Here is a 54,929-nt window from a genome sequence, read left to right as displayed (position 1 = left end):
TGGCGCCGCTGATCTTCTTCACGCCTGCGGGCAACATCCTGCCCGCCTACGCCCTGCCCGCCCTGCCCGCCGCGGCGATCCTCATGGCGGCGGCGCCCGGCGCCGATCTCCCGCAAGACGTCCTGCGGCGGCTGACGGCTCTGGGGCTGGGGCTGGTCGGACTCGCGGCGGTCGCCGTGGCGCTGGTTTCGCTTGCTCCGGAGACGCTGCGGCTGAAAACCCATGAGGCTCTGGTCGAGGCCGCGCGGCCTTGGCTGAAGGAGGAGCCGCTTCACGTCCTTGGGCGCCGCTCCTTCTCGGCGGAGTTCTACACGGCGGGCCGGGCGCGCTCCGTGAAGCCCGGAGACCTCGCCGCTCTGGCCGCAGGGCCTCGCCCCGTCGCCCTCTCCGCGCCCGTCGAACAGGCCGCGCAGGTCGAGGCGGCGGGCTTTCGTCCGGTCGGGCGCTTCGGCCGATATGAGTTGTTCGTCAGCGGCGGAGAGACGCCATGAATCAGAACCCCAGAGACTGGTCGCCCGGATTGCGTTTCGAGGAGATCGCGCCGGATCGCGCGCCGCCTCCGGATCTCTCCTTCGTGGTCCCGGCCTATGACGAGGCGGAGAGCGTCGCCGAGACCCTGCGGCGGCTGGAGGCCAAGGGCCTCGCGCTGGGCCTGAGGACGGAGATCGTGCTCGTCGACGACGGCAGCCGCGACGGCACGTCGGAGATCGCCGGGCGCGAGCCTTTGCGCGTTCCGCTGCGGCTGGTGCGGCTCTCGCGGAATTTCGGCAAGGAGCAGGCCATCATGGCGGGGCTCCGGCAGGCCGCCGGGGCGGTGGTGATCCTGCTCGACGCGGATCTTCAGGAATCGCTGGATCATGTGGACGAGATGCTGGCGCGCCATCGCGAGGGCTTTGAAATGGTCTATGCGGTGCGGGCGCATCGCCGCGACGAACCGGCGCTCAAGCGTCTGCTGACGCGCCTGTTTTACCGGCTGCTCAGCTATGGCGAAGTGGAGATCCCCCCCGACGCGCGGGATTTCCGTCTGATGGACCGCAAGGTGGTGGACGCGCTCTGCGCCCTGCCCGAACGCAACCGCTTCATGAAGGGGCTTTACGGCTGGGTGGGCTTCCGCTCGACGGCTTTGCCCATCGAACTGGCGCCGCGTCAGGGCGGGAGGTCCAAATTCCGGCTGGGGGCGCTGCTGAGGCTCGGCGTCACCGGGATGACGGCCTTCACCAGCTGGCCTTTGCGCATCTGGACGCTGATCGGCGTCGGGGTGGCGGCGCTCTCGATCCTTTACGGAATCTGGCTGACCGTCGAGACCCTGCTCTGGGGCCGCGATCCGCCGGGATGGTCCACGCTGGCGGTGGCGATCTTCTTCTTAGGCGGCGTGCAATTGCTCTCCATCGGGGTGCTGGGGGAATACGTCTCGCGGATCTTCTCGGAGGTGAAGGGGCGGCCCGGCTATGTGGTGGCCGAAAACCGCGAGATCCCGCCGCGCCGATGACGCCCGCCCTCGAAGGTCTGCGCTTCACGCTGGTCGGGATCGCGGCCACGCTTTGCCATCTCCTCGTCGCCCTCGCTTTGCCGGCGGCGGGGATGGGCGCGGAGCGGGCCAATCTCCTCGCCTTTCTCGTCGCCTTCCTGCTGAGCTTCGGGGGACATTCCCGCTTCTCCTTTCAGGGCCACGGACGACGGAGGGGCGGAGCCTTCGCGCGGTTCTCCCTCGTGGCGGGCTGCGGCTTCGCCGCCAATCAGGCGGTTTTCGCTCTGGCGGCGGGCCCGCTCGGCTGGAGCGCCTCCGCCGCCCTCGCCGCAGCCGTCGGGACGGCCGCCGCCCTGAGCTTCGCCCTGAACCGGCTTTGGTCCTTCCGGCGCGCGCCGCGCTGACTGCGCCGGGAAAGACGCCTCTTAGGCGGCGTCTTCGATATGTCCGCCAAGGAAGAGCTGGCCCACGCGCGGATCGGCCAGCAGCTTATCCGCCTTGTCGAACAGGCGCGTCTGGCCCAGCTCCAGCACCAGCCCGTAATCGGACATCGCCAGAGCCGCCTTGGCGTTCTGCTCGACCATGAGGATCGTCACGCCCTGATCGCGCAGGCGGATCAGGGTCTGGAACACCTCCTGCACGAGGTTCGGCGAGAGGCCGATGGAAGGCTCGTCGATGAGGATCAGCTTGGGGTCCAGCAGCAAAGCCCGCGCGATCTCCAGCTGTTTTTGCTGGCCGCCGGAAAGCTCGATGGCCTTTTGGTCCTTGCGCTGGCGCAGCATGGGGAATTGGTCCATGACCTCCTCCATGCGGCGCTTGACCTTGGTCTGGTCCTTGGCGGTGATGCCGCCCAGCTCCAGATTATGCAGGACCGAAAGCTGAGGCACCACGTTGCGCCCCTGAGGCACATAGGTCACGCCGCGCGCGATCATCTCGGCGGGACGCTTGCGGGTGGTCTCCTCGCCCTCCAGCAGGATCTGGCCCGAATGGATGTTCAAAAGGCCGAAAATCGCCTTGAACACCGTGGATTTCCCCGCTCCGTTCGGCCCGATCACCGTGGTGATCGAAGCCTTGGGAATGGCGAAGGAGGTCTGATTCAGGATCGTGATGCGGCCGTAGCCGCCGGTGACCTTTTGAAGCTCCAGCATGGATCAGCCTCCCAAATAGGCGTCGATGACCATCTGGTTCGCCCGGATCTCCTCCGGGCTCCCCTCGGCGATGATCTCGCCCTGCGCCAGCACGATGATGCGCGTGCAGAGCGACATGACGAACTCCATATTATGCTCGATCACCACGAAGGTGACGCCATGTTCGCGGTTATAGGTCTGGAGCCGCTCCTTGAGATGCGCCAGCATGGTCAGATTCACGCCGCCCGCCGGTTCGTCCAGCAGCACGATCCCCGGCCCCGCCATGAAGGCCATGGCGGCGTCCACCAGCTTTTGCTGGCCATAGGAGAGCGAACCGGCCTCCGTGTCGCGATAGGGCGTCAGGCGGAAGAACTCGATGAGCTGCTCGGCCTTTCGGGTCAGGCCCGCGTCGGATTCGCCGAAGAGCCGCGAGAGCATCGAGCCCTCATGCTCCTGTCCGGCGAGGATCACGTTGTCCAGCACCGTCATCTTGGGGAAGACGGAGAGCTGCTGAAAGGTGCGGCCCACGCCCATCAGCGAAAGCTCGGCCGGGCGCACGCCGTCGGTCGAGACGCCGTTCAGCTCGCAATGGCCCTCGGTCGGCTTGAGCTGGCCGAGGATGCAGTTGAAGAGCGTCGACTTGCCCGAGCCGTTCGGCCCGATCAGCCCGAGGATCTCGCCCTTATGGACGTCGAAGCTGACGTCGTTCACGGCGCGGATGCCGCCGAAGCGCTTGGAGATGTTGCGCACGGAGAGAATGGGGGCGCTCATAGCTGAAATCCTTTCTCCAGATCGCGGCGGGCCTCATGCTTCGGCTTGAACTTGCTCCAGATCTTTTGTCCGGCGCCGATCAGCCCATTGGGCGAATAGACCATCAGGACGATCACCAGCAGCGCGTAGATGATCAGATAATAGCCCTCGGTGAAGCGCAGGATCTCCGGCAGCAGGATCACCACCGCCGCGCCGAGCATCGGGCCGAAGAAAAACCCCGCGCCCCCGACCACCACCATGAGCAGGATCTTCAGCGAATGATTCAGCGCGAAGCTGCTCGGCTCGATGAACTGCACCAGCGGGCTCTGGAGCGCCCCCGCCAGACCCGCGAAGGCCGAGCCGATGGCGAAGGCCAACAGCGTCTGACGGCGCACCTTCAGTCCGAGGCTCTCGGCGCGGATGGGATTCTCGCGCAGGGCCTTGAAGGCGCGGCCCCAAGGCGAGCGCAAGATCCACCACATGATCCCCGCCGCCACGAGAAAGCAGACCAGCGCGAAGTAGTAGAAATTCAGATTGCCGTCGGTCGAGATCCCGAAAACCGTCGGACGCTCCATGCCCATCAGGCCGAAAGAGCCGCCGGTGATCTCCTCCTCATTGCGCAGCACGAGGAACAGCAGCGTGTTGAAGGCCAGCGTCACGAAGGCGAGGAAGTGATGCTGCACCCGTAAGGCCGGATAGCCCAGCAGCAGCCCCACCACGAAGGCCGAGCCGATGGAGGACAAAGCCGCCAAAATCCAGGGAACCCCCGCCAGCGTCATCAGCGCGGTGACATAGGCGCCGACGCCCATGAAGCCCGCCTGAGCGAGGCTGATCTGTCCGGCGTAGCCGAGCGTCAGATTCAGCCCCATGGCCGCGATGGAGAAGAGCAGCCACGACGTCATCGTATAGATGATGTAATTGCCCTGTCCGAGGGGCGCGGCGATCAGCGCCGCGATTCCCAGAACGACGAAGAGGATCTGCTTGCGGGTCATACGGCGCGTCCTTCCTTGGAGCCCAGCAAGCCTTGCGGGCGGAAGAGGATGATGGCGATGAGCAAAAGCAGCGGAACCGCCGCGCGATATTGCGCCGAGATGTAGACCGCCGAAATATTGTCGATCACGCCGATCAGCAGGCCGCCCACCAACGCCCCCCGGATCTGGTTGAAGCCCCCGACGATGGCCGCGATGAAGGCCACGAGGCCGAGCGTCTCGCCGTTCGAGAATTTGGCGAGGTAGACCGGCGAGATCAGCACCGAAGCGATGGTCGCCAGAGCCGCGTTGATGAGGAAGGTGTAGAGCGCCATGCGCTTCACATCCACGCCGAGGATCTCGGCCACCTGCGGGTTCTGCGCCGAAGCCTGCATGCAGCGTCCGGTCCGGGTGCGGCTCAGAAACAGCTGAAGCCCGAGGATCGCCAGCATGGAGACCGCCAGATTGCCGATGTCCTGCGCCGAAACGCTGGCTCCCAGAACATGAAAGACCTTCTGCGGGAAAATCGGCGGGAAGGGCTGGGCGGTCGCGCCGTAGAACTCCTTCACGCTCTCCTTCATGAGCAGCCCCAGCGCGATGGTCGCGATGACCAGCGGCAAGGTTCCATGCGGCAGCATGGGCTCGACGATCAGCTTCTTGAAGGTCAGCCCGAGGATCAGCAGCGAAAGCAGCAGCGCGAAGCCCACCGCGGGCCAAAGGCCGAGCCCCAGAAAATTCATGCCGATCAGCACGAAGAAGGCGGGCAGCATGACGAATTCGCCCTGAGCGAAATTGATCGTCTGCGAGGCTTGCCAAAGCAGCGTGAAGCCGACGGCCGCGAGCGCGTAAATAGAGCCGGCGGCGAGGCCGGAGACGAGAATCTGGATGAACTCCGCCATGGGCGGTCTCCTCACGGAGGTTTCTGACAGGAGGCGGCGACGCGCCGGAGGCGAAGAGGGAATCCGCCTCCGGCGCGGCGGTCGGGCGTCAGTTCGGCGGCAGAATCGCCCGCACGACCTGCTTGCCGTCCTTCACCTCGACGAAGAAGCTCTCGCGCGACATCTCGCCCGTCTCGTCCCAGCTGACGTCCATCAGCACGCCGGGGCAGGCTTCGACGGTCAGCGTCAGGCCATGCATCTTTTCGGCGATGGCCGCGCTGTCGGGAGACCCGACCTCCTCGGAGACGCATTTGATGATATGGGCCAGAGTGTAGCCCTTGATCGCGTTATGGTCGGGCGTGTAGTTGAAGCGCTGCTTGAAGCGCTCGACCATGTCCTTCATGGCGGGGATGTCGGCGTCGGGCGTCAGGCCGACGTGGCCCATGGCGCCCTCGGCGGCCTCTCCGGCCAGTTCGATGACCTTATGGCCGATCAGCGTGGTTTCGCCGATCATGGGCTTGCCGATGCTCTGCTTCTGGGCCTCGCGCAGGAAGCGGGCGCTCTCCTCCTCGGTCAGATAGACGAAGAGGGCGTCGGCGCCGCTGTTCTTGGCGCGCAGCACGTCGGCGGAGAAATCGGTCTGAGCCTGTTCGGTCGGGATGTCGGCCACGATCTCCAGCCCGTAATTCGCCGCCTCGGCCTTGAAGGCGCTGTAGCCGCCCTTGCCGAATTCGGTGTTGGCCCAGACGACCGCCACCTTCTTCACGCCCATCTCCTCGGCCATGTATTTGGCCATCTTCGGCACGCCCTTCTGAGAGCCGAAGGCCGTGCGGAAGATATAGGGATTGCCCATGCCGGTGATGCTCGGAGCCTCCGAGCCGGTGAATTGCGGAATCCCCGCGCGGCGGGCGACCAGCATGTTCACCACCGTCGAGGAGGAGAAGACCGTCCCCGCGATCACATGGACGCCGTCGTCGATGGCCTTCTGAACCATGGCGCGGCTGACCTGCGGATCCGTCTGGCTGTCGTATTCGGAGATCTTGACCGGCGAGCCGAAGACGCCGCCCGTCGCGTTGATCTCCTCGAAGCCCATTTTCACGCCGTCGCGGAAATTGACGCCCGCCGCGGCGCCGGGGCCGGAGAGCTCGACGATGGAGCCGACCTTCAGCTCCGCCGCGAAGGCGGGCGAGCCCGCCAGAACCAGCGCGAGCGCGGCCGAGCCGATGAGTTTCTTCAGCATGAATGTTCCTCCCTGAACATGGACGCCCATTAGGGCTTGTCGCTGGGCGCGGCGCGATCGGAAGCGACCGGCCTTGCGCGATAGGTTTTCAATCTTGCGAAGGCCGCCGGTCTTTCCTCCGAGAATCGGCCTTCGCGGAGCCGAGAGGAGCCGGCGCGCGCGTGGATTTCTCCGGCGGCGGTCGCCCTGTGCGGCGCGGCCTTTCCTCAGGGCGGCGGGAGGATGAAGTCGGCGCGGCCTTTCCTCAGGGCGGCGGGAGGATGAAGTCGGCGGGGTTCATCCTCTCTTCCCTTTTCCATAATCTGACACATCGAATTCGAGATTTATAATGCAAAATTGGCCGTGAAAAATAACTCAAGGATTATGCGAAGGACGACTCACGCCTTCTTGTTCGGCCTCGCGCCGGGCTTGGGCTCTTGACGATGCAGGCGGAATCCCCATAAACGGAAATAAATTCAAAAATTGAATCATATTTCATTATAATCGGAACCGCCGAAATCTCCGGCGGCCCGGACAGAGGAGGGACGCATGACGGCGAGCCTGAACATCGCGGTGATCGGCGCGGGGGCCATAGGCCGGACGCATGTGGAGACGCTCGGGCGCATGGAGGGGATGAGGCTCTGCGCGCTGGCCGATCCTTCGCCCGCAGGGCGGGCTCTGGCGGAATCGCTCGGCGTTCCCTGCCTGCCCGACGCCGAAGCGCTGATCGCCTCCGGTCTGGCTCAGGCGGCGGTGGTCGCCACGCCCAACGAGACCCATCTGCCGGTCTCCGCGGCGCTGTTGCGCGCGGGCCTGCCGGTTCTGCTGGAGAAGCCCGTGGCCGAAAGCCTCGATTCCGCGCTCCGGCTCGTCGCGGCGGCGGAGGAGACGGGCGTTCCGCTGCTGGTGGGGCATCACCGGCGCCATAATCCGATCATCCGCGCGGCGCATGCGGCGATCCGGGGCGGATTGCTCGGCGATCTCGTCATGGCGACGGCGACCTGCTCGCTCGCCAAGCCCGCGAGCTATTTCGAGGCCGCATGGCGCCGCACGCCCGGCGCGGGCGGGCCTTTGCTCATCAATCTGGTGCATGAAATCGACCTGATGCGCCATTTCTTCGGCGAGATCGCTCAGGTTCAAGCCTTCGCCGGCGATCAACGGCGCGGCTTCGCGGTGGAGGATACGGCGGCCGTCTGCCTGAGCTTCGAGGCGGGCGGCCTCGCGACGCTCTGCATCTCGGATGCGGCGGTGGGGCCTTGGGCCTGGGATCTTTCGGCGGGCGAGAACAGGGCGCGTTTTCCGGCGCATGCGGTTTCGGCGCATCATTACGCGGGATCGCGGGCCGGGCTTTCGCTGCCCGACCTCACGCTTTGGGAGCCGCAGGGCGAACCGGATTGGACGCGGGAGCTCCAGCCCCGGAAACTGCCCGTCGCGCAGGGAGACCCCTATGAGGCGCAGCTCGCCCATTTCGCGGAGCTGATCCGCAAAGGCGGCGAGCCCCGCGTCTCCGCCCGCGACGCCACGGCGAATCTCATCGTCCTCGACGCCATCCGCCTCGCCGCCGAGACCGGACAGGCGGTGCGGCCCGATCTTTCGGCGCTAGAGCGTTTTCCAGCGAAGCCGAACGGCTTCGCGTCGTGAAAACGCGACCACAAAAGAAGTTAGAGCGTTTGAACGATCCTATAAGATCGGAAAACGCTCTAAGAGCGGGCTGACGGCCTCTCTTCTGCGGGGTCCGCGCTCAGGCTTCGGGCGCGGCCTCGCCGAAATCGCCGAAGGCGGTCCAGCCGCCGTCCACCGGCAAAACCGCGCCCGTCACGCCGGAGGCGGCGTCCGAGAGCAGGAACCCGACCGCCGCCGCCACCTCCTCGGCCATGATCAGCCGCCCGAGGGGAGTCCGGCGGCGCAGGCTCGGCAGATCCACGCGCCCGGCCTCGGCGAGCTTGCGGACGAGGGCCGTCTCGACGAAGGCAGGAGCCACGGCGTTGACCCTCACGCCGCCCCGCGCCCATTCGCAGGCCATGGAGCGCGTCAGAGCGACCACCCCCGCTTTGGCCGCGCCATAGGCGTTGCGTTTGGGCAGGCCCGTCAGCCCCGCGATGGAGGAGATGTTGACGATGGCCCCGCCGCCCCGCGCCAGCATCCCGCGCGCGGCCTCGCGGCTCATGAGGAAGGCGCCGGAGAGATTGGCGTCGAGCACGCGGCGGAAAGCCTCGAAGCTCTGCTCCAGCGTGGGCAGGTGGCTGTCTCCCACGCCCGCATTATTGACCAGAGCCGAAAAAGGCGCAGAGGCGGCGGCCTCCGCGGCCTGAGCCTCCTGCGTCACGTCGCAGGCGAGGCCGCGATGGACCTCGCCCAGCTCCGCCGCGCGGGCGCGCGCCTTTTCGCCGTCGAGATCGGCGATGGTCACGCGCCAGCCCTGAGCCGCCAGAAGCCGCGCTATGGCGAAGCCGATGCCCTCGGCTCCGCCGGTCACGAGGGCGTCACGCATAGCCGGGCCTCGGCACCAGCCCCATGAGGCTTTGCGAAAGGCCGCCGTCCGCCACCACGTCCTGTCCCGTCACATAGGCGGCGCGATCCGAAGCGAGGAAAAGCGCCACGTCGGCCATGTCCTGCGGCGAGGCGATGCGGCGCAGCGGAACCATGGCCTCGCGGCGGGCCTTGATCTCCGGATCGGCGTAGAAGGCCGCCGACATGGGCGTCAGCACGAGGCCGGGGCTCACGCAATTGGAGCGCACCCCGCGCGGACCCCATTCATAGGCCAATTGCCGCGAGAGCATCAGCGTCGCCGCCTTGGAGGCCGAATAGGCGCCGCTGGCGGGCTGAGGCTCGCTTCCGGCGATGCTGGCGACATGGACCAAAGCGCCGCTCCCGCGCGCCAGCATGCCTTTTCCGAAAGCCTGAGAGGCCGTCAGATAGCCCGTGAGGTTCACCGCCAGCATGGCCGACCAATCCGCCTCCGAAACCGACTCCAGAGCGCCGGGCCTCAGAATCGCCGCGCTGTTGACGAGCACGTCCGCGCCGCCCTCGGCCTCGACGCGGCGGGCGGCCTCGGCCACCTGCTCCGGCGCGGCGAGGTCGCAGCTCAGCGCGAAGGCGCCCCCGCCCAGCTCCTCGGCCAGAGGCCCCGAGCGCGTCAGATCGCGGTCGAGCAGCGCGACCCGCGCCCCCTGCTCCGCGAAGGCCCGCGCCAGAGCCTGACCTATGCCGCCGCCCGCTCCGGTGATCACGACGGTCTTCGCGTTCAATCCAAGCCAGCTCACGCCGCTTTCTCCTCTTTCGCCGGGAGTCCCGCCAGACGGCGCCCCGTGATCCAGCCGAAGGTCATCGCCGGGCCGAGCGTGATGCCCGCTCCCGGATAATTGCCGCCCATGATCGAGGCGCGGTCGTTGCCCACCGCGAAGAGCCCCGGAATCACGCCGCCCCGACGATCCAGAACCTCGCCCGGCGCGGTGGTCTTGAGGCCGTCGAAGGTGCCGAGGTCGCCCATCTCCATCTTCACCGCATAGAAGGGGCCGCGCTCGACCGGCGCCACGCAGGGATTGGGCTTGTGGTCGGGATCGGCGAGATAGCGGTTGAAGGCGGTCTCGCCGCGATGAAACTGGGGATCGCGGCCCGCGCGGGCGTCTTGGTTATAGGACTCCACCGTGGCCTTGAGCCCGGCGGGGTCGATGCCGCAGGCGCGGGCGAGATCTTCAAGCGTCGCGCCGGTCTTGAGATAGCCGCCGCGCGTCCAGAGGAAAAGCGGCATGGGCGCGGGCTTGGCGTGGCCGAGCCCGTATTTGCGGATGGTCCGCCGGTCGCAGATCAGCCATGCGGAGGCCTCGCCCGAGGCGGACATGGCCTCGCCCACGTCGTGATAGCTCTCGCTTTCATTGACGAAGCGCCGCCCGTTCGACAGCACCGCGATCATCCCCGGCTTATAGCGGTCGAGGAGATGCGGGAAGACGCCGCCGCCCGGCGGGCGGCTGACGGGCATCCAGGCGGCGGGCTGCGGGAATTCGGCCTCGAAGACGCCGCCCGCCTCCTCGCCGAGGCGGATGCCGTCGCCCGTATTGCCCGAGGGCACGGGCGAGACATGTTCGCCCTCCGCTTTGAGATGGGAATAGACCTGCGCCCGCCGCGCGAGATCCTGCGCATAGCCGCCGCAAGCCAGCACCACGCCCTTGCGCGCGAGAATCCGGCGCGGCGTCGCGCCGCCGACTTCGGCGCCGGCCACGCGGCCTTCCTCCCGGATCAAATGCAAGGCGGGGGTGTCGGTGAGGATGGGAATCCCGAGATCGAAGCAGCTTTTCGCCAGACGCGCCGCAAGGGCGTTGCCGCTGGTCACCTGCACGCCGCGCCCATGGCGCGCCACCTCAAGGGCGTGGGCCGCGAGGCGCTTCAGCACATAGGCGAAGGAGGCCGCCGATTTCGTCGCGTTGAAGAAATGCTTGATGTCGGCGTTGGAGGAATTGAACATCATCCCCATGAAGGTGATGCTCGCCAGAGGCGGGCGCAGGCGCTTGAGATTTTCGCCGAGGGCGCTGGTGTCGAAAGGCGCCGCCAGAACCGAACGCCCGACCTCCGCGCCGCCCGGTCTGGTCGGGTGGTAGTCGGGATACAGCGTCGGGACGAATTTCACCGAGGTCTCGCGCTCGAACCAGTCGAGCATCCGCGGCCCGGCCTCCAGAAAAGCCTCGACCGCCTCGGGTTCGTAGAAATTCCCCGTCTCGGCCTGAAGGTAAGTCCGCGCCGCCTCGCGGGTGTCGGCGGGGTTGTTGGCCTTGCCGTGAGCATTGCCCGGAATCCACAGCACGCCGCCGGAAAAGGCCGTCGTGCCGCCGAACACGGGCTCTTTTTCGATCACGACCACCGAAAGCCCGTGTTTCTTCGCGGTGATCGCCGTCGCCAGCCCTCCGGCGCCGGAGCCGATCACCAGAACGTCGCAGTCTTCAGCCGCGCCCATTGGTTCCTCCCTGAACATCTTCGGCAAATTTGCTAAGGGAGGCGGCGCCGCGAACCAATGGACGCAGCCGCGCGATTCTTGCACAATTCCTGAAAGACCATGCGGGAGGCGCGGATGAGCCAGCCGGGCGCGGGCGGCGTGCCGCAATATTATCTCTACGGCGATCAGAGCGCGGATGTGGAGCTGGACTTCCTCCATGTCGAGCCGATCCGCGACCGCAGCGGCCCCAACGACTGGAGGATCCGTCCGCACGCCCATCCCGACCACACGCAGATCCTGCTGGTGCGCGAGGGCGGCGGGGCGCTCGGGGTGGAGGACCGGGGCCTCGTCATTCCGGCGCCGAGCGTGCTGGCGATTCCGGCCGGGACGGTCCATCGGATCGACTTCGACCCCGGAACGGACGGCTATGTGGCCACGGCGGCGCTCGGCTTCCTGAGGGCGGCCTCCGCCGAAGATCCGCGGCTGAAGGCGGCGGCGGAGCGTCCGGCGGTCTATCCTCTGGAGGGGACGGGCCTCAGCATTCCCGCCGTGACCGACAGCTTCGACTGGCTGCATCATGAATTCATCTGGTCGGCGCCGGGGCGGCGCGCGGCGATCATGGCGCAGTTCATGCGGATTCTGGTGATCCTGCTGCGGCTCTCGATCACGCAGGATCAGCCCGCGCCCGCCGCTCCGGATCGCGATTACGAGCTTCTGCTGCGCTATCGCGCCCTGCTGGAGCGCCATTTCCGCCACCAGCGTTCGCTCGCCTTTTATGCGGGAGAGCTGGCCGTGACTCCCGCCCGGCTCAACGCCGCCTGCAAGGCCCGCGCGGGCAAGACCGCCTCGGATCTGCTCTATGAAAGGCTCATCATCGAGGCCAAGCGCTATCTCGTCTACACCGAGAGCAGCGTGGCTCAGGCGGCGCATCTGACGGGCTTCGAGGATCCGGCCTATTTCAACCGCTTCTTCACCCAGCGGGTGGGGATCTCGCCCGGCGCCTTCCGCAAGCAGGCGACCCGGCGCGAAGGCTGAAGGCGGAGCCCTCCGGGAAATCGTCCAATCTTTCCGACGGCGGGTCCATTTCCCCGCCCGCCCCCTTCCGCCAGTCTCGCGGACAATCTCGCGGCCAGTCTCGCGGAAGGGGAGGAAAGAATGATCCATGAATGGAGAAGCTACCGGCTCAAACCCGGAGCGGCGGGCGCCTATCTCGCGCTGCTGGCCGACGAAGGCTTGCCGCTCGTCACGCGGCATCTGCCGCTGATGGGCTATTGGCTGGCCGAAACCGGGCCTTTGAACGTGATCCATCACCTCTGGGCCTACGCCGATTGGGCCGAGCGCGAAGCGCGCCGCGCCGGGCTGGCTCAAGAGGAAGGCTGGACGCGAGGCTTCATCCCCAAAGCCTTCGCTCTGGTGGAGGAGCAGGAGAACCGCTTCCTGACTCTGGAGCGCTCTTCGCCCGCCTGTGAAGCCGCGCTCGCGGCCCGCCTGCGGGTTCATCCGGCCCGGGCGCCGGGGGCGCCGCTCTTCGCCGCCCAATGCTCAGGTCTCATGACGGGCGGCCCCATGACGGGCGGCGCGCCGGAGGAGGCCCTCGCGGTCTGGCGGCCCTTGTCCGGAGCGCCGGAGGGCCCGCTCGTCCTCTCGCCCCGCGCCGAGGATCCGAGCCCTCGCGGCCCGCTCCCCGCAGGCGCGCGCCATAGCGTCTTGCGCCCCCTCGCCTTCTCGCCGCTCTGACATTCAGGAAGAACGCCATGCGTCATCAGGTCTGCATCATCGGCGGCGGCCCTTCGGGCCTGCTGCTGGCTCTGCTTCTCCATCGGGCGGGCGTCGACGCCGTCGTCCTCGAACGCCGCAGCCGCGACTACGTGCTGTCGCGCATCCGGGCCGGGGTGCTGGAGCAGGGGCTCTGCGACATCCTGCGCAAGGCGGGCGTCGGCGCCCGGCTCGACGCCGAAGGCTTCGTGCATGACGGAACATTGCTGGTCGCCCATGGGCGGCGTCTGCGGGTGGATTTTCAGGAGACCACCGGCAAGACCGTGACCATCTACGGCCAGACAGAGGTCACGCGCGATCTTTACGCCGAACTCGACCGGATCGGCGCCAAGGTGATTCACGAAGCCGAAGAAGTCGCGATTCAGGACGCCGACACGGAGGCGCCTTACGTCCTCTTCACCCTGAACGGCGAAGAGAAGCGCGTCGATTGCGATTACGTCGCGGGCTGCGACGGCTTCCATGGCGTCAGCCGCCGGACCATCCCCGAGCGTCTGCGCCAGCAATTCGAACATGTCTATCCCTTCGGCTGGCTGGGAATCCTCTCGCGGACCAGGCCGCTTCAGGATGAACTCGTCTACGCCGGGCATGAGCGCGGCTTCGCGCTTTGCTCCATGCGCAACGCCCGGCTGAGCCGCCATTATCTTCAGGTGCCGCTCACCGACACCGTGGAGGAATGGACCGACGAAGCCTTCTGGGCCGAGCTTCGCCGCCGTCTGCCGCCCGATCTCGCCGAGGTTCTGGAGATCGGCCCCTCCATTGAGAAATCCATCGCGCCGCTGCGGAGCTTCATCTCCGAGCCGATGAGCTGGGGGCGGCTCTTCCTCGCGGGCGACGCCTCGCATATCGTGCCGCCGACCGGCGCCAAGGGGCTGAATCTCGCGGCTTCGGACGTCTGGTATCTCTCTCAGGCCCTGATCGCCCGCTATGCGGGAGAGGAGAGCCTCTTGCGGGATTACTCCGCCAAGGCTCTGGCGCGGGTGTGGAAGGCCTCGCGCTTTTCATGGGCCATGACGCGGCTGCTGCACAGCTTCCCCGCCGAAGGCCCCTTCCTCGCCCGCATGCAGGCCGCCGAACTGGAGCATCTCGCCGATTCCCATGCGGCTCAGACCTCCCTCGCCGAGAATTACGTGGGCCTGCCTTACTGACGCAGCTCGGCGAGGGCGGCGGCCACGCCCGCCTCAATGGAGGCGACCGGCTGCGCGCCCAGCCATGCGGGAACGGGATCGGAGGCCAGATCGGCGGGAATCCGCAGCGGAGGGCCTTCGATCCGCGCGCCGTCCCAGCCGCTTTGACGCGCCAGCTCGGCGGCGAATTCGGCCATGTCCCGCGTATCCCCCGCCATGGTCAGCAGATGGGCGCCCTCCATGGGCGCCCCTCCCTCCGCAGGCAGCACGGCCGCCATGAGCATGCGCGCCACGTCGTCCACATAGACGAAGCCCACCCGCCCGGAAAACCGGATCGTCGAGGGCTCGCGCTTGACGGCGGCGGCCAGCGCGATGGAGGGCCCCGCCGCCACGCCGCTGCTGATCCCCGGCCCATAGACGATGTAAGGCCGCAGCCCGAGACTCGCCACGCCGTGATCGGCGGCGTAGACGCGGGCCAGCCCCTCCGCCGCGAGCTTGGTCGTCCCATAGACGGTCATGGGGCGCGGATGGCGCGCGTCCTCCGGCCCGAAGACTCCCGCCGTGGAGAGCCAGGCCAGAGGCGCCCCGGTTTGGCGCGCGGCCTCCAGAGCATTGAGGGTTCCCAGAATATTCAGGCGGACCGCCCGCTCAGGATCTCGCGCGGCGTCGAGGGTCATGATCCCGGCGAGATGGACGATTCCCGCGCAGCCTTCGGCGGCCCTCGACAGGCCCTCCGCGTCCAGAACGTCGCCCGCGACCGCCTCGGCCCCCGCCGGAAGCGCCGCGCGGGAAAGAGCCGCAGGCAGATCGAAGATCCTCGCCCCGATTCCCGCCCCGGCCAGCAGCTTCGCGACTCTCAGGCCGATGAAGCCCGTTCCGCCGATGAGCAAAATCTTCGTCATGGCTCCGCCCTGTGATTTCGTTTTATCGAATCACATTCTATATTGGAATTTTGTTCTAAAATCATGCGGAAACGAACAGCGGCCCGGTCAGCCTTTCTCCTCGTCGAGGGCCGCCTGACGCGCCACCTCCCGCGCGACCTCCTCCAGCGTCGCGACTCCCGGCGCCGGGACTCCGCGCCGGCGGGTGACGCCCACCGCGCCCGACAGGAACTTCACGCCCACCGGGAATTCGACCATCAGCCCGCGCTCCAGCTCCTCGGCCACCACCCCGCGCGAGATGAACCACAGCGCGTCCGAAGCGAGGCAGACGCCGCGCCCCAGCGCCAGAGACACCGTCTCGGCGATGGGCAGAATCCCGACCAGCCCGAGCGAGGCGAGGTAATCGTCCACCGGGCGACGGATCAGCGCCGTGGCGCTCGGGAGGATCAGCTCCGAGCCCGCCAGAGCCTCGACCGTCGGGCGCTTCGCCAGAGGATGCCCCGCCCGTCCGACCAGAACGATGTCCTCCTCATAAAGATGCTCGAAGCTGAGGCCGGGAATCTCGGAGACGTCCGGCAAACGGCCGACCATCAATTCGATGCCGCCCTCGCGCAAAAGCCGGATGAGGTGATGATGCGGCCCGGTCTCCACCGCCAACACCATCTCGGGGCGCAATTCGCGAAAGCGCAGCACCACGCGGGGAAACAGCCGCGTGGCGGCGGTGGGCAGCACGCCCACCCGCACCACGCCGCTGATCTCGGGCCGCAGGGCGGCGGCGCCCGCGTCCAGAGCCTCCACGGCCATGGCGGCGTGGCGGCGGAACAGCGCGCCCGCCTCGGTCAGCACCAGCCGCCGCCCCTGACGCAGGAACAGCTGCTGTCCCAGCAGGGTCTCCAGCTCCATGAGCGTCCGCGAGAGCGCAGGCTGCGTCACCCCCTGAGCGCGGGCCACGGCGGTGAGGCTCCGCTCCGCCGCGATGTCGAGGAAGGCGCGGACATGCCGCAGCTTCACCCCCGGATGCATGACTGCGCGCTTATTCATTCGGGCGGACTCTTCAGGATTCAGGGCGGTTTCCCTATCCTCCGATCATGCAAGAGCGGGCCCCGCGACGCAAGCGCGGCCGCCGGAGCGTTTTCCGGCGAAGCCGAAAAGGCTTCGCAGACTCTAGACCCTCTCCAGCGCGACCGCGATTCCCTGACCCACGCCGACGCACATGGTCGAAAGCGAGCGCCGGCCGCCTGAGAGCGTCAACTCCAGCGCGGCGCTTCCCGTGATCCGCGCGCCGGACATGCCGAGGGGATGGCCCAGAGCGATGGCGCCGCCATTGGGATTCGCGCGCGGATCCGCATCGGCGATTCCCAGAGCGCGCAAGACGGCCAGCCCCTGAGCGGCGAAAGCCTCGTTCAGCTCGATCACGTCGAAATCCGTCTGGGCCAGACCCAGCCGCGCCATGAGCTTCTGCGAGGCCGGAACCGGGCCGATTCCCATCGTCCGGGGCGCCACGCCCGCCGTCGCGCCGCCGAGAACCCGCGCGATGGGCGTCAGGCCATGGCGCCGGGCGGCCTCCGCCGAGGCGAGGATCAGCGCCGCCGCGCCGTCGTTCACGCCGGAGGAATTGCCCGCCGTCACCGAGCCGCCCTTGCGGAAGGGCGCAGACAGCTTCGCCAGAGCCTCCAGCGTGGTTTCGCGCGGATGCTCGTCGCGGTCCACGATCCGGGGATCGCCTTTGCGCTGAGGGATCTCCACCGGAATGATCTCGCGCGCCAGACGCCCCTTCGCCTGAGCCGCCGCCGCTTTCTGTTGAGAGCGCAGGGCGAAGGCGTCCTGATCCTCGCGGGAGACGCTGAAATCCGCCGCCACGTTCTCGGCGGTCTCGGGCATGGAGTCCACGCCGTAAGCCGCCTTCATCAGCGGATTGACGAAGCGCCAGCCGATGGTCGTGTCGTGGATCTCCGCCGCGCGCGAGAAGGCGCTCTCCGCCTTGGGCAGCACAAAGGGCGCGCGGGACATGTTCTCGACGCCCCCCGCGATCAGAAATTCGGCCTCGCCCGCCTTGATCGCCCGCGCCGCCGCGACGACCGCGTCCATGCCCGAGCCGCACAGCCGGTTGATCGTGGTTCCCGAAACCGCCTCGGGCAGACCCGCCAGCAGCAGCGACATGCGCGCCACGTTGCGGTTGTCCTCGCCCGCCTGATTGGCGCAGCCGAAGATCACGTCGTCGAGCGCCGCCCAATCCGCGCCGGGATTGCGCTTCAGAAGCGCCCGAAGCGGAGCCGCGCCCAGATCATCGGCCCGCACCGCCGATAAAGCGCCGCCGAAGCGCCCGATGGGCGTGCGGATGTAGTCGCAGATGAAGACGTCGCGCGTCATGGTCAAAGCTCCGGAGCGATCAGATCGGCCACAGGGCCGGACAGCAGCAATTCGGCGCCGGTCGCGGCCTGAAGCGCCTCAAAAGACAGCGCGGGCGGCTTTTCGCGCAGCACGAAGCGCCCGCCCTCGACGTCGATCACCGCGAGGCTGGTGTAGATCCGGGTCACGCAGCCCACGCCCGTCAGAGGCAGAGAGCAGCGCTGGACCAGCTTGGGCCGCCCGTCCTTGGCGACATGGTCCATGATCACCGCCACGCGCTTGGCGCCATGCACGAGATCCATCGCCCCGCCCACCGCCGGAACGCCCTTCGGCCCGGTGGACCAATTCGCGAGATCGCCGTTTTCGGCCACCTCATAAGCGCCGAGAATCGCCACGTCGAGATGTCCGCCGCGCACCATGGCGAAGCTGTCGGCGTGATGGAAGAAGGCCGAACCGGGCTTGAGCGTCACCGCCTTTTTGCCCGCGTTGATGAGATCCCAGTCCTCTTCGCCGGGCGCGGGGCTCTCGCCGAAATTCAGGATGCCGTTTTCCGTGTGGAAGATCGCCTCGCGGCCCGGCGGCTGATATTGCGCGACCTTCTCGGGAAAGCCGATGCCGAGATTCACATAAGCGCCGTCGGCGATGTCCTGCGCGGCGCGCCAGGCGATCTGATTGGTGGAAAGCTTGTCCATGGCTCAGGCCTCCAGAGGATAAACGGCGCCGGCGCGGTTGAGATCCTCCTCCTGACGAGGATGGGGAACCTCGACGATCTTCCGCACGAAGAGGCCCGGCGTCACGACGGTCTCGGGGTCGATCCCGCCGGGGGGCAGAATGCGGCTCGCCTGCACGATGGTCTCTTTGGCCGCCATGCACATCAGCGGGTTGAAGTTCCGCGCCGCCGCCCGATAGGTCAGATTGCCCTGCGGATCGGCGGTTTCGGCCTTGATCAGGGCCGCATCGGCCTTGAGCCAGCGCTCGCGCACATAGGGGCGGCCCTCGAACTCCTCGACCGGCTTGCCCTTGGCGAGGTCGGTTCCGTAGCTCGTCGGCGTGTAGAAGGCGGGGATTCCCGCCCCGCCCGCCCGGATGCGCTCGGCGAGGGTGCCTTGCGGAACCAGCTCCAGCTCGATCTTCCCGGCGAGATAAAGCTCCGTGAAGACCACCGGATCCGCCGAACGCGGAAAGGAGCAGATCAGCTTGCGCACCATGCCCGCCTCGATCAGCGCGGCGAGGCCCACATGGCCGTTTCCGGCGTTGTTGTTGACCACGGTCAGATTCCGCGGCGAACCCGTGGCGCGGAAACGGTCGATCAGCGCATGGATCAGCTCGATGGGCGATCCGGCGCCGCCGAAGCCGCCGATCATGACGGTCATGCCGTCTTCGATCCCCGCCACGGCGGCGGCGAGGTCTGCGACTCTCTTATCCATAGGATTCTCCCTCAGGCGGGGGCTCGCCCCTGTCCTGCGTCGAGGGATAAGCGCGCCCGGGCTTGCCGTAAATCCAGTTTGTGCGATATGGAGCATTTGTTTGAATATCGCACAATTTGAGGGAAGCCATGGCCATAGCCGAACGCGACATGATGGGCGGCCTCGCCAAGGGGCTGGCGGTGATCGAAACCTTCTCCGCCGAGCGCCCCCGGCAATCGATCACGCAGGCCGCCGCGGCCTCAGGGCTGGACAGGGCCACGGCGCGGCGCTGTCTGCTGACGCTGGCCCATCACGGCTACGCCGATTGGGACGGCAAATATTTCACTCTGACGCCCCGCGTGCTGCGTCTGGGCACGGCCTGCCTCGCCGCCATGCCTCTGCCGCAGATCGTGCAGCCCTTCCTCGACCGGCTTTCCGAGGAGATCGGCGAAAGCTCCTCGGTCTCGATCCTCGACGGCGCCGAGATCGTTTACGTCGCCCGCGCGGCCCAGCGGCGGGTGATGTCGATCAGCCTGACGCCCGGTTCGCGGCTGCCCGCCTATTGCACGAGCATGGGGCGCGTCATGCTGGCCGCCCTGCCCGAGGCCGAGGCTCAGGCGCTTCTGGGCGTCGCGCCCCTGCCTCGCCGCACGGAGAAGACCCTCACGGAGCCCGCCGAGATCATGGCCGAACTCGCCCGCATCCGCGCCGAGGGCTGCGCCGTGATCGATCAGGAGATCGAAATGGGCCTGCGCTCCATCGCGGTTCCTCTGCTCGACGCGCGCAGGCGGACGGTGGGCGCGCTCAACGTCGGGCTGGCGGCGGCGCGGGCCGATTCCCAGACGCTGCGCGACCGCTTCCTGCCCGCGCTTCTGGCCGCGCAGGGCGAATTGCGCGGGCTGCTGGGATAGGGGCGGCGACGCCTCGTCCTCTCCCCCTCCCAGACGCAAGAAGGGGGAAGCCCTTCGATAAAAATGGAAATAAATTCATATTTTGAATTATATTCCATAAAAGACTTGATTCGCGCCAGAGAGGCGGCCGGAGATCAAGACCGGACCGCCTTTCCAGAACATCATGGTCATAAACACGAAGAACTGGTCTTTGACGTTATCGCCGCCGCTCCGCAATCTGACGCGAGGACAACAGCCGGGCGCTCATGAGTCCGCCCCAAAAAATCCAACGGAGGAAATATGAAAGCCCGTCTTCCGGCTGCTTGCGCGGCCTTCTCCCTGAGTCTTCCGAGCGCCGGAGCGGCGCATGCGGAATTTCCTCTGCGCGATCCGCAGGGGATCGTCCAATGGGACGCCGGAGGCTCCACCGACGTCGTGATGCGGGCGGCGACGCCTCGCGCCGAGGCCGTTCTCAGCCGCAGGGCGGTCATGAGCGACCGCGTGAGAACTGGCGCCGCGCGATCATCTCCGAACAGGAGAGCCTCCCGGCCTTCTGCGCCCATATGCTGAGCAGCCCTTCGTCCCTCGCGCTTTTCCTCGCGGCGGTTCCGACCCTCCTCAGCCAGACGCCGCTGTTCGGCTGGCTGCGCCGGAGCCTCGGACGCCGCAAGCCCTCAACCGGAGCCGCCCCGGAATGACCACCCGTCTTGGTTTGATCGGCGACAACATCGCCGCCTCGCAATCGCCGCGCCTGCATGAGCTGGCGGGAAGGCTGACGGGGATCGAGGTCTCTTATGAGCGTCTGATTCCGCGCGAGCGGGGCCGGAGCTTCGAGGAGGTCTTCGAAGAGGCCCGCGCCGCAGGCTATCGCGGGCTGAACGTCACCTATCCCTATAAGGAGCGCGTGACGGCTTTAGTCAGGATTCCAGATCCGCGCGTGGCGGCGCTCGGGGCCTGCAACACGGCGCTCTTCACGCCGGAAGGCCCCGAGGGCCATAACACCGACTGGTCCGGCTTCATGGCGGCCTATCGCCATGTGCTGGGCGAGGCCGCGCCGGGCGCGGTCTGCATGGTCGGGGCGGGCGGCGTGGGCAAGGCGGTCGCCTTCGGGCTGATGGCGCTCGGGGCGACGGAATTGCGCATCCTTGAGCGCGACCGAGCCAAAGCGGAGGCCCTCGCCGAAGCGCTGAAGGCCGCGGGCGGCGCTATGAGGGCCTCCGTCGCCGAAACGCCGGAGGAAGGCGTCGCCGGAGCCGCCGGGCTGATCAACTGCACGCCCGTCGGGATGGTCGGCTATGAGGGGACTCCCCTGCCCGCTTCCCTGCTCAAGGGGGCGGTCTGGGCCTTTGACGCGGTCTACACCCCCGTCGAGACGCAGTTTCTGCGGGAGGCCGAACAGGCCGGGCTGAAGATCGTCAGCGGCTATGAGCTTTATTTCTATCAAGGCCTGCACGCCTATGAATTATTTCACGGGCGGCCCATCCCCGAGGCGCTGCTGCGCGAGGCGCTCAAGACGCTTTGAACTTGACCCTTCCCAAAAGGGCGCCGGAGGACATCCTCCGGCGCCCTTTGTCTTATCCAAAATCCTGAGCGGTTTCAGTCGAAGCCCGGCCCGCGCAGCTCGCGCTTCTGGGCGGCGATGCGGAAAGGCGCGTTGGGCGCGCCATAGCCCCCATAGCCGCCGAGGCGCTGCACGATCTCGAAGAAGAAGCCCCCCGCCAGAGGCCGGCTGAAGATCTGGAAAAATCCGCCCTGCGCGTCCTCGTCGTACATCGCGTTATGAGCCCGCAGCTTCGCCGTCAGCGCGGGATCGAGGCCGAAGCGGGCCTCCACGTCGCCGAAGTAATTCGCGCCGATCCGCAGCGCGGGGAAGCCGCGCGCCTCCATGGCCTCGGCGGTCGCGAAGATGTCGGCGCAGGCGAAGGCCACATGCTGCACCGAAGACCCAAAGCTCTCCTCGATAAAGCGCTTGGCGAGGGTCCGCCGGGCCTCGGCGCCGTTCAGCGTGACGCGGAAGCCTCCCGATTCCACCGCTTGGCTGCGCACCAGCCCGTCGGGATCCGCCACATCCACCATAGGCGACCGCTTGGCCGTGAAAAGCGTCGTGTAGAAGAGCGACCAGCTCAGCATCTCCTCATAGGCCATGGTCTGCGCGACATGGTCCACCCGCGTCAGGCCCGCGCCCTTCGGGTTAGGCGTCTTGAGTTCGAAATCCACCGCCCAGAGATCGCCCGCCTCCCCGTCAAGGAAACGCAGGGCTCCGCCGCCCACGCCCCTCACGCCGGGAATCGCCAATTCGCCGGGCTTATGGCTCTGTTCATAGGGCTCGGCGAGCAGAGCCCGCGCCCGCGCGAAGCTCGCCCCGGCGTCGGGAACCCGCAGCGCCAGTTCGGAGACGTTCACGCCATGCGTCGCCCAGGAGCGCCAGGCGAAGCCCTCGGTCTCGGCGTTCACGAGCAGATTCACCGCGTTCTGACGCCAGAGCGAAACCCGCTTCGAGCGATGACGCCCCGCCTTTTCAAAGCCCATGGCGGAGAGCAGCCCCTCCAGAGCCCCCGCCTCCTCGGGCCCGGCGGCGAATTCCACGAACTCCACGCCCTCGACCTCGGCGGGAGGCGGAAAGTCGGGAAGATCGAGCTTCAGCGTCGGCTCGGCCCGCCGCGCCTGATCGGCCAGAGCCCGCAAGCTGCGCTGGCCGTCCTGAGCCACGAGGCGCGGCAGGCCGGAGCGGAACTGATCGTTGAAGATCTCCAGACTCAGCGGCCCGGCGTAGCCCGTCGCCAGCACGGCCCGCGTGAAGCCGACCAGATCGAGATCGCCTTCGCCGGGCATATTGCGGAAATGCCGCGACCAATAGAGCAGATCCATCTCAATGGCCGGGGCGTCGGCGAGCTGGACGAAGAAGATGCGGTCTCCCGGAACGCTGCGGATCGAATCCGAGGGAATCCGCCGCGCGAGGGAATGGAAGCTGTCGAGGATCAGCCCGACCTGCGGATGATCGGCGCGGCGGACGATCTCCCATGCGTCGCGATGGTCGTTGACGAAGCGCCCCCAGCAGAGCGCCTCATAGCCCACCCGCACGCCATGACGCGCCGCAAGCTCGCCCAATTCGCGCAGATCCGCCGCCGCGCGGTCCACGCCGCCCAGAGCCTCGGGATGCGTGCTGGAGCAGACCAGCATCAGATCCGCGCCGAGTTCGTTCATGATCTCGAATTTGCGGGCGGCGCGAGCGAAGGCCCGGCCGCGCAAAGGCTCGGGCATGCCCTCGAAATCGCGGAAGGGCTGAAACAGCGTGATCTCAAGCCCATGGTCGCGCGTCATGCGGCCCAATTCGCGCGGCGAGAGATCCGAGGCGAGAAGATCCTGCTCGAACACCTCGATTCCGTCGAAGCCCGCCTGAGCTATGGCTGCGAGCTTCTGCTGAAATCCGCCTGAAACGGAGACGGTGGCGATCGAGGTCTTCATGGCTTCCTTCCCGGAGCGTTTTCAGACCAGGTTTGGTCGTTCAAACGCTCGAACTTCTCTTGTGGCCGCATTTTCACGACGCGAAGCCTGATCGGCTTCGCTGGAAAACGCTCTCAGCCTGCGGTCTTGCGGCTTTCGGGAGGAGGATCTTCAGGCGGCTCCATAACGGCAAGGATGTTTTCAGCGAGATAAAGACCATCATGTTACGCCTCCCGCCCTCTCCGGCCCCGCGCGGGCCTGCGGCGGAGCGCCGCATGAGGCGCTTGACGCCGCCCGCGGCCTCGGCCTTCATGGCGCCATGAAGGAATTGACGCTCAGACAGGTCGAAGCGATCCGCGCCGTGATGATGGCGGGCACGATTCAAGGCGCGGCCAAGCTGCTGAACGTCTCGGCGCCGGGGATCTCGCGCCTCGTCAAACATATGGAGGATTCGCTCGGGCTGCGGCTCTTCGAGCGCAAGGCGGGCCTCTTCATCCCCGCCGCCGAAGCCGAGAGCATCTTCGAGATGGTCCATCAGGTGCATCGGCAGATGGGCAATCTCAACGCGGCGGTGGCGGCGCTGCGCAAAGGCGAGGACGCGCGGCTTTCCTTCGCCTCGGCGCCCTCCATCGCGCAATTCATCGCGGCGCGGGCGGTGCGGGGGGTGCGCGAGCGCTTTCCCGATCTCTTCATCGACCTCAACATCCTCAAGATCGAGGAGACGCTCGATTATCTGCTGCTGGATCGCGGCGAATTCGTCGTCATGAGCTTCGCGGTGGAGAATCCGGCGCTGGAGAACGTGCTCCTCGCGCGGGGCCGGCTGGTGGCCATTCTGCCCGACGGCCATCCTCTGACGGCGAAATCGGCGATCTCGGCGCATGAGCTGGCGCGCGAAGAGCTGATCGGCGTCGATCCGAACGACCCTTACGGCGCCATCCTCGCCCAGCCCTTCCGCGACGCCGGAATCGCGCCCCGCTACGCCATGCGCGGACGCTTCGCCCAGACGGTGGTCAGCCTCGTGCGCCATGGGCTGGGGGCGGCGGTGATCGACGAATTTTCAGTGGCCGAGGTCTATATGCCCGGCGTGACGCGGCGGCCTCTGGTCGAAAAGGCCGAGATCTCCGCTTGGGTGGTCTCGAAGAAGGGGCGTCATCTCTCCAGCTTCGCCGAATATGCGATCAGCCGCTTCCGGCGCGAGCTCGCCGCCGCCGTGGTCCGCGAGAACTGGGACGCTCCGCAATAGAAGAAGGCGGCGCCCCGGATTCATAACCTTTCCGGTATCAATTCCAGCCTACTTCGCATTATTCGCTCTCTAAAATCCATGATCTATTATGGATATAGGGAGAAACGCCAATGAAAAGCCTGAAACGGCCCTGGGGGGTTCTGCATTATCGCGTCGACGGCCCGGAGAGCGCCCCCGCCGTGGTCTTCGCCAATTCCCTCGGCACGGATCTGCGGCTCTGGGAGGCCGCTTTGCGGCTTTTACCGGAGATCCGCGCCATTCGCTTCGACAAACGCGGCCATGGGCTCTCCGATCTGGGGGGCCTTGGGGGCGCTCCCGTCTCCATCGCCGGTTTCGCCGAGGACGCCGCCGCCCTGATCGAGGCCGAAGCTCAAGGGCCTGTGGTCTTCGTCGGACTCTCCATCGGCGGCATGATCGGCCAGAGCCTCGCGGCGGCTCGGCCCGATCTGGTGCGGGCGCTGGTCCTCTCCAACACGGCGCCGAGGATGGGGACGCCCGAAAGCTGGCGCGCGCGCGTCGCCGCCGTGCGGGCGGGCGGGGTCGGGAGCCTCGCAGAGGCGGTCATGGAGCGCTGGTTCGGACCCGCCTTCCGCGCCGGGCCTGATCTGCCGCTCTGGCGCAACATGCTCGCGCGCACGGATCCCGAAGGCTACGCCGCCGCCTGCGAGGCCATCGCCGCCGCCGATCTGACGACCGGGACGGCGAAATTGCGTCTGCCGACCCTCGTGATCGGCGGAGAGGAGGACGGCGCCTCGCCGCCGGATCTGGTGCGCGGTCTGGCGGATCTGACCCCCGGCGCGGCCTTTCATCTCATTCCCAAAGCCGGACATTTGCCCTGCGTCGAGACGCCCGAGGCCTTCGCCGCGATCCTCGCCCCCTTCCTCAAGGAGCACGCCCGATGACCGACCGCAAAGCTCAAGGCATGGCCACCCGCCGCCGCGTCCTCGGAGACGCCCATGTGGACCGCGCCGAGGCCGCCAAAACCGAATTCGACGCGGCCTTTCAGGCGCTGATCACCGAAGCCGCATGGTCGCATCTCTGGTCGCGCGGGACGATCCCGCTGCGCGAACGCTCCATGCTGACCATCGCTCTGCTGGCGGCTCAGGGCGACGATCAGGAATTGGCGATGCATATCCGCGCCACCGCCCGCACCGGAGCCTCGCGCGAGGACGTGCTGGAGTCTCTGCTGCATGTGGCCATCTATGCGGGCGTGCCCCGCGCCAATCATGCGATCAAGATCGCCAAAGAGATTTTCGCCGAAATGGAGGACCAGCGATGAGCCAGAAAAACTCCGTCGAGCGCGGCCCGCTCTTCTTCCGGGATCGCGACTGGCATCCGGCGGCCTATACGCCGGGCTATAAGACCTCGATCACCCGCGCGCCCTTCAAGCCGCTGGTGGCCCTCTCCTCGACGCTCAGCGAGGAGACCGGCCCGGCCTTCGGCCATGAGATGCTCGGCGAGCTGGATAATAACCTGATCCTCAACTTCACCGGCCAACCCGCCGTCGGCGAGCGGATCATCATGCATGGCCGGGTGCTGGACGAATCCGGGCGCGGCGTCCCCGGCGTGCTGGTGGAGATCTGGCAGGCCAACGCCGGAGGCCGCTACCGCCATAAGAAAGACGGCTATCTCGCGCCGCTCGATCCCAATTTCAGCGGCTGCGGACGCACGATCTCCGGCCCGGACGGCTCTTATGAATTCCTGACCATCCGTCCCGGCGCCTATCCCTGGCCGAACCATGTCAACAACTGGCGGCCGATGCACATCCATATCTCCGTCTTCGGCTCGGGCTTCGGCCAGAGGCTCATCACCCAGATGTATTTCGAGGGCGATCCGCTCATTGCGAAATGCCCCATCGTCAACACCATCGGCCAGCAGAAAGCCGTCGAGGCGCTGGTGGCGCCGCTGGATATGAACCGGGCCATCCCCATGGATTGCCTCGCCTATAAATTCGACATCGTGCTGCGCGGGCGCCGTCAGAGCGTCTTTGAAAACCGCAAGGAGGGGATGTGATGCAGAAGCTCGATTATCTCAAGGAATCCCCCTCCCAGACCGCCGGACCCTACGTCCATATCGGCCTGACCCCCAATAAGCTCGGCAATGTGGGAATCTATCCGCGCGATCTGGGCGAGAGCCCCGTCTCCGAAGGCGCGCAAGGCGAACGGATCGTCATCGTGGGGACGGTGCGCGACGGCGCGGGCATGATCCTGCGCGACGCTCTGATCGAAAGCTGGCAGGCCGACGCTCAGGGGCTTTTCTCCAGCAATGATCCGCGCGGCGGCGCCGATCCGAAGGTCTCCGGCTGGGCGCGCATCATCGCCGATTTCGACACGGGCGAATGGACGCTCAAGACGATCAAGCCCGGCCGCGTCCCCTTTCATGACGGCCGCCTCATGGCGCCGCATATCTCGCTTTGGCTGGTGGCGCGGGGGATCAACCTCGGGCTTCAGACGCGGATCTATTTCGAGGATGAGGAGAATGAAAGCTGCCCCGTCCTCCAGCGCATCGAGCATCGCGAGCGGGTCAAGACGCTGATCGCGAAAAAGACCGGCGAAGGCGCTTATCGCTTCGACGTCGTTCTTCAGGGCGAGAACGAAACCGTCTTCTTCGATCTGTGAGGCCATGATGAGCGATCCTTGCATCCTCTGCGTGGCGATCACGGGCTCTTTGCCGACCAAGGCGAATAATCCGGCGGTGCCGATCTCCATCGCCGAGCAGGTCGAATCCGCGCAGGAGGCCTTCGAGGCGGGGGCGAGCGTCGCCCATTGCCATGTCCGCGACGACCAAGGCGCGCCGACCTCCGACCCCGCACGTTTCGCCCGGCTCAAGGAGGAGCTGGAGAAGCATTGTCCCGGCCTGATCATCCAGCTCTCGACCGGCGGACGCTCGGGCGCCGGACAAGCGCGCGGCGGCATGCTGCCTCTGGCGCCGGATATGGCCTCGCTCTCGGTGGGTTCGAACAACTTCCCGACCCGGGTTTATGAGAATCCGCCCGATCTCGTGGACTGGCTCGCCGCCGAAATGCTGAAATATGAGGTCAAGCCGGAGATCGAGGCTTTCGACCTCTCGCATATCCTCAAGGCCCATGAGATGTGGAAGGCGGGCGCGATCAAGGATCGGCCCTATGTCCAATTCGTGATGGGCGTGAAGAACGCCACGCCCGCAGACCGCGAGGTCTTTGATTATTACGTCAAGACGGTGCGGCGGCTCTTCGGCGAAAACGTCCCTTGGTGCGCGGCGGGGATCGGCCCGAACCAAATTATTCTGAACGAATGGGCCATCGCGGCGGGCGGCCACGCCCGCACGGGGCTTGAGGACAACGTGCGCCTCGACCGCGACCGGCTCGCGCCCTCCAATGCGGCGCTCGTGCGGCGCGCGGCGGAGCTTTGCGAAACCTATGGCCGCCCGGTCGCGAGCTGGCGTCAGGCCCGCGAGATCCTCAAGCTTAAACCCCTCGCCGCCTGATCCGGCCCCGGAGTCCGCCCATGCCCGCCGCCCTCGCCGACAATCCCATCTACGCCCCGCTCTTCGGCGACGCGGAGACCGCCGCCTTCTTCTCGGCGGAGGCGGAGATCCGCGCCATGCTGCGGGTCGAGGGGGCTCTCGCGAAGGCGCAAGGCGATCTGGGGATGATTCCTGAGAACTCCGCCGCCTTCATCGCGCGGGCGGCGGGCGAGGTCCGGCTGGACCCCGCCGCGCTGGGCCTCGCCGCCGCGACGGACGGCGTGCCGGTTCCGGGCCTCGTGGCGGCCTTCCGCAAGGCGATGAACGCGCCGGAGCATGCTCAATATCTCCATTGGGGCGCGACCTCTCAGGATGTGATGGACACTGGGCTGGCGCTGCGCCTGCTTCCGCTGCTGGATCTCTGGGAGGCGCGGCTTGCGGCGACGCTCCGCGCTTTGGGCGCTCTGGCCGGAAGCCACGCCGAGCTTCCCATGGCCGCCCGCACCTATGGACAAGCCGCCACCCCGACCAGCTTCGGCGCGGTCGTCGCGGGATGGGGGCGGCCTCTGCTCCGTCATCGGGCGGCGCTGGCGGAGCTGAGGCCGCGCCTCGCGCGGGTTTCGCTCGGCGGCGCGGCGGGCACGCTCTCGGCCATGGGCCCCGAGGGCCCCGCCCTGCGGGCGGCTCTGGCGGCGGCGCTCGGGCTGGCCGATCCCGGCGCGAGCTGGCACGCCGAACGCGAGGACATCGACGCTTTCGCCGCTTGGATGGCGGGCCTGACCGTCAGCCTCGGCAAGATGGGCGAAGACCTCATCCTCATGGCGCAATCGGGGATCGGCGAGATCCGAGTCTCCGGCGCCGGAGGCTCCTCGACCATGCCGCAAAAACAAAATCCGGTCGGGCCTTCCGCGCTGGTCGCCCTCGCCCGCCAGAGCCTCGCCTTGGCCGGAGCGGTTCAGGGCGCGGGAATCCATCGTCAGCAGCGCGACGGCGCCGCTTGGTTCGTCGAATGGCTGACTCTGCCGCAGCTCTGCCTCTCGACGGGGCGGGCGCTAACTCTGGCGCGGGATCTGGCGGGGGCGATCTCGCCCGTTCCGGAGGCCATGGCCCGCAATCTCGATGACGGCTCAGGGCTGATCCACGCCGAAGCCTATAGCTTCGCTTTGGCGCGCCATCTGCCGCGCCCCGAGGCTCAGGCGAAGATCAAGGCCCTCTGCGCCGAAGCTCAGAGGGAAGGCACCTCGCTTACGGCCCTCGTGGCGCGGGATTTCCCGGATCTCGACCTCTCCGCCGCCGGAGGGCTCGGAGCGGCCCCGCAGGAGGCCCGCGCCTTCGCCGAGGCCGCCCAAGGCGCCGCCTGATCTCCGCCCCGCCTTACTCCAGACGATCCGGCGTCGGCAGCCCCGCCGCATGGCGCGCGACGCGCCAGCCGAAGACCACCGCCGGACCTATGGTGGTGCCCGGCCCCGGATAGGTTCCCTTAAAGATCGAAGCGAGATCGTTGCCCGCCGCATAAAGCCCCGGAATCGGCGCGCCCGCCTCATTCAGAACCCGCCCGTGCGGATCGCCCGCCAGCCCCGCGCTGGAGGCGAGATCCGCGGGCCGCACCTCCAGAGCGTAGTAAGGCCCCTCGCCCACCGGACCGAGGCAAGGATTGGCGCCGCCCGCTTCGGAATCGCCGTTGAAGCGGTTCATCACGCTGGTCCCGCGCCCGAAATCGGCGTCTGCGCCGGTTTTCGCGAGCTCGTCGTAACGGGCCGCGGTCGCCGCCAGAGCCTCAGCCGGAACGCCGATCTTCTCCGCCAGCTTCGCCAGATCCGGCGCCTCGATCAGATAGCCCGCCTTGACCATCCGCCGGAGGCCATGTCCGCCGGGCAGCACCAGTCCGAGCCCATAGCGTTTGACGAAGGCCGCGCCGCAGATCAGCCATGCGGGCAGAGCGTCGGGCGCGCCGCGAATCTGGGCCATGCTGAAATCATGATAGCTGTCGCTTTCATTGACGAAGCGGCGCCCCGAGGAATTCACCGCCAGAAGCCCCGGCTTGGCGCGGTCGAGCAGGATATGCGGCCAGACCGCCAGATGGCCGTCCGCCCGGCGATAGGAGGAGCAGGGCATCCAGAGCGCCGGACTATCGCCGCCGTCCTCGAAGCGCGCGCCGATCTTCGTCGCCGCCGTCGCGCCGTCGCCGGTGTTGGTCTCGGGCGCGAGCGAGAGGCCGCGCGTCCCTTCGGGCAGGAATTTCTCGCGCAGGGCCTTATTCCAGGCGAGGCCGCCCGTCGCCAGAACCACGCCGCGCCGCGCCCGCACGATCCGCTCCCCCTCAGGCCCGCGCAGACGCGCCCCGACCACGCGGCCCTCCTCCACGATCAGCTCCTCAAGAGAAGTCCCGAAGAGGATCGGCGTCCCCTGTCGGCGCAGGCTGAAGAGCAGCCGCGCCACAAGGGCGTTGCCCATGAGCAGCCGCGTTCCGCGCGGATGGCTCAAGCGGTCTTTGAGGTGGTTGAAGACGATCTTCGTCCCCTGACGGAGATTCGCCAGCGAACGGAAGGGATTCAGCAGAGAATCGATCTCCCCTCGCCCGACCATCATGCCGCCGAGGCCCATGAACTCGGGCCGGGGCGGACGCACGCGCTTGAAATCCTCGCCGAGGCGCTTGCCGTCGAAGGGCAGAGGCCCAAGGGCGCGGCCTCCATAGGCGGAGCCCGGCCCGTCGAGATAATCGGGATGAGCGGCGGCGGCGGCGAATTTCACCTCGCTGCGGGCCGCAAGATCGTCGATGGCGGCCCGGCCCGAAGCGAGGAAGGCCTCGCGCAGATCCTCGCCGCCCCGGTTCCCGACCACATAGCGCAGGAACTCCCGCGCGTCCTCGGCCTTGTCGGGCGCCCCGACCGCCGCGCCCAGCGAATTGCCGGGAACCCAGGTGGTGCCGCCCGAGGTGGCGGTGATCCCGCCGACCTGCTCCGTCTTTTCGCAGAGCAGGACGTCGAGCCCCTCCAGCTTCGCGACCAGAGCCGCGGTCATGCCTCCGGCGCCCGCGCCGCAGACCAGCAGATCGACCTCTTGCGGCGCGGCGGCCTTGTCAGCCTGCGTCATGCGCGGCCCTCCCTCTTGTCCTGACATGAATCCCGGCGCGACGGACGCCTTTCAGCGCCCTGCAGCCTCCAGAACGGCCCGCGTGGTCCGGGCCGCGCGCAAGGCGGTCTCGCGCGGAGACGACCGGTTCGCCAGATCCGCCACCTCGACCGAAATCACGCAATCGGCGGGAATGGCCCGCGCCAGCCCCACAAGATCGATGGCGCCTTCGCCCGGCATGAGCCGCGCGCCGCGCGCCACCGCGATCAGCCCTTCGTCGCTCGGGTCATAGGGGCGCGGGCCGTCGCAGAACTGCACGTAATTGACGCGGGCGGCGGGCAGAGCCCGCACCTCCTCCAGCGTGGTGGGGGCGCGGTCGAAATGCAGCGCGTCGACGAGGATCGCGCCGTTGGGCCGATCCGCCGCCTCGACCACGCGCCGCGCCGCCGCCAGATCCGGAACGGCGGTCCAGGGCATGAACTCCAGATCGCCGCTCAGGCCGAACTCCGCCGCCAGATCGCAGAAGCGGGCGAAATTCCCGATCAGACGCGGCTCGTCGCGGTCGTCGCCCGCGACGAGGACATGACGCGCGCCAAGCTCGGCGGCGCGGGCGAGGAAGGGCCGGAAGGCTTCCGGATCGAAAGCGGCGTTCAGCCGGACGATCTCGACGTCCGCCACCTTGAGCCCCGTGTCGCGCAGGGCGGCGCGGGTCTCGGCGAGCAAGGCGTCGTCGGTCAGCAGCGGATAAGGCCCTTCGCCCGAGAGCGCGGCGGGCAGCATCCGCAGCCCCACCGCCGCGAATCCGGCTTCGGCGGCCGCCTCGATCATCACGGGCGGAGCGACGGGCAGAGACAGAAAAGCGAGGGAGAGCGGATGCGCCATGATGCGGCCTCCTGAAGCGCCGGGTTTGAGGATCAGGCCAGCGGCGAGCCGGCCGCGGGAACGGCGATGGTCGAGTCCATGTCGGATTTCAGCCAGTCCGGCCCGCCCTTGGGCGGCCAGACGCCCGCCGCCACCGATTCCGCGCGCGCCTTGCTGCGGGCGGCGATGTCGGCGTAGGGCCAGATGTTGAGGAAACGCGGGATTCCGTCGAGGGCGCGCATGGCGATCAGACAGCGCGAGAAGTTTTCGCGAGCGGGCAGCGCGGCCTCCCATTTCGCGACGGTCTCGGGATAGCCCCCGCCGATGCGGAAGGGATAGGTGCGGAATTCATAGACTCCGCCGTAATTCCCCGGCTCGACCGGCTTCATGAAGGGAAAAGGCTCATAGCTCTCAAGGCTGAGATCGCCCAGAACGTCGCCGCAATTGAAGGGGCTGACGCTCTCATGAGTCCGCTTGCGCTCGGCCAGCAGGCTTTCGGCGTCCTCGAAGCCGCGCAGAACGAACATGCGGTTCAGGCGGCCGACGTCCGCCATCCACATGCCGAGCAATCGGCCCCGCCCCTCGGCGGCGAAGGCGGGGACTCCGGCGACGGCGCGCGGAGCGGTCCCCATGGGCAGGAACAGCGTAGCCAGCTCGTAATATTTCACGGCGTCGTCTCCTTATGCGGTTGCGGTTCGGCTTCGTCCTCAGGCGCGAGCTCCGGCAGGCCCGCGAGGTCGCGCCCCGCGAGGAAGCCGAAGGCCATGCCCGGACCCAGATTGATTCCTCCGGCGGGATAGGCTCCGCCCATGACGCTGGCGGCGTCGGTGCCCACGGCGTAGAGGCCGGGGATGGGCGCGCCGCCCGCCGCCTCCAGCACGCGGGCGCGGGCGTCCACGGCTAGTCCGGCGAAGGTGCCGAGGCTGCCCGGAACCACCTCCACCGCGTAATAAGGGCCTTCGCCCAGCGGCGCGACGCAGGGATTGGGCTTCCGCTCGGCGTCGCCGTTGACACGGTTATAAGGGCTCTCGCCGCGATGGAATTGGGGATCGCGGCCTTCGCGCGCCTCGGCGTCATAGGCGGCGACGGTCGCCTCAAGCCCGGCGGGATCCACGCCGCAGACTTCGGCCAATTCGCGCAGGCTGCGCCCGCGCTTGAGATAGCCCGAGCGCAAGGCGCCCCAGAGCGGCACCGGCGCGGGCTTGGCCCAGCCCAGCCCATAGCGCCGGACGAAGCCATGTCCCGCGATCAGCCAGAAGACCGGACGCGCGTCGCGCGGCGTGGCCTCCAGCAGCCGCCCGACCACCTGATGATAGCCGTCGGCTTCATTGGCGAAGCGCTTGCCGTCGGCGCGCACGCCGATCACGCCGGGCTTGGCCCGCTCGATGAGATGGGGGAAATGCCCGAAGGAGCCGTCGCGATGAGGCACCAGCGAGACGGGCGCCCAGCTCGCCGGATGGGCCGTCTTCTCCTGAGCCACGCGCCCGCCCGCCGCTTCGCCGAGACTCAGGCCCTCGCCGAGGCTTTCGGGCGGAGCGGCGGTCCAATGCTCATGGCCGGTGGGGGCGTGGGGAAAGCTCGTCTTGCGCCGCGCCGGATCGGCCGGATAGCCCCCCGCCGCCAGAACCACCCCGCGCGCGGCGAGGATCTTGCGCCCGTCGCGGGTCTCGACCCCGACGACGCGCCCGCCCTCCTTCAGCAGCCGCAGGACCGGCGTGGAGGTGCGGATCTCGACGCCTTGGGCGAAGGCGATCTCGGCCAGCCGCGCCACGAGGGCGTTGCCGTTGACGAGATGCGTCCCGCGCCCGAAAATCGCGGAGTGGACCGTGTGATGGGCGAAACGCTTCGTGGCGTGCCAGAAGGACTTGGGCGAGCGCCCCGCCTTGAGGAAATGCCCCAGATCGGCGCCCGAGGCGATGGCCATGCCCATGAAGGCCGTCTCCGGCTTGGGGCGGCGCAGACGGCGCAGCTCGCGCCCCAGACGCCGCCCGTCGAAGGGCTCCGCCGTGACCGAGCGTCCGCCGGTTCCGGCGCCGGGCAGATCGGCCATCATGTCGGGGATGGCGTTGCCGTCGCGCCATTTCATGCCGAGATCGCGGAAAAAGCCCACCATGCGCGGCGCGGCGGTCAGGAAAGCCTCGACCCGCGGCGCGTCGTAGAAATTCCCCAGCGCGGCGCGCAGATAGCTCCGGATCCGCTCCGGCGGCTCCTCGATTCCCGCCGCGCGGGCCAGAGGATTACGCGGAACCCAGAGCCAGCCGCCCGACCAGGCGCTGGCGCCGCCGAATTGCTCATGCTTCTCCAGCACCAGAGTCCTGAGGCCGTGATGGGCCGCCGTGACCGCCGCCGCCAGCCCCGAGGCTCCGGAGCCGACCACGACCACGTCCACGACTTCGGCGGTCTCGTTCCCGCTCATATTCGGATCTCCGCCTGAAGCCCGGCGGCGCTCTGAGGGCGCGGCCGGGCGTGGGTTGGCGCGGTCAGGCCCTGCGGAGGAAGAAATCCGCCATGCGCTCGGCCACGCCGTTGAACATGCCGAGGCCGGTCATGGTCGCGCAGCCCAGAGCGCGGGCGCGCAGGATCATCGGCGTCTCTTCGGGGCGGGTGACGCAATCGGCCACGAATTGGCGCGCTTCGAGCTGCGCGGGATCGGCGGGGAAAGGATCCTCCGGACGCATCCCCATGGGCGTGGCGTTGGCGACGAGGTCGAAGCCCTTCGGGCTCCAGCCGCCCGCGCGGGCGCGTCCGGGGAAGCGGGCCTCCAGACGCGCGATCAGCGCCGCGCGGCGCGCCGCGTCGGCGTCATGCACGGCCACCGAGGCCGCGCCCTGATTCAGAAACTCGTAAGCGATGGCCGAGCCCGCTCCGCCCGCGCCGATCAGCAGCACGGCGGCGCCCTCGACCCTCGCGCCCTGAGCCCGCACGCCCGCGACATAGCCTTGACCGTCGCAATGATCGCCGAACCACGCGCCGTCGGCCTCGCGCCGCACGACGTTGGCCGAGCCGAGGAAGGCCGCGCGGTCGGACAACCGGTCGCAGACCTCGGCCGCGACGAATTTATGCGGGATGGTGATCACGAAGCCGTCGAGATTGCCGATGCGCTTGAGCCCCTCGACCGCGGCGCGGAAATCCTCCGCCCGCACATGGACCGGCGGCACGATCGCATTGGCCCCCTCCGCCGCCAGCCTGTCGCTGAGCAGAGCCGGAGACTTCACCTGCGCGATGGGGTCTCCCAGAATCGGGATCAGCCGCGTTTCTCCGTCCAGCCTCATGCCTTTCGCTCCCTTTGTCTTCCGGGCGGCATATCCACATAAAAAGGAATTTAAGTCAATAATGGAATTTCATTCCGATTTATGAGATTCCCTCCCCAAAGCGCCCTTCGCGACCAAGGCTTTGACGAAGCAAGAAATTTCCTGCCCATCCGCCGACTTGCAAAAAACGGAACAATCTTCCATTTTGAAATTCGAGAGCGCCGCAAGGCTGGGGGGAGAAGATGAGTTCATCGCTTGAGCGCGGTCTGGCCTTGCTGGACCTTTTGTCGAAACATCCGGAGGGCGTGGCGGTCGGTCAGGTCGCGACGGCGCTGGACCTGCCGCCCAGCGGCGTGCACAGAATGTTGAATCAGCTCGTGGATTCCGGCTACGTCCATCAGGAGGGCGCGAAAGGCGCCTATCGGCTGGGCATGAAGCTGCCCGCCCTCGGGCTCTCCTTTCTGGCGCAGAGCGGCGTCACGGACGTGGCGCAGCCGATTCTCGACCGGCTGGCGGCGGCGAGCCGGCAGCTCGTGCGGCTTAGCGTGATCGACGGGGGAGATCTGGTCTGGGTGGCGGTGGCTCAGGGCGCGACCACGGGGCTGCGCTATGATCCGGGCCGCGAACAGGGCGGCACCGCCCATCTGGCGAGTTCGGCGAGCGGTCTGGCCTGGCTCTCGACCATGAGCGACGAGGAGGCGCTGATGAAGGCGGCGCGTCAGGGCTTCGCGCAGGAAAGCTCCGGCGAGGGCGCGCCCAAATCGGCGGCGGAGCTGCTCGGGCGGCTGGCCGAGGCGCGCGGACAAGGCTACGCGCTGACCATCGACAGCTTCATTCCCGGCATGGCGGCCATCGCCGCGCCGATCCGCCGCCGCGACGGCAAGGTTCTCGGAGCCATGTCGGTGGCGGGCCCCTCCATTCTTCTGGACGCAGCGCGGATGGAGGGCCTCGCGCCGGATCTGCTGGAGGCGGTGGAGGAGATGTCCCACGCCGCCGCGGCCTCGGTCTATTTCAGCCAGCGCTGAGCCTCGCGGCCGGGCTCGCTCAGGCTTTCGACGGCGCTCCGGCTGCGCCGGACTTCATCGCGACGACCTCAAACTCGGCGCGGCGCTGGGCGCGGTCGCCCATGCGCCTTGCTCACGCCGGACCGAGCAGAATGAAGGTCTCGCTCTTGGCGACGCCGCTCATGCCGCGCACTTGCGCGATCAGCGCGTTGAGCTCGACCATTTTCGAGACCTCGACCTCGGCGATCATGTCCCAGACGCCATTGGTGTTGAACACGGCGGATATGCCGGGGATCCGCTTGACGGCGGCGATGGTCTGCCTGATCGGCGCCCCTGAGAATTCGATCAGCATGAAGGCCCGGATCTGATCCTCGCGCAGATCGTCCTTGAGGCGGATGGTGAAGCCTTTGATCTGGCCTTCGTCCACCAGCCGATCCATGCGTTTCTGCGCGGTGACCCGCGCCACGCCCAGAATCTGCGCAAGCTGCGGCAGCGAGGCCCGCCCGTTGATTCGGAGTTCGGCGATCAGCCTTCGATCCAGATCATCCATCGGGTTGCTCCTGATTCGTCGGTTTCTCTTCCTATATAGTTACATATTCTTTGATTCAGGCGTTTCGGCGTCTTTTTCAGAGCAGAGACGAAAGGCTAGCCTTGGGGAAAGGGACGACCGGAGGAAGGGCCGCCTTACGCCCCTCCCCTCCCGGTCGAATCCCGAACAGAGAGCGGCGGCCAAAGCCGCATTCCAGGGAGAACGCCTTATGAGCTTCATGTCAAAACGGCTGATCGGATCGCTGACGGCCCTGACGCTGCTGACCGCGCCCGCGCTGGCCGACGACCTCGACAAGATCCGCGATGCGGGCAAGCTGTCCGTCGCCATGTCCGGCGTCTTTCCGCCCTTCAGCTTCGTCGACGATCAGAACGAAGTCGTCGGCTTCGACGTCGACATCGGCCGCGAGATCGCCCGTCGGCTGGAGGTCGAGCCCGAGATCGTGACCACCGCCTGGGACGGCATCATCGCCGGGCTGGTCACCGGCCGCTACCACACCGTCATCGGCTCGATGAGCATCACCGAAGAGCGCCAGAAGGCCGTGGCCTTCGTCGGCCCCTATTATCGTTCGGGCCTCGGGCTTTTCGTGCGGGAGGGCTCCGAGATCGCGAACGTCGGGGCTCTGGCGGGCAAGACCGTCGGCGTGACGCTGGGCGAGACCGGGGAGCAATGGGCGAGGGAGAAAGGCGGCTTTCAGGTGCGGACCTATCGCGGCCTGCCTGAGATGCTGCTGGATCTGAGCGCGGGCCGCATCGACGCGGTCATCGCCGACGACGTGCCGGTTCTGGTGGCGATCCGCGAAGGCGCGGCCCCCATCATGCAGGTTCAGGACGAAAGCCTGCCGCGCTTCGACATTGGGATCGCCATCCGCCGCAATAATCCCGAGCTGGCGGCCGCCATGCAAAAGGCGCTCGACGACATGATGGCCGACGGCGCTTATCAGGCGATCTCCGAAAAATGGATCGGCGCCGACATCCGTTGAACCTGACCGCAACCGACGCGAGGGCTCATCATGGACGTCGCTCTGATTCAACGCATCGCGCCCTTCATCCTTGAGGCGGCGCTGAAGACGATGCAGCTGGCCGCCGCCTCGCTCGCCATCGGCTTGGCGGCGGCCGTGGCGCTGGTCGCGGCGCGCATGTCGCGGCAGGCGATCTGGCGCGGGCTCTCCGCGGCCTATGTCAGCGTGATCCGCGGCACGCCGCTTCTGGTCCAGCTGTTTCTGGTCTTCTTCGGAGGGCCGCAGCTGGGCCTCAATCTGACGCCCTTTCAGGCCGGGGCCATCACCATGGGGCTGAACATCGGCGCCTATATGTCGGTGGGGCTGCACGGCGCGATCATCGCCGTCGAGCATGGCCAATATGAAGCCGCCCGCAGTCTGGGCTTCGGGCGGCTCGACACGATGCGGCTGTTCATTCTGCCGCAGGCCGCGCCGCTGATGCTGCGCACTCTGGGCGTCAATACGGTGATCCTGACGAAGGGCACCGCGCTGGCCTCGACCATCGGGGTGGTGGAGCTGACTTATTCGGCGCAGCGCTTCGTCACCTCGACTTACAAGCCCTTCGAAGTCTTCGCCGCCGCGGGAATCGCCTATCTGATCATCATTCTGGCGATCATGCTGGGGATCCGCGGTCTGGAATCCCTCTTCGGGACGGCCGAACGAGGGAGGGTCTGATGCTCGATTTTTCAGTTCTGCCGCCCTACGCCGATCTCCTCGCGACCGGAGCCCTGTGGACGGTGCTGATCACCGTTCTGGCCGGGGCTCTGAGCGTGGTTCTGGGCGTGCTGCTGGCCCTCGTCACGCTTTACGGGCCGAAGCTGATTTCGCTGCCTCTGCGCGGGATCGCCTTTCTGTTCATGGGCACGCCGCTGCTGCTGCAGCTCTATCTGCTCTATTACGGCCTCGCGCAGCTGGGGGTTCTGCTGCCCGCCTTCTGGACCGGCGTCATGGGCTTGGGCGTGCATTACGCGGTCTATAACGCCGACATCTTCCGCAGCGCCATCCAGAGCGTCGACGAGGGCCAGATGGAGGCGGCGCGGAGTCTGGGCTTCGGCCGGACGGCGGCTCTGCGCCATTTCATCATCCCTCAGGCGACGCTGACCGCTCTGCCGCAGGTGGGCAACAACAGCATCATCCTGCTGAAGGACACCGCCGTCTTGTCGGTTCTGGGCGTCGCGGAATTGGTGCTGAACGCCCAGCGCGGGATCAGCGCCACCTATCGCCCCTTTGAATTTTATTTCGCCGTGGCCGTGCTGTACTATCTCCTGAATCTGGCGATGGAATGGGCGCTGGGCCGTGCGGCCAGAAAAGCGGAAGCGATCCGATGACCTCAGCCGCCCCCATGATCCGGCTTCGCGGGATCCGCAAATCCTACGGCTCGCATGAAGTCCTCAAAGGAATTGATCTGGACGTCGATCAGGGCCGGATCGTCTCGATCATCGGCCCCAGCGGATCGGGCAAAAGCACGCTTTTGCGGTCGGTCAACATGCTGGAGGAGATTTCTCACGGCGAGATCTGGCTGGACGGCGTTCAGGTGAACTCCGCCCTGACCGGCCGCGCCTTCGAGACCCATATCAACCGGATCCGTCAGCAGATGGGCATGGTCTTCCAGCAGTTCAATCTCTTCCCGCATCTCACGGCGCTGGAAAACGTCTCTATCGCGCCCATGAAGCTGAAGGGGAAATCCAAAGCCGAGGCCGAAGCCTTGGCCCGGACGCTGCTGGAGAAAGTGGGCCTCGCCGATAAAGGCGGCGCCTATCCGGCGCGGCTCTCGGGCGGGCAGAAGCAACGGGTGGCCATCGCCCGGGCTCTGGCGATGCAGCCCAAGGCCATGCTCTTCGACGAAGCCACCTCGGCCCTTGACCCCGAGCTGGTGGACGAGGTGAATCTGGTGATGAAGCAATTGGCCGCCGAACAAATGACGATGATCATCGTCACCCATGAGATGCGCTTCGCCGCCGAGGTCTCGGATCATGTGCTCTTCATGGACGGCGGCGTGGTGGTGGAGCAAGGGCCGCCTGAACAAGTGCTGAAGGCTCCGACGCAGGAGCGCACCCGCGGCTTCCTGCGCAAGCATTTGGCGCAATGAGCGCTCTCCAGCGAATCCGACCAAGCTTCCCCTCGCGAAAGCGCGACGAAGCAAAAACTTAGAGCGTTCGCAACACGCTCTGAGCGCCTGAAACCCGACGCAGGAAAGGCGGCCGTCTCTGGCCGACCATGGAGATGAAGATGAACAGCGCGCAAGCAACGGGCGGCTCCCTCGGACCGGAGGCCCGCCGCGTCGAGGAGCTGGCTCTGCGCATGGTGTCCTGGCGCAGCGAGACCGGCGCGCCCGGCGAGGCGGAATTCGCCCCGCGCTTCGCCGAAATGCTGCGTGAAATCCCCTATTTCCGGGATCATCCCGAAGACATCCGCCTCGTCGACAGCCATGGCGACCCGCTGACCCGTTCGGTCGTGGCGGTCGTGCGCGGGCGCGGAGCCCGGACTCTCGCGCTGGCCGGACATTTCGACACGGTCTCCACCGAGAATTACCACGAGCTGCGCGACCTCTCCTGCGACGGCCTCGCTCTGCGCGCGGCGCTGATCGCCGACCTCTCCGGCCGCCCCCGCAGCGCGCGCGAAGACCGCGCGCTGGAGGATCTGCGCAGCGGCGATTTTCTGCCCGGCCGCGGCATGCTCGACATGAAAAGCGGGATCGCCGCAGGCGTGGCCTGTCTGGAGCGCTTCGCCGCTCAGGCGGACCGCGAGGGCAATCTGATGCTGCTCGCCACCCCCGACGAGGAGCGCGAAAGCCGGGGCATGCGCAGCCTGCGCGACGCTCTGCCCGGTCTGGCGCGCGATCTGGGCCTCACGATCGCCGCCGCGGTGAATATGGACGTGACCTCGGATCAGGGCGACGGCTCGGAGGGGCGCGCGGTCTATGCGGGCACCATCGGCAAGCTCCTGCCCTTCGCGTTGATCGTCGGGCTGAGCTCGCACGCCAGCTATCCCTATGAGGGCGTCAGCGCTCTGGCCATGGCGGGCGGCGTTCTGACCCGCTTCGAGGGCGCCGCCGCTCTCGCCGACGCCGACGCGCGCGACGTCTCTCCGCCGCCGATCTGCCTTGAGGCCCGCGACCTGCGCGACGGCTACGAGGCGACGACGCCGGAACGCTTCTGGCTGGCCTTCAACTGGCTTTATCATGCGATGGATCCGGAGGCGCTCTTCGCCCGCTTCCGCGCCGAGGTCGCGGCGGGGGCGGCGGAGGCCGTCGACCGCTTCGCCGCCGAGGCCCGCCGCTTCAGCGAGATGACCGGCCAGAGCGGAGGCGCCGCGCCGCATCCGCCGCGTCTGCTGAGCTTCGCCGAGCTGAAGGCCGAAGCGGCGGCTGAATTCGGCGCGGGCTTCGACGCCGCTTATGCGGCGGAAGAGGCCGGATCGGCGGGCGTCGACAATCCGCTGGCCGTCAGCCGCCGCCTGACCGCATGGCTCGTGGATCGCGCCCGGCTCTCCGGCCCCGCCGTGGTCGTCGGCTTCGCGGGCCTGCATTATCCGGCCACCGGCCTCGACCCCGCCGATCCGGATCATCAGGCTTTGCGCCGCGCCGTCGAGGCGGCCCGGGCCGAGCTTTGCGCCGCTCCTGACCGCAGCTTGGTCTGGAAGCCCTATTTTCAGGGCATCTCGGACATGAGCTTTCTCGGTCAGGCGGCCTCGGGCGGCGAGGTGGTGCGGGCCAACACGCCCATCTCCCGGCTGATCGACCTGCCGCCCGCCGAGGCCCTGCGCTTCCCGGCGGTGAACATCGGCCCTTGGGGACGCGAGTTCCACCAGCGGCTTGAGCGGGTCCACGCCCCCTACGCCTTCGCGGCGCTGCCGGAGCTGGTTTCGCGCCTCGCCCGTCATTTCCTGACCGCGCCGCGCGGCTGATCCCGCGCCGCTTCTCCCGGTTCTCAAGACAGCCCTTGGATGAAAACGATGACCTCGCAGACGCCGCGTCCGGAAAAACTGAACCTCGTGCCCTTCGTCAGCGTCGACCATATGATGAAGCTGGTGCATTTGGTGGGGGTGGAGGCCTTCCTCTCGGAGCTGGCCGGGGAGATCGAAGCCGATTTCCTCCGCTGGCCCGATTTCGACAAGACTCCCCGCGTCGCCGCCCATTCCACGGACGGCGTGATCGAGCTGATGCCGGTCTCGGACGGAGCGCTTTACGGCTTCAAATATGTGAACGGACATCCCAAGAACACCCGCGACGGCCGCCAGACCGTCACCGCCTTCGGCGTCTTGTCGGATGTGGCGACCGGCTATCCGCTGCTGCTCAGCGAGATGACGATCCTGACCGCCCTGCGCACCGCCGCCACCTCGGCGCTGGCGGCGAGGCGTCTGGCCCGCCCGGAGAGCCGCAGGATGGCGATCATCGGCAACGGCGCGCAATCGGAGTTTCAGGCCCTCGCCTTCAAGGCGATCTGCGGCGTGACCGATCTGCGGCTTTACGACATCGACCCCGAGGCCTCCGCCCGCTGCGCCCGCAATCTCGCCGGACGCGGCTTCTCCATCGCGGTTTGCGCCAGCGCGCAGGAGGCGGTGGAGGGCGCCGACGTCGTGACCACGGTCACCGCCGATAAGCAGAACGCCACGATTCTGACCGACAACATGGTCGGCCCCGGAATCCACATCAACGCGGTGGGCGGCGACTGCCCCGGCAAGACCGAGCTGCACGCCGATGTTCTGAACCGCTCCGAGGTCTTCGTGGAATATCCCGAACAGACCCGGATCGAGGGCGAGATCCAGCAGATGCCCGCCGATTTCCCCGTGACCGAATTATGGCGCGTGCTGCGGGGCGAGGCGAAGGGGCGCTCTTCGGATCAGGCGATCACGCTGTTCGACAGCGTGGGCTTCGCGGTCGAGGATTTTTCGGCTCTGCGCTATGTGCGGGACAAGCTTGCGGGCACGGGCCTGTCGGTCGATCTGGACATGCTGGCCGATCCGGACGAGCCCCGGGATTTGTTCGGCATGCTCTTGCGGGCGCAGACCGCCTGACGCCGGCTCGCCGAAGCCTCAGCGGAAATGGACCGCGCCGTCGGACAGGATCTCGCGGCGCAGGGCCACGCCGTAAAGCCGGGACAGATTCTCCGCCGTCATGGCTGCGTCGGTCGGGCCGGAGGCGATCAGGCCCTCGCGCCCGATGAGGATCGCCCGGTCGCCGAGCCGCGCCGCCTGATCCGGATCATGGGTCGAGAGGATCACCCCCATCCCCCGCCCGGCCAGAGCGCGGACCGCCGCCTCGACCTGAAGGCGATTGGCGAAATCAAGGCTGGCGGTGGGCTCGTCCATGACCACGGCGCCCGCCTCCTGCGCCAAGGCCCGCGCGAGCAGAACCATCTGACGCTGTCCGCCCGACAACCGCGTGACCTCCGCCTGAGCCAGATCCTCCGCTCCGAGCGCCGCCAGAGCCGCCAAAGCCCGCGCCTCCTCTTCGGGGCCGGGCCGCGCGAAGGCTCCGAGCTTCGCCGAAGCCCCCATCAGCACGACGTCGAGAGCCCGATAGGCGAAGGGCGTCGCGAGGAATTGCGGGGCGTAGGCCAGACGCGCGGCGATCTCGCGGCGGGTCAGATCCGCCAGAGCCGCGCCCTTCAGCCGGACCTCCCCGGAGAGGGCGGGCGCGAGCCCTAAAAGCGTGCGGAAGAGCGTCGTCTTGCCGACGCCGTTCGGCCCGAGCAGGCAAAGCGTCTCTCCGGCGCGCAAAGTCAGGTCGATCCCCGAGACCAGAGCCCGCCCGCCATAGCCGACCGCCAGCCCTCGCGCCTCGACCAGAAAGGGCGTCACTCCGCCCATATCCGCGCCCTCCGCGCCAGAAGCCAGAGGAAGATCGGCGCTCCGATCACGGCGGTCAGCACGCCAAGGGGAATCTCCATGGTCGCGAGGCTGCGCGCCGCGAGATCGGTCAGCACCATGAAGCTCGCGCCCAAAAGCGCCGCGGCGGGGAGCAGACGGTCGAAGCGCGGCCCCACCAGCAGACGCGCCATATGCGGCGCCATCAGCCCGACCCAGCCGACGATCCCCGCCATGGCCGTGACGGCGGCCGTCATCAGCGTGGCGCAGGCCACCACCAGCAGCCGCAGCCGCCCGGCCTCCACCCCGAGGGCGCGGGCCTCGTCGTCGCCGAGCGATAAAAGCCCGATCCGCCAGCGCAGCAGAATCAGCGGCGCGAGGCCGATCAATACGGCGGGCGAAGCCGCCCAAAGGTCGGGGCGCTTGATCCCCGCCAGACTGCCCATCAGCCAAAAGGTGATCGCCGGAAGCTGCTGATCGGGATCCGCCAAGAGCTTCACCAACGAAATCCCCGCTCCCGCCAGAGCCCCCACCGCCACCCCGCAGAGCACCATGACGAGGATTTGGCCTTCTCCGCGCAAAGCCCAGCTCAGCCCGAGGACCAGAATCACCGCCAGAAGCCCCATGCCGAAGCCGAGCATCTGAATCGCCATGACCGGAAGCCCGAGCAGAATCCCGAGCGTCGCGCCGAAGCCCGCCCCCGCCGAGACTCCGAGAATATCCGGCGAGACCAGCGGATTGCGGAAGATCGTCTGATAGGCCGCTCCCGCCGCCGCCAGAGCCCCGCCGACAGCCGCCGCCGCCAAGACCCTCGGCAGACGCAGATTCCAGAGCACCACCGCAGCCTGCGGATCGCTGCGGTCTCCGGCGAGGATCCCGAAGATTCGGCCCGGCGAAAGCGGATAGGGGCCGATCATCGCGCCGATCAGCAGCGCGAGGACCAGCCCCAGCGCAAGCGCCGAAGAGATCAGACGCTCATTCACCCAGCAGCGCCGTCAATTGAGTCTCGTCCGGGCGCAGGGCGTAGAAGATTTCATAGAACTCCGCGATCTTCTCCCGGAGGTCGCCCTCCGCCTGCTCCGGATAAAGCTTATGCGTCAGCCAGATCAGCCCCGCCAGACGATTCACGGAAGGCGGGCTGTCGATGAAGCCGAAGGGCGTCGCCGGAGCCAGATAGACCCGGCCCTCCGCCACCGCCGGAACGCCGCTCCATTCGGGCGCCGCGCCGACTTTGGCCGCGAAATCCTTGTCGATGGTGATGACGACTTCCGGCGCCCAAGCCAGCACCTGCTCCGGCGAGACCGTCGCGAGGCCCCGCGTCTCGGCGACCGTCACATTGCGTCCGCCGACCCGCTCGATGATCTCGGCGTTGATCGAGCCCCGCGCCGGAGATTCCAAACCCTCGGGGCCGCGCGCCAGATAGACGGTCGGGCGCTCCTCCTCGGGGATCTTCTCCAGCAGGGCGTCGACTTCGGCCAAACGCGCCTCGGCGTAGGCGGCGAGAATCTCGCCCCGCTCCGGAACGCCGAGGATCTCGGCCATCTGGCGGATCGCCTGAGGCATGGCCTCGAAAGAGCCGTCGATCAGGGCGTAGGGGACGCCGGTCTGCTCCTGCACCCGTCCGGCGAGGTCGATGTAAGTCGGATTGATGGTCCCGTAATCCACGATGAGATCCGGCTGCGCCGAGAGCAGAACCTCCAGATTCACCGTGTCGCCCCGACCCGTCAGACGGCCAAGCTCAGGCAGCTCCCGGACCTGGGGCAGAAGGAAGGGCAGATCCCCCGCGCGCGGCGCCCGCACCCAACCGACCATGGCCTCGGGCTTGAGCGTATAGAGCAAGGTGGCGGCGGGCGGTCCGGCGGCGAAGACCCGGGCGGGCTCGGCGGGGACCAGAACCTCGCGGCCGGTCGCGTCGAGGACGCTCCGCCCATCCAGAGCGAAAGCGGAGGCGGGCGCCGCCAAAGCCAAAGCGAGCGCGAAGACCTTGAAGGAGAAGAGCTTCATGTGAAGACTCCAAATTCGGGTTTGACGTCGATCAGGGGCGTTCCGTCGAGGCAATCCAGCCCGCGCACGCTGAGAACCGAGCCCTCCACGGCCAGCAGCCGCACCACCGAGGAGGCGATGGGATTGGGCCTCAGAGGCGATCTGATGGCGAAAGTCCCGATGGAGCCTTCGCCGAAATTCGGGTTCTGACGCACGGCGTCGCGGCGGGAGAGATGCATCCAATAGAGGATCTGCAGCCGCTCCTTCTCCTCCACCCCCGCGAGGGCGGGAGTCCAGGGCTCGAAGATCTCAATGCGGCAGACCGGGCCGTTTTCGGAATCTCCGCGCTTAGGGCAATCCTCGCGGCGGGTCCAGGGCGTGCGGATGCGTCCGACGAACCAGACTCCGGCGTCGAAATCGGCGGGAGTCTCCACGGCCTGCTCATGAGGCCGCAAAGATTCGGGATGGGGATCGGCGTGGGGACCGGCGCGAAGCTCAGTCATCCACGCCCACCATGACGTCCGAGGCCTTGACCACCGCCGAGGCCCGGCCGCCGACCTTCAGACCCAATTCCGCCACGGCCTCGTTGGTGATGGAGGCGGTGACCACCGCGCCGCCGATGTCGATGCGGACATGGCTGGTCACGGCGCCTTCGACGATCCCGACGACGGTTCCCGGCAAGACGTTGCGCGCGCTGATCTTCATGACTGGTCTCCTTAAGGCTGGGGGAGGCGGATGAGGGGGCGAAGGCGGCGAGCATATCCTCCCGCCTCCGCCGCCTCCAGCTTCAGAATTTCAGCTGCGTGGTCACATAGAAGCTGCGTCCGGCTTCGGGGAATCCTTCGGTCAGGGCGTAATCCTTATCGAAGAGGTTGCGCGCGCCGAAGATCACGTTCACGTTCGGCCTCACCTCCCATTTGGCGTCGAGATTGACCAGAGCGAAGCCGCCCATGCGGGCGTAATCCACTTGGTCGAAATCGCCGGTCTGGATGATCGCCTCGGTCCGGCGGGAGCTGGCCAGCTCCAGCGAGGGCGAGAGGGTCAGAGTCTCCAGCGGACGCCAGTCGAGCCGCAGAAAGGCGGTGTGACGCGGCGTGTCCGTCGGCTGAAGGCCGGGGCGCGCCGGATCGGAGATCTCACGGTCGAGATAGGTGTAGGCCGCGCCGAGATCCAGCCGATCCGTGATCGGCAGGCTCGCGCCGATCTCGAAGCCGAAGCTCCGGCCGTCGCCGACGTTCTGGTTCTGAGAGGGGCGGCGTCCGCGGTCGTCGAAAGGCAGATCCACGCGCGGGATGGATTGAATCATATCGTCGATCCGGCTGTAGAAGGCCGCCGCCTCGACGAAGGCCGGGCCGAGGTCGCCTTTATAGCCGATTTCGAAATTCACGGCCCGCTCGGAGGCGAGATCCGGATTCGGCACGGCGTAGCCGAAGCGCGTGCTATAGCGCTCGAAGAGGCTCGGAAAGCGGGTCCGCGAGGAGACCGAGGCGTGATAAGCGCCGCCCGCCTCCGGCTCCCAGATCGCGGCGGCCTGCCAGTTCCAGGCGTCCGCCGAGCCGGTGGGCTCGCCGAAGCTGGCCGCCGTGCGGTCGGCCATCTTCACCTCGGCGCGCTCATAGCTCACGCCGCCCACGAGGCGAAGCTGGTCGTTCAGACGCCATGTGTCCTCCACCCCGAAGGACCATGTGTCTTCGCGGCTGCGCTCGGTCGGATCGAGGACCGCATTGACGTCCGGGCGGCTATGGTTCGTGCTTTCATGGCGGTCGCTGCGGAACTGGACCGCGCCGCGCAATTCATGTCCGCCGCCGATCTCGCCGCCGAGATCCAGAGCGGCGCCCCAAGCGCTGTCGTCATAAATGCTGTCGAAGGCGCGGTTGACGGTCTGGGCGGCGTGGGAGCTGTCGTCCCAAGCCGAAAGAACATTGTCGAAGGTGTTGTAATAGAGCTTCGTCTTGACGTCGGCGCGCTCGCCCAAGGCGGTCTTCGAGTAAAAGGCGAGGCTTTGCAGATCCCATTGCGGCCAGGTCCAGTCGCGCTGAGCCCCGCCGCCATAGCCGGGGGCTCCGGGAGTCATGCCTCCGCCGGGCAGACGGATCGGCTGAAGCGTGTTGTAGGGCGCGCTTTTCGAGCCGTCCTGACGGGTGTAGCTCACGACGTATTCGTCGGTTTCATTGGGCGTGAAGCCGAATTTGAGGTTCAGGCGGCTGTCCTCGCTTTCGGAGTTCCGGCGCTGTCCCGCGCCCTGCTGATCCGTCGGCTGATAGCCGCGGGAGAGGTCGAAGCCGTCGAAATCGCGGATCGCGAAGCTGCCTTGGGCGTAAAACTTCTCCTGAAGCGTCCCAAGCGAGAGAAAGCCGTGGCGTCCGTTCAGATCGCCGCGATTCCCGGCCTCAAGCCCAAGCTGGATCTCGCCTTCGAAGGGCGAGACGGGTTTGCGCGTCGCGAGATTCACCGCGCCGCCCATGGCGCCGGGGCCGTTCAGCACCGAGACGTAGCCTTTCTGCACCTGAACCTCCGCGAGGTCGGGCGTCAGGAAGCGGCCGAAATCCAGACGATTGTCGGCGGGGAGGTAAATGCGGATTCCATCCACCGAGAGCGGAACCTGAAAGCGGTCGAAGCCGCGGACGAAGACGAGGCGTTCGTTGCGCGAGCCGCCCGAATTGCCCACCGCCACGCCGGGAACCGTCTTCAGCGCGTCGTCGAGGGTCAGGCGGCCTTCCTGCGTCGCGGCCTCGCCGGAGACGTAGCCGGAGGAGCCGGGCTGAACCTCCGAGACGCCGCCGAGATAGATCGCTCCGAGCTGGAAGATTTCGGGGGCGGTCGAGACAGACGCCGGGGCCTCTTGCGCGGAGGCGGCTTGCGTGGTCGCGCCGACTAGGGCCGCGCTGAGCAACGCGAACCTGAATTGGAAATTCATATCGTCCCTCTCTGCTTGATGCGCATTCCCTTCGCCGCGCTTAAAGCCAGAATCTCGGACAGGAGGCGATATATGGAAATCCACGCACATGAATATTGAAACAAAGCAGATAAATTAAAAGAAATTTTTTTATTAATTGATTTTATCTATCAATCTATAGTTCGAATCTATGATTCGTTTCTGATTTTTATTCAAAAACCCTCAATCTAATTTATGACTTACTTCGTAAAGTCTGAGGATTTCAAACATCTCCAAGATGTTTGATTTCGGATCTTGATGGGGCCCGGCTTCTTCAGAAGGGAGGGACGCGCTCCGGCTCAGGCAAGGGCGTCGAGAAACTCGCGTGATTTTTCGGGCTGCGCTTGCGTGATCTGAAAGACCGAGAGGGGCGAAGGGCGCCGGAACCGCATCCGCCGACGGGCTTCGCGAGCATCTGCGACGCAGAGGACGCCCGCCCCCTCCGCGCCGTCGGGCGGCGGATCGGAGATCCGATCCGCCAAGGCTTCGCTCAATTCCCGTCGAGACGGGGCAATCTGGCGATGAACTGGACCGCTCCGCTTTCTCCGGGCTGGAGCGTTCCGCCGAAGGGGAAGCTCAAAGCGCCCTCGGCTCCGGCTGCGGGCAGGATCGGCGTCTGAGGCGTCAGTCCGGCGGGATGCTCATGAACCTGAGCGGAGCCTCCCACATAGACCATCCAGCTCGGCGTATGGTCGCGCACCTCGACCCGCCGGATGGGATCCGCGCCGCGGTTCTCGAAGAGAATCCGATAGACCATGCAGCCGCCCGGCTCGATCGGCAGAAGCTGCGCCGTGAAGCCGGCGTCGGGCGCGCCGTCGCAATCGGCGTCGGACGCCTGAAGCTTGCGCGCGAAGACGCTCCCGGAGCCCTCGCCGCCGATGAAGGTCAGATCCTGCGCGCCTGAGCTCCAGTTCGCGCCGTTCTTCGCGAGGAAGGCCGTCAGACTCGTCAGGTCGCTCCAGCCTTCGGGGGCGTCCTGCGGGGTCTTGGCGACCAGCCAGAACAGATGCTCTCCGGCGGGGATGGCCGAGCCCTGAATCCAAGGCAGATCGCCTGCGCCATAAACTCCGTCGCCTTGATCGCGCAGCAGGCTCCATTCAAGGCCCCGCTCGGAGGCGACGAGGAAGCTCAGGATCCCGCCGTCCAGCTCCTCGCTGAGCCGGAGGCTATGCGGATAGACGGCGAGCTGTCCGGCCTCGACCGTCGATTCATGATCGGGACTCAGGACGAAGGGCGCGCCGGTCACGCCGTCGACGTCCATGGCGAGGTTGTTCGTGAGGTTATGATCCTGATAGGCGGAGGGCGCCGAGACGGAGGCCACGTTTCGGACGGAGCCGTCGGCGGCGACGACCTGAGCCGTGACGACGAAGCTGTAGCTCTGGCCCGCCGCCATCTTCGGCAGGACGAAGCCTCCTCCCTCCAGTTCGGCGACGGTGGGCGGCGCGGCGCAGAGACCCGGCGTCGCGGCCGAGCAGGCGACCAGCGTCTTGCTCAGCCCCGCCGCGACGGGATCCGCGAGAATCGCGCCGCTCACGGTGGCCGGACCCTCGTTCCGCACCGTCACGAGATATTCGGTGGTCTGCCCCGGCAGCAGGCTGGTCGCGCCGTTGGTCTTGACGACGCTGAAATCCACTTTGGGCAGAAAAGCCGCCGTCGGGCAGGAAAAGCCGTCCGGATTGGTGACGGCGGGCATGGCGCCGATGTAATTCGCCGCGCCGGTCGTCTTGTCGATCTCGTAGACCTCGCCCAGAACCGCGTCGGCCGCGAAGAGGCGTCCGCCGTTGGAGAAGACCGCGTCGTATTGCGAGCCGGGAAGGCCCGTGACGCCGACCATCTGCGCCGCCGCCACGCCCTGACGGAACCGCCAGACCTGATTCCCCGCCACCGTATAAAACCAGCCGTCCGAAGGATCATAAGCGAAGTCGAAGATTCCGGTCGGGAGCCCCGAGGGCGTGAAGCTGTCCACGACAGAAACCAGATCCACGTCGACGACGTGCATCGTCAGATCCACGCCGCCCGCATGAGAGCTCCGGACGACGAGACGGCCGTTGCCGTCGAAATCGCCCGCGGCGTAGCTGTTGACCGGCAGGCCGAGGATCTGGCCCTGATTCAGCAATCGCCCGTCCGCGCCGACCACCAGCAGATATTTCCGCGTCGCGCCGCCGCCGTTCAGCATATAGGCCAGATCATCCGAAATGCGGTAGCCGGCGGCGTTGATGCTGGTGCCGTATTCATAGGTCAGCTGATTCAAAGCGCCGACGCGCAGATCGAGGGAGGAGAGGATGCCCGTGACGCCATAGCCCACGTAAAGCTGGTCGTCGCAGACGAAGGGAAGGAGCGTGTTGCGGTCAGGACGCGTGATCAGGACGGCGTGATCCTCGACCTCGCCGTCCTGAGCATGGGCCGTGGAACGCTCGTCGAGCGCCGGAGTCGCGGGATCGTCGCGCAGCAGGCCCGAAGTGAAGCGCAGGCGCAGGAAAGATTGTCCGGGGATTCCCCGCGTGATTCCGGTCCAGTTCAGCGGCCCGGCGAGAACGCCCGCCGTCACCGCGACCGAAGCGTGCTCGTTCGCCGTGAAGACGCCGTTCAGATCGAAGTCGATCCAGGCGTGCAGCGTTCCGGTTCCCGCGGCCGAGATGTTGGCCGCCGGAAGGCTGTAGGAGGAGGAGAGGCTGACCTGAAGCGGCGGGACGACGGAGATTCCGTCTTCGTCGTCCACGCCGTTCAGATCGTCGCCGAGGGCGTCGGCGGAGGGTTGAGGTCCGCTTTCGGCGTCGGGGGGGTTCGTCCCCAGCTTCAGGGCCCCATCCAGGGCGTGGACGGGCGCGCCGTAGCTCGCCGGAGCGTCGCCGTAGTCGCAGAGGACGGCGGGCGCGAAATAAACGCGGTCGATCTGGAAATCCACCACGAAGCCCGAGCCGCTGACGAAGGGCTCGAAGGTCAGGGCGAGCTTATAGCTCCCGGTGGGCGCCGTGGCGTAGAAGCTCGCGCCATAGCTGAACCAGGAGTTCTTGACCTGAGCGTTGAGAGTCCGCGTGACGGCGGGAATGGTCTGGACGACGGCGTTGGTCGTCGGATCGATCAGAACCCAGCTCAGCGTCGCGTCGCCGGTGGCGGAAAGGGAGAAGGTGTGAAGGTCGTAGCTGAAGACGTAGTTCTGGCCCTGAACGACGTTGAGAATCGTCTCATTGCGCAGGAACAGCGTCGGGACGCCCGCAAGATCGCCCGCATTATCCACGCGGGAGGTGAAGACGCCGTCGGCGTTCGCGCCGAACAGCGGAGCGTTCGTCAGGGGGGAGTTGAGCCCCGCCTCCGGGAGGATGTGGAGCCCTGTGGTGGGCGCGGTGGGATAGCCGACGGCCCAACTGGAGGCGTCGGCGAAATCGCCGTTCAACAGCCGGTTCGAGCCTGCGCAGGCGCCCACAGGACCGGCCGGAGGCGGCGGAGCCGCGAAATTCACCGCATGATCCTCGACCTCGCCGTCAGAGGCGCTCGCGACGGCGCGCTCGTCGAGGGCCGTGGTGGCCGGGTCGTCGGTCAGCGCCGCCGAGGCGAAGCGGAGACGGGCGTAGGAAGGCCCTGCGGCGCCGACTGCGATCCCGCTCCAGTTCAGCGGCCCCGCGAGGACGCCCGCCGTCACCGCGACCGAGGCTTGTTCGTTCGCCGTGAAGACGCCGTTCTTATCGAAGTCGATCCAGGCGTGGAGCGTTCCCGTTCCCGCGGCCGAGATATTCGCCGCCGGGACGCCGTAGGAGGTCGCGCCGACGTAAAGCGGCGGGAAGACGGAGATTCCATCCTCGTCGTCGACGCCGTTCTGATCGTCGCCGAGGGCGTCGGCGCTGTGCTGAGGCGCGGCCTCGGCGTCGGGCGCAGCGGCGCCCAGATAAGGCCCCCCCGCCGCGATCACATGCGAGGGCGCGCCATAGCTCGCCGGAGCGTCGCCGAAGTCCTTGGGCGGCGGGCAGACGTTCGCCACAGGCGTGATGAAATCCACGATCTGAGCGGGGCTCAGGGCGAAGTTGGCGGAGGAGGCGAAGCGGCGGGGCGTCGTTCCGGAGCCTTCCGGATCCATGAGGTTCGCCTCGACCAGACCCGTCCAGGAGCCGCCGACCGAAGCGATGGCCGCAGCCGCAGGATCGCGCACCAGCTCCCGGCTCTCGATGTCGCCGTCTATGGAGAAGGCGCCGACCGAGAACTTCACGCCCTGAGACTTCAGGCGATTGAAGATGGTGAAGTTCGAACCGTCGTCCGGCTCATAGGCGTAGCCCGAACCGTCGATGAGCGAAGATCCTCCGAAAGCCTCGCGATTGGCGTCGGTGAAGACGACGATCTGGAGAGGGCGACTCAGATCGCGGCTCATCTCCTTGATCGGGCTCAGAATATAGCTGGACGTCGAGGGGCCTCCATCGAGGCCGTAGCTCATCTGAAGCACGGCGCCCGCGAGATTATCCATCTGGAGCCCAGAATCGGACGCGCCTCCAGAGCCGAACTGGCGCACAGGCGAAGAAATGGGGGCCGACGCGAAATCGCGTTCGAAATAGATGTTCTGTCCGAAGTCGAAGCCGCCGTAAGGTCCGGCGTAATGAGCCACGCCGATGCGGGTGGCGCCGTTGGCCGCAAGCAGGGCGTCGCCGACGTTCTCGATGATGGAGGCGAAGCTCGCATATTCGGCGGAGCTGATCGACCCTGAATTGTCGATCAGGAAAAGCACGTCCGTGCCGCCCGACGCCGTGCAGCTCAGGGCGCCGCCGATGGAGGGCGTCGACCCGGTCGGGAGGGCGCTGCTCACCGTGATGAGGTGATCCTCGATCTCGCCGTCCGGCGCGACGCCAGACTGCGCGTCGAGGTCCGCCTCCGTGCTGAGACGAAAGCGCGTGTAATAGGTCTGACCGGCCAAGGCCATAGAAGGAACATCGATGATAAAGGAGATCATGCCGTCGTCATAGGCGGCGTCTCCCTCCGTTCCGTCGTCGCGGCGGTTCGCCACGACATGCTCGCCCGGATCGAGGAAATCGCCGTCCCGGTTCCAGTCGATCCAGCCATTGAGATAGCCGGAGGCGTAGCCATGGGACACGGCGGCTGTGGCCAATGAGATTTGGCCGGGCAAGAAGTCGTCGAAGGAGAGCCCGTCCTCGTCGTCGGCTCCGTTCTGGTCGTCGCCCAGAGCATCGGCGCTGTGATGAGGCGAGGCTTCGGCGTCGGGCGCAGCGGCGCCCAGATAGGGCCCGCCCGCCGCGATCACATGAGAGGGCGCGCCATAACTCGCCGGAGCGTCGCCGAAATCGTAGAGCGGCGGCGTTTCGCCCTCTCCGAGCGGCTCGGAGCTGGGAGGGACGTAAGCATCGGCGGCGGCGCAGGTGGCGCTTCCGCTTCCTCCCGCCACCACGAAGCTGGCGGAGTTCCCGTAGGAATAGCCGTAGGAGGGCGTCAGGATCGTGCCGTTCGCACCGGAGCCGAGATAGAAAATGATCTCTGAATTGAGGGCGGTCACCGTGCCGGTGTTGTGCAGCACCTGATAGATCGTGCCGTCGGCGTTATAGATGGCGAAGCCGTATCCCGAGCCGTTTCCGGTGCAGCCTGAGGTGAACAGCGCGAAATAGCGGTTATTGGCCGTCATGGAGTCGATTTCGGCCTGGGACATCCGGCCCCCAGAGGGAACCTGACGGTAAGGCCTCGTCATCGAGGAGACGTTGAGGGTGGTTCCCGACCAGTAATACTGCACGTCGAAGGTCTGATAGACGCTGAATTTGGCGTCCGTGACGGCGGCCCGGGCGTCCGCCGCGGCGAAGAGGCCGAGGAGCAGGCCCAGAGTCAGGATCCTCCCGCCGATGGGGCGGAAGGCCCCTTCAAGCGTCAGACCGATCCAGAACGCGGCCGCGCGGAGCAGATTCAGATCTCGCCAAGGCCTCGACGCCGAACGCGCGCGCGCCGGAAAGCGCCGGAACTTCTGAGTCCCGCGCTTTTGAGGATTGGATCGAGGAGAAGCAGCCGTCTCTTTCACAGAGGAATCGCGAGGGCGGTGGAGCTTGTTCTTCACTTGAATATGACGTCTCGCTGACAGGCCGCCGAAAACTTTGAGACGGCCAGAATGCGGTCGGACGGCGAGGATCTGCATCATGGCGTCGGGGAAAAACCGATCCGCCCGCGCAAACCTCGATTTGCGCGCTCCCCTCGGGGCGACGACAGGTTAATCCGTCAGCTGATTTTACACGCGTAAGGGATAAGTTGTAAATTCTCAGACGCTTATGAAGTCTATACGCAAAAGCCAATCATATCGTTCTGGAGCGCCTCGCAGCGAGGAGCGCTTCAAGCGCTGAACGCGCTTTCGCCTCGGCCAGCCGCATCGCCGGACTATTCCGCCACGACGAACTCCAGCCAGTCGCGGCCGGCCCAGGCGAAGCCCTCCTGAGCGCCCGTTTTCTGAGGATGCATGAAAAAGCGGCGGCCTCCGGATTCCTCCGCATCCCCCAATCCCCAGACTTCGCCGCAGGATCTGCATCGGCAATCGAAGCCGCCCTTCGGCTTGGGCGTGAAATCCGCCGGGCCGCAGCAGAGGCCGGACAGCGCCGCCAGA

At 67.2% G+C, this 54,929-nt stretch carries 52 protein-coding genes (2 of these 52 cut by a window edge); 24 read left to right on the top strand and 28 right to left on the bottom strand.

The window, feature by feature from the left end; translation table 11 throughout:
* The 3 genes in view from B161_RS0112100 to B161_RS0112090 are tightly spaced (each overlapping or abutting the next) and all read left to right on the top strand, a layout consistent with a single transcriptional unit that may run on beyond the window.
* Positions 1-491, top strand: the final stretch of a protein-coding gene (locus B161_RS0112100) for an ArnT family glycosyltransferase (RefSeq protein ID WP_051085769.1). 982 nt of this gene lie to the left of the window's left edge; 491 of the gene's 1,473 nt are visible here — the last part of the coding sequence; its start codon lies beyond the left edge, outside the window; the stop codon is at positions 489-491.
* Positions 488-1,489: a glycosyltransferase family 2 protein gene (locus B161_RS0112095; protein ID WP_018633675.1), complete on the top strand. Its 1,002-nt coding sequence runs from the start codon at positions 488-490 to the stop codon at positions 1,487-1,489. Before B161_RS0112100 ends, B161_RS0112095 begins: the two co-directional genes overlap by 4 nt.
* Positions 1,486-1,872, top strand: a complete 387-nt coding sequence (locus B161_RS0112090; protein WP_018633674.1) for a GtrA family protein — start codon at positions 1,486-1,488, stop codon at positions 1,870-1,872. Before B161_RS0112095 ends, B161_RS0112090 begins: the two co-directional genes overlap by 4 nt.
* 21 nt (positions 1,873-1,893) lie before the next feature.
* On the opposite strand, the gene B161_RS0112085 is transcribed toward B161_RS0112090, so the two are convergent.
* The 5 genes from B161_RS0112085 to B161_RS0112065 form a co-directional block, all read right to left on the bottom strand.
* The gene (locus tag B161_RS0112085) at positions 1,894-2,616 is read right to left on the bottom strand and encodes an ABC transporter ATP-binding protein (RefSeq protein WP_018633673.1); all 723 of its coding nucleotides are present in this window, start codon (positions 2,614-2,616) and stop codon (positions 1,894-1,896) included.
* Between the two features lie 3 nt (positions 2,617-2,619).
* On the bottom strand, positions 2,620-3,366 hold the full coding sequence (locus tag B161_RS0112080) for an ABC transporter ATP-binding protein (protein WP_018633672.1): 747 nt from the start codon (positions 3,364-3,366) through the stop codon (positions 2,620-2,622).
* Positions 3,363-4,337 (bottom strand): branched-chain amino acid ABC transporter permease, encoded by a 975-nt coding sequence (locus B161_RS0112075; RefSeq protein WP_018633671.1) that lies wholly within the window; start codon positions 4,335-4,337, stop codon positions 3,363-3,365. The genes B161_RS0112080 and B161_RS0112075 overlap by 4 nt, the downstream gene beginning before the upstream one ends.
* Positions 4,334-5,212: a branched-chain amino acid ABC transporter permease gene (locus B161_RS0112070; RefSeq protein WP_018633670.1), complete on the bottom strand. Its 879-nt coding sequence runs from the start codon at positions 5,210-5,212 to the stop codon at positions 4,334-4,336. The genes B161_RS0112075 and B161_RS0112070 overlap by 4 nt, the downstream gene beginning before the upstream one ends.
* Positions 5,213-5,300: 88 nt before the next feature.
* Entirely contained in the window at positions 5,301-6,431 is a 1,131-nt protein-coding gene (locus tag B161_RS0112065) for an ABC transporter substrate-binding protein (RefSeq protein ID WP_018633669.1), read from the bottom strand.
* 528 nt (positions 6,432-6,959) lie between these two features.
* Between B161_RS0112065 and B161_RS0112060 the strand changes: the two genes are divergently transcribed.
* The gene (locus B161_RS0112060) at positions 6,960-8,051 is read left to right on the top strand and encodes a Gfo/Idh/MocA family protein (protein ID WP_018633668.1); all 1,092 of its coding nucleotides are present in this window, start codon (positions 6,960-6,962) and stop codon (positions 8,049-8,051) included.
* Between the two features lie 100 nt (positions 8,052-8,151).
* Here B161_RS0112060 and B161_RS0112055 read toward each other — a convergent pair whose 3' ends face one another.
* From B161_RS0112055 to B161_RS0112045, 3 genes are read right to left on the bottom strand one after another with little or no spacing between them, the layout of a single operon-like run.
* A complete protein-coding gene (locus B161_RS0112055; RefSeq protein WP_018633667.1) occupies positions 8,152-8,901 on the bottom strand; it encodes an SDR family NAD(P)-dependent oxidoreductase in 750 nt (249 codons plus the stop codon).
* Entirely contained in the window at positions 8,894-9,673 is a 780-nt protein-coding gene (locus B161_RS0112050) for an SDR family NAD(P)-dependent oxidoreductase (protein ID WP_018633666.1), read from the bottom strand. The genes B161_RS0112055 and B161_RS0112050 overlap by 8 nt, the downstream gene beginning before the upstream one ends.
* A complete protein-coding gene (locus B161_RS0112045; RefSeq protein WP_018633665.1) occupies positions 9,670-11,358 on the bottom strand; it encodes an FAD-dependent oxidoreductase in 1,689 nt (562 codons plus the stop codon). Before B161_RS0112045 ends, B161_RS0112050 begins: the two co-directional genes overlap by 4 nt.
* A 114-nt stretch (positions 11,359-11,472) precedes the next feature.
* Here B161_RS0112045 and B161_RS0112040 point away from each other — a divergent pair, with 114 nt between their 5' ends.
* From B161_RS0112040 to pobA, 3 genes are all read left to right on the top strand, one after another.
* Positions 11,473-12,372, top strand: a complete 900-nt coding sequence (locus tag B161_RS0112040) for a helix-turn-helix domain-containing protein (protein ID WP_018633664.1) — start codon at positions 11,473-11,475, stop codon at positions 12,370-12,372.
* 120 nt (positions 12,373-12,492) lie between these two features.
* Positions 12,493-13,074, top strand: coding sequence for an NIPSNAP family protein (locus B161_RS19250; protein ID WP_018633663.1), 582 nt, complete (start codon positions 12,493-12,495; stop codon positions 13,072-13,074).
* A 17-nt stretch (positions 13,075-13,091) separates the two neighbouring features.
* Positions 13,092-14,258 carry a 4-hydroxybenzoate 3-monooxygenase gene (gene pobA / locus B161_RS0112030; protein ID WP_018633662.1) on the top strand — a complete coding sequence of 389 codons (1,167 nt, stop codon included), beginning with the start codon at positions 13,092-13,094 and terminating at the stop codon, positions 14,256-14,258.
* Here the strand turns inward: pobA and B161_RS0112025 are convergent.
* The 5 genes from B161_RS0112025 to B161_RS0112005 all read right to left on the bottom strand — a co-directional run bounded on the left by B161_RS0112025 (position 14,252) and on the right by B161_RS0112005 (position 18,894).
* Entirely contained in the window at positions 14,252-15,139 is an 888-nt protein-coding gene (locus B161_RS0112025; RefSeq protein ID WP_018633661.1) for an NAD-dependent epimerase/dehydratase family protein, read from the bottom strand. The genes pobA and B161_RS0112025 overlap by 7 nt on opposite strands.
* Before the next feature lie 87 nt (positions 15,140-15,226).
* Positions 15,227-16,159, bottom strand: coding sequence for a LysR substrate-binding domain-containing protein (locus tag B161_RS0112020; RefSeq protein WP_018633660.1), 933 nt, complete (start codon positions 16,157-16,159; stop codon positions 15,227-15,229).
* A 123-nt stretch (positions 16,160-16,282) separates the two neighbouring features.
* Entirely contained in the window at positions 16,283-17,488 is a 1,206-nt protein-coding gene (pcaF, locus tag B161_RS0112015) for a 3-oxoadipyl-CoA thiolase (protein ID WP_018633659.1), read from the bottom strand.
* A gap of 2 nt (positions 17,489-17,490) precedes the next feature.
* A complete protein-coding gene (locus tag B161_RS0112010; protein WP_018633658.1) occupies positions 17,491-18,159 on the bottom strand; it encodes a 3-oxoacid CoA-transferase subunit B in 669 nt (222 codons plus the stop codon).
* Between the two features lie 3 nt (positions 18,160-18,162).
* Positions 18,163-18,894 carry a 3-oxoacid CoA-transferase subunit A gene (locus B161_RS0112005; RefSeq protein ID WP_018633657.1) on the bottom strand — a complete coding sequence of 244 codons (732 nt, stop codon included), beginning with the start codon at positions 18,892-18,894 and terminating at the stop codon, positions 18,163-18,165.
* A 128-nt stretch (positions 18,895-19,022) separates the two neighbouring features.
* Here B161_RS0112005 and B161_RS0112000 point away from each other — a divergent pair, with 128 nt between their 5' ends.
* The 3 genes from B161_RS0112000 (at position 19,023) to B161_RS0111985 (ending at position 21,285) form a co-directional block, all read left to right on the top strand.
* Positions 19,023-19,784 carry an IclR family transcriptional regulator domain-containing protein gene (locus B161_RS0112000; RefSeq protein ID WP_018633656.1) on the top strand — a complete coding sequence of 254 codons (762 nt, stop codon included), beginning with the start codon at positions 19,023-19,025 and terminating at the stop codon, positions 19,782-19,784.
* 386 nt (positions 19,785-20,170) lie between these two features.
* A complete protein-coding gene (locus B161_RS19630) occupies positions 20,171-20,461 on the top strand; it encodes a hypothetical protein (RefSeq protein ID WP_157755616.1) in 291 nt (96 codons plus the stop codon).
* Positions 20,458-21,285 carry a shikimate dehydrogenase family protein gene (locus B161_RS0111985; RefSeq protein ID WP_018633653.1) on the top strand — a complete coding sequence of 276 codons (828 nt, stop codon included), beginning with the start codon at positions 20,458-20,460 and terminating at the stop codon, positions 21,283-21,285. Before B161_RS19630 ends, B161_RS0111985 begins: the two co-directional genes overlap by 4 nt.
* A 74-nt stretch (positions 21,286-21,359) precedes the next feature.
* Here B161_RS0111985 and B161_RS0111980 read toward each other — a convergent pair whose 3' ends face one another.
* A complete protein-coding gene (locus B161_RS0111980) occupies positions 21,360-23,228 on the bottom strand; it encodes a bifunctional sugar phosphate isomerase/epimerase/4-hydroxyphenylpyruvate dioxygenase family protein (protein ID WP_018633652.1) in 1,869 nt (622 codons plus the stop codon).
* A gap of 298 nt (positions 23,229-23,526) precedes the next feature.
* Between B161_RS0111980 and B161_RS0111975 the strand changes: the two genes are divergently transcribed.
* The 7 genes from B161_RS0111975 to B161_RS0111945 all read left to right on the top strand — a co-directional run bounded on the left by B161_RS0111975 (position 23,527) and on the right by B161_RS0111945 (position 29,255).
* Complete coding sequence (locus B161_RS0111975; protein ID WP_018633651.1) at positions 23,527-24,450, top strand: LysR family transcriptional regulator; 924 nt, start codon at positions 23,527-23,529, stop codon at positions 24,448-24,450.
* Between the two features lie 110 nt (positions 24,451-24,560).
* Entirely contained in the window at positions 24,561-25,352 is a 792-nt protein-coding gene (pcaD, locus tag B161_RS0111970; RefSeq protein ID WP_018633650.1) for a 3-oxoadipate enol-lactonase, read from the top strand.
* Positions 25,349-25,729: a 4-carboxymuconolactone decarboxylase gene (pcaC, locus tag B161_RS0111965; RefSeq protein WP_018633649.1), complete on the top strand. Its 381-nt coding sequence runs from the start codon at positions 25,349-25,351 to the stop codon at positions 25,727-25,729. The genes pcaD and pcaC overlap by 4 nt, the downstream gene beginning before the upstream one ends.
* Positions 25,726-26,463 carry a protocatechuate 3,4-dioxygenase subunit beta gene (gene pcaH, locus B161_RS0111960; RefSeq protein ID WP_018633648.1) on the top strand — a complete coding sequence of 246 codons (738 nt, stop codon included), beginning with the start codon at positions 25,726-25,728 and terminating at the stop codon, positions 26,461-26,463. Before pcaC ends, pcaH begins: the two co-directional genes overlap by 4 nt.
* Positions 26,463-27,068, top strand: a complete 606-nt coding sequence (pcaG, locus tag B161_RS0111955; protein ID WP_018633647.1) for a protocatechuate 3,4-dioxygenase subunit alpha — start codon at positions 26,463-26,465, stop codon at positions 27,066-27,068. Before pcaH ends, pcaG begins: the two co-directional genes overlap by 1 nt.
* Positions 27,069-27,075: 7 nt before the next feature.
* Complete coding sequence (locus B161_RS0111950; protein ID WP_026310398.1) at positions 27,076-27,915, top strand: BKACE family enzyme; 840 nt, start codon at positions 27,076-27,078, stop codon at positions 27,913-27,915.
* A gap of 20 nt (positions 27,916-27,935) precedes the next feature.
* Positions 27,936-29,255, top strand: a complete 1,320-nt coding sequence (locus B161_RS0111945; protein ID WP_018633645.1) for a lyase family protein — start codon at positions 27,936-27,938, stop codon at positions 29,253-29,255.
* A 13-nt stretch (positions 29,256-29,268) separates the two neighbouring features.
* Here B161_RS0111945 and B161_RS0111940 read toward each other — a convergent pair whose 3' ends face one another.
* The 5 genes from B161_RS0111940 to B161_RS0111920 form a co-directional block, all read right to left on the bottom strand.
* A complete protein-coding gene (locus tag B161_RS0111940; protein ID WP_018633644.1) occupies positions 29,269-30,987 on the bottom strand; it encodes an FAD-dependent oxidoreductase in 1,719 nt (572 codons plus the stop codon).
* 51 nt (positions 30,988-31,038) lie between these two features.
* The gene (locus B161_RS0111935; protein ID WP_018633643.1) at positions 31,039-31,848 is read right to left on the bottom strand and encodes a sugar phosphate isomerase/epimerase family protein; all 810 of its coding nucleotides are present in this window, start codon (positions 31,846-31,848) and stop codon (positions 31,039-31,041) included.
* 32 nt (positions 31,849-31,880) lie between these two features.
* A complete protein-coding gene (locus B161_RS0111930; protein WP_018633642.1) occupies positions 31,881-32,495 on the bottom strand; it encodes an NIPSNAP family protein in 615 nt (204 codons plus the stop codon).
* Positions 32,492-34,243, bottom strand: coding sequence for an FAD-dependent oxidoreductase (locus tag B161_RS0111925; RefSeq protein WP_018633641.1), 1,752 nt, complete (start codon positions 34,241-34,243; stop codon positions 32,492-32,494). The genes B161_RS0111930 and B161_RS0111925 overlap by 4 nt, the downstream gene beginning before the upstream one ends.
* A 64-nt stretch (positions 34,244-34,307) precedes the next feature.
* Entirely contained in the window at positions 34,308-35,099 is a 792-nt protein-coding gene (locus B161_RS0111920; RefSeq protein WP_018633640.1) for a shikimate dehydrogenase family protein, read from the bottom strand.
* 221 nt (positions 35,100-35,320) lie between these two features.
* On the opposite strand from B161_RS0111920, the gene B161_RS0111915 reads away from it, so the two are divergent.
* Positions 35,321-36,103 carry an IclR family transcriptional regulator gene (locus tag B161_RS0111915; protein WP_018633639.1) on the top strand — a complete coding sequence of 261 codons (783 nt, stop codon included), beginning with the start codon at positions 35,321-35,323 and terminating at the stop codon, positions 36,101-36,103.
* Positions 36,104-36,215: 112 nt separating this feature from the next.
* Here the strand turns inward: B161_RS0111915 and B161_RS0111910 are convergent, their stop codons facing one another.
* Positions 36,216-36,632, bottom strand: a complete 417-nt coding sequence (locus B161_RS0111910) for an Lrp/AsnC family transcriptional regulator (protein ID WP_018633638.1) — start codon at positions 36,630-36,632, stop codon at positions 36,216-36,218.
* A 208-nt stretch (positions 36,633-36,840) separates the two neighbouring features.
* Here B161_RS0111910 and B161_RS0111905 point away from each other — a divergent pair, with 208 nt between their 5' ends.
* The 6 genes from B161_RS0111905 (at position 36,841) to B161_RS0111880 (ending at position 42,645) form a co-directional block, all read left to right on the top strand.
* The gene (locus B161_RS0111905) at positions 36,841-37,611 is read left to right on the top strand and encodes a transporter substrate-binding domain-containing protein (RefSeq protein ID WP_018633637.1); all 771 of its coding nucleotides are present in this window, start codon (positions 36,841-36,843) and stop codon (positions 37,609-37,611) included.
* Positions 37,612-37,641: 30 nt separating this feature from the next.
* Positions 37,642-38,304, top strand: a complete 663-nt coding sequence (locus tag B161_RS0111900) for an amino acid ABC transporter permease (protein ID WP_018633636.1) — start codon at positions 37,642-37,644, stop codon at positions 38,302-38,304.
* Complete coding sequence (locus B161_RS0111895; protein WP_018633635.1) at positions 38,304-38,957, top strand: amino acid ABC transporter permease; 654 nt, start codon at positions 38,304-38,306, stop codon at positions 38,955-38,957. Before B161_RS0111900 ends, B161_RS0111895 begins: the two co-directional genes overlap by 1 nt.
* Positions 38,954-39,718: an amino acid ABC transporter ATP-binding protein gene (locus tag B161_RS0111890; RefSeq protein WP_018633634.1), complete on the top strand. Its 765-nt coding sequence runs from the start codon at positions 38,954-38,956 to the stop codon at positions 39,716-39,718. Before B161_RS0111895 ends, B161_RS0111890 begins: the two co-directional genes overlap by 4 nt.
* Before the next feature lie 140 nt (positions 39,719-39,858).
* Complete coding sequence (locus tag B161_RS0111885; protein ID WP_051085767.1) at positions 39,859-41,535, top strand: M20/M25/M40 family metallo-hydrolase; 1,677 nt, start codon at positions 39,859-39,861, stop codon at positions 41,533-41,535.
* A gap of 39 nt (positions 41,536-41,574) precedes the next feature.
* Positions 41,575-42,645 carry an ornithine cyclodeaminase gene (locus B161_RS0111880; protein WP_018633632.1) on the top strand — a complete coding sequence of 357 codons (1,071 nt, stop codon included), beginning with the start codon at positions 41,575-41,577 and terminating at the stop codon, positions 42,643-42,645.
* 18 nt (positions 42,646-42,663) lie between these two features.
* On the opposite strand, the gene B161_RS0111875 is transcribed toward B161_RS0111880, so the two are convergent.
* The 8 genes from B161_RS0111875 to B161_RS18955 form a co-directional block, all read right to left on the bottom strand.
* A complete protein-coding gene (locus B161_RS0111875; RefSeq protein ID WP_018633631.1) occupies positions 42,664-43,440 on the bottom strand; it encodes an ABC transporter ATP-binding protein in 777 nt (258 codons plus the stop codon).
* Positions 43,428-44,420 carry a FecCD family ABC transporter permease gene (locus B161_RS0111870; protein WP_018633630.1) on the bottom strand — a complete coding sequence of 331 codons (993 nt, stop codon included), beginning with the start codon at positions 44,418-44,420 and terminating at the stop codon, positions 43,428-43,430. The genes B161_RS0111875 and B161_RS0111870 overlap by 13 nt, the downstream gene beginning before the upstream one ends.
* The gene (locus B161_RS0111865) at positions 44,413-45,441 is read right to left on the bottom strand and encodes an iron ABC transporter substrate-binding protein (protein ID WP_018633629.1); all 1,029 of its coding nucleotides are present in this window, start codon (positions 45,439-45,441) and stop codon (positions 44,413-44,415) included. The genes B161_RS0111870 and B161_RS0111865 overlap by 8 nt, the downstream gene beginning before the upstream one ends.
* Positions 45,438-45,923 carry a tRNA (N6-threonylcarbamoyladenosine(37)-N6)-methyltransferase TrmO gene (gene tsaA / locus B161_RS0111860; RefSeq protein WP_018633628.1) on the bottom strand — a complete coding sequence of 162 codons (486 nt, stop codon included), beginning with the start codon at positions 45,921-45,923 and terminating at the stop codon, positions 45,438-45,440. Before tsaA ends, B161_RS0111865 begins: the two co-directional genes overlap by 4 nt.
* Positions 45,916-46,125: a TOBE domain-containing protein gene (locus tag B161_RS0111855; RefSeq protein WP_018633627.1), complete on the bottom strand. Its 210-nt coding sequence runs from the start codon at positions 46,123-46,125 to the stop codon at positions 45,916-45,918. The genes tsaA and B161_RS0111855 overlap by 8 nt, the downstream gene beginning before the upstream one ends.
* 82 nt (positions 46,126-46,207) lie before the next feature.
* Positions 46,208-48,337, bottom strand: a complete 2,130-nt coding sequence (locus tag B161_RS0111850; protein ID WP_018633626.1) for a TonB-dependent receptor plug domain-containing protein — start codon at positions 48,335-48,337, stop codon at positions 46,208-46,210.
* A gap of 508 nt (positions 48,338-48,845) precedes the next feature.
* Positions 48,846-54,356 carry a GEVED domain-containing protein gene (locus B161_RS0111840; protein WP_157755615.1) on the bottom strand — a complete coding sequence of 1,837 codons (5,511 nt, stop codon included), beginning with the start codon at positions 54,354-54,356 and terminating at the stop codon, positions 48,846-48,848.
* Between the two features lie 350 nt (positions 54,357-54,706).
* Positions 54,707-54,929: the 3' portion of a DUF2357 domain-containing protein gene (locus B161_RS18955; RefSeq protein ID WP_018633623.1), read on the bottom strand. The gene runs 1,592 nt beyond the window's last position; 223 of the gene's 1,815 nt are visible here — the last part of the coding sequence; the start codon falls outside the window, past its right edge; its stop codon occupies positions 54,707-54,709.

Source organism: Neomegalonema perideroedes DSM 15528 (assembly GCF_000374145.1).
Classification (GTDB): domain Bacteria; phylum Pseudomonadota; class Alphaproteobacteria; order Rhodobacterales; family Rhodobacteraceae; genus Neomegalonema; species Neomegalonema perideroedes.
The sequence above is the reverse complement of the archived record's forward strand: the minus strand, read 5'-3'. Positions and strand labels throughout refer to the sequence as shown.

What these genes read in the sequence shown, in the direction of transcription:
- B161_RS0112005 (WP_018633657.1), bottom strand. Translation starts at nt 18,894, where the DNA reads ATGGATAAGAGAGTCGCAGACCTCGCCGCCGCCGTGGCGGGGATCGAA.
- pcaG (WP_018633647.1), top strand. Translation starts at nt 26,463, where the DNA reads ATGCAGAAGCTCGATTATCTCAAGGAATCCCCCTCCCAGACCGCCGGA.
- B161_RS0111950 (WP_026310398.1), top strand. Translation starts at nt 27,076, where the DNA reads ATGAGCGATCCTTGCATCCTCTGCGTGGCGATCACGGGCTCTTTGCCG.
- B161_RS0112090 (WP_018633674.1), top strand. Translation starts at nt 1,486, where the DNA reads ATGACGCCCGCCCTCGAAGGTCTGCGCTTCACGCTGGTCGGGATCGCG.
- B161_RS0111925 (WP_018633641.1), bottom strand. Translation starts at nt 34,243, where the DNA reads ATGAGCGGGAACGAGACCGCCGAAGTCGTGGACGTGGTCGTGGTCGGC.
- B161_RS19630 (WP_157755616.1), top strand. Translation starts at nt 20,171, where the DNA reads ATGGGACGCCGGAGGCTCCACCGACGTCGTGATGCGGGCGGCGACGCC.
- pcaH (WP_018633648.1), top strand. Translation starts at nt 25,726, where the DNA reads ATGAGCCAGAAAAACTCCGTCGAGCGCGGCCCGCTCTTCTTCCGGGAT.
- pcaF (WP_018633659.1), bottom strand. Translation starts at nt 17,488, where the DNA reads ATGACGCGCGACGTCTTCATCTGCGACTACATCCGCACGCCCATCGGG.
- B161_RS0112065 (WP_018633669.1), bottom strand. Translation starts at nt 6,431, where the DNA reads ATGCTGAAGAAACTCATCGGCTCGGCCGCGCTCGCGCTGGTTCTGGCG.
- B161_RS0111905 (WP_018633637.1), top strand. Translation starts at nt 36,841, where the DNA reads ATGAGCTTCATGTCAAAACGGCTGATCGGATCGCTGACGGCCCTGACG.
- B161_RS19250 (WP_018633663.1), top strand. Translation starts at nt 12,493, where the DNA reads ATGATCCATGAATGGAGAAGCTACCGGCTCAAACCCGGAGCGGCGGGC.
- B161_RS0111885 (WP_051085767.1), top strand. Translation starts at nt 39,859, where the DNA reads ATGAACAGCGCGCAAGCAACGGGCGGCTCCCTCGGACCGGAGGCCCGC.
- B161_RS0112040 (WP_018633664.1), top strand. Translation starts at nt 11,473, where the DNA reads ATGAGCCAGCCGGGCGCGGGCGGCGTGCCGCAATATTATCTCTACGGC.
- pobA (WP_018633662.1), top strand. Translation starts at nt 13,092, where the DNA reads ATGCGTCATCAGGTCTGCATCATCGGCGGCGGCCCTTCGGGCCTGCTG.
- pcaC (WP_018633649.1), top strand. Translation starts at nt 25,349, where the DNA reads ATGACCGACCGCAAAGCTCAAGGCATGGCCACCCGCCGCCGCGTCCTC.
- B161_RS0112020 (WP_018633660.1), bottom strand. Translation starts at nt 16,159, where the DNA reads ATGAATAAGCGCGCAGTCATGCATCCGGGGGTGAAGCTGCGGCATGTC.
- B161_RS0111890 (WP_018633634.1), top strand. Translation starts at nt 38,954, where the DNA reads ATGACCTCAGCCGCCCCCATGATCCGGCTTCGCGGGATCCGCAAATCC.
- B161_RS0112085 (WP_018633673.1), bottom strand. Translation starts at nt 2,616, where the DNA reads ATGCTGGAGCTTCAAAAGGTCACCGGCGGCTACGGCCGCATCACGATC.
- B161_RS0112045 (WP_018633665.1), bottom strand. Translation starts at nt 11,358, where the DNA reads ATGGGCGCGGCTGAAGACTGCGACGTTCTGGTGATCGGCTCCGGCGCC.
- B161_RS0111940 (WP_018633644.1), bottom strand. Translation starts at nt 30,987, where the DNA reads ATGACGCAGGCTGACAAGGCCGCCGCGCCGCAAGAGGTCGATCTGCTG.
- B161_RS0111855 (WP_018633627.1), bottom strand. Translation starts at nt 46,125, where the DNA reads ATGAAGATCAGCGCGCGCAACGTCTTGCCGGGAACCGTCGTCGGGATC.
- B161_RS0112055 (WP_018633667.1), bottom strand. Translation starts at nt 8,901, where the DNA reads ATGCGTGACGCCCTCGTGACCGGCGGAGCCGAGGGCATCGGCTTCGCC.
- B161_RS0111865 (WP_018633629.1), bottom strand. Translation starts at nt 45,441, where the DNA reads ATGAAGCTCTTCTCCTTCAAGGTCTTCGCGCTCGCTTTGGCTTTGGCG.
- pcaD (WP_018633650.1), top strand. Translation starts at nt 24,561, where the DNA reads ATGAAAAGCCTGAAACGGCCCTGGGGGGTTCTGCATTATCGCGTCGAC.
- B161_RS0112070 (WP_018633670.1), bottom strand. Translation starts at nt 5,212, where the DNA reads ATGGCGGAGTTCATCCAGATTCTCGTCTCCGGCCTCGCCGCCGGCTCT.
- B161_RS0112060 (WP_018633668.1), top strand. Translation starts at nt 6,960, where the DNA reads ATGACGGCGAGCCTGAACATCGCGGTGATCGGCGCGGGGGCCATAGGC.
- B161_RS0112010 (WP_018633658.1), bottom strand. Translation starts at nt 18,159, where the DNA reads ATGGACAAGCTTTCCACCAATCAGATCGCCTGGCGCGCCGCGCAGGAC.
- B161_RS0111975 (WP_018633651.1), top strand. Translation starts at nt 23,527, where the DNA reads ATGAAGGAATTGACGCTCAGACAGGTCGAAGCGATCCGCGCCGTGATG.
- B161_RS0112080 (WP_018633672.1), bottom strand. Translation starts at nt 3,366, where the DNA reads ATGAGCGCCCCCATTCTCTCCGTGCGCAACATCTCCAAGCGCTTCGGC.
- B161_RS0112025 (WP_018633661.1), bottom strand. Translation starts at nt 15,139, where the DNA reads ATGACGAAGATTTTGCTCATCGGCGGAACGGGCTTCATCGGCCTGAGA.
- B161_RS0111985 (WP_018633653.1), top strand. Translation starts at nt 20,458, where the DNA reads ATGACCACCCGTCTTGGTTTGATCGGCGACAACATCGCCGCCTCGCAA.
- tsaA (WP_018633628.1), bottom strand. Translation starts at nt 45,923, where the DNA reads ATGACTGAGCTTCGCGCCGGTCCCCACGCCGATCCCCATCCCGAATCT.
- B161_RS0111920 (WP_018633640.1), bottom strand. Translation starts at nt 35,099, where the DNA reads ATGAGGCTGGACGGAGAAACGCGGCTGATCCCGATTCTGGGAGACCCC.
- B161_RS0111945 (WP_018633645.1), top strand. Translation starts at nt 27,936, where the DNA reads ATGCCCGCCGCCCTCGCCGACAATCCCATCTACGCCCCGCTCTTCGGC.
- B161_RS0111880 (WP_018633632.1), top strand. Translation starts at nt 41,575, where the DNA reads ATGAAAACGATGACCTCGCAGACGCCGCGTCCGGAAAAACTGAACCTC.
- B161_RS0111875 (WP_018633631.1), bottom strand. Translation starts at nt 43,440, where the DNA reads ATGGGCGGAGTGACGCCCTTTCTGGTCGAGGCGCGAGGGCTGGCGGTC.
- B161_RS0111850 (WP_018633626.1), bottom strand. Translation starts at nt 48,337, where the DNA reads ATGAATTTCCAATTCAGGTTCGCGTTGCTCAGCGCGGCCCTAGTCGGC.
- B161_RS0111895 (WP_018633635.1), top strand. Translation starts at nt 38,304, where the DNA reads ATGCTCGATTTTTCAGTTCTGCCGCCCTACGCCGATCTCCTCGCGACC.
- B161_RS0111980 (WP_018633652.1), bottom strand. Translation starts at nt 23,228, where the DNA reads ATGAAGACCTCGATCGCCACCGTCTCCGTTTCAGGCGGATTTCAGCAG.
- B161_RS0111915 (WP_018633639.1), top strand. Translation starts at nt 35,321, where the DNA reads ATGAGTTCATCGCTTGAGCGCGGTCTGGCCTTGCTGGACCTTTTGTCG.
- B161_RS0111900 (WP_018633636.1), top strand. Translation starts at nt 37,642, where the DNA reads ATGGACGTCGCTCTGATTCAACGCATCGCGCCCTTCATCCTTGAGGCG.
- B161_RS0111910 (WP_018633638.1), bottom strand. Translation starts at nt 36,632, where the DNA reads ATGGATGATCTGGATCGAAGGCTGATCGCCGAACTCCGAATCAACGGG.
- B161_RS0112000 (WP_018633656.1), top strand. Translation starts at nt 19,023, where the DNA reads ATGGCCATAGCCGAACGCGACATGATGGGCGGCCTCGCCAAGGGGCTG.
- B161_RS0112075 (WP_018633671.1), bottom strand. Translation starts at nt 4,337, where the DNA reads ATGACCCGCAAGCAGATCCTCTTCGTCGTTCTGGGAATCGCGGCGCTG.
- B161_RS0112095 (WP_018633675.1), top strand. Translation starts at nt 488, where the DNA reads ATGAATCAGAACCCCAGAGACTGGTCGCCCGGATTGCGTTTCGAGGAG.
- B161_RS0111935 (WP_018633643.1), bottom strand. Translation starts at nt 31,848, where the DNA reads ATGGCGCATCCGCTCTCCCTCGCTTTTCTGTCTCTGCCCGTCGCTCCG.